Annotated in this window: 48 protein-coding genes and 2 tRNA genes (2 of these 50 only partly in view); 33 read left to right on the top strand and 17 right to left on the bottom strand. The window is 37.2% G+C overall.

Annotation, left to right across the window (positions count from 1 at the left end; all coding sequences use genetic code 11):
* The 3 genes from ACQWU4_RS11205 to ACQWU4_RS11195 form a co-directional block, all read left to right on the top strand.
* Nucleotides 1-498 carry the end of an MBL fold metallo-hydrolase gene (locus tag ACQWU4_RS11205; RefSeq protein WP_429935843.1) on the top strand. The gene continues 912 nt to the left of window position 1, outside the view, so only the last 498 of its 1410 coding nucleotides appear in the window; its start codon lies beyond the left edge, outside the window; it ends in the stop codon at nt 496-498.
* Entirely contained in the window at nt 499-876 is a 378-nt protein-coding gene (locus ACQWU4_RS11200) for a rhodanese-like domain-containing protein (protein WP_429935842.1), read from the top strand.
* A 61-nt stretch (nt 877-937) separates the two neighbouring features.
* Entirely contained in the window at nt 938-1237 is a 300-nt protein-coding gene (locus ACQWU4_RS11195; protein WP_309429184.1) for a thioredoxin family protein, read from the top strand.
* 150 nt (nt 1238-1387) lie between these two features.
* Here ACQWU4_RS11195 and ACQWU4_RS11190 read toward each other — a convergent pair whose 3' ends face one another.
* Nucleotides 1388-2140, bottom strand: a complete 753-nt coding sequence (locus ACQWU4_RS11190; RefSeq protein ID WP_429935841.1) for a nitrilase-related carbon-nitrogen hydrolase — start codon at nt 2138-2140, stop codon at nt 1388-1390.
* A gap of 105 nt (nt 2141-2245) precedes the next feature.
* Here ACQWU4_RS11190 and ACQWU4_RS11185 point away from each other — a divergent pair, with 105 nt between their 5' ends.
* The 3 genes from ACQWU4_RS11185 (at nt 2246) to ACQWU4_RS11175 (ending at nt 4429) form a co-directional block, all read left to right on the top strand.
* A complete protein-coding gene (locus ACQWU4_RS11185; RefSeq protein ID WP_429935840.1) occupies nt 2246-2686 on the top strand; it encodes a DUF6646 family protein in 441 nt (146 codons plus the stop codon).
* A gap of 103 nt (nt 2687-2789) precedes the next feature.
* Nucleotides 2790-4271 (top strand): RIP metalloprotease RseP, encoded by a 1482-nt coding sequence (gene rseP / locus ACQWU4_RS11180; RefSeq protein WP_429935839.1) that lies wholly within the window; start codon nt 2790-2792, stop codon nt 4269-4271.
* 81 nt (nt 4272-4352) lie between these two features.
* A tRNA-Asn gene (locus ACQWU4_RS11175) sits at nt 4353-4429 on the top strand.
* Nucleotides 4430-4501: 72 nt separating this feature from the next.
* Here the strand turns inward: ACQWU4_RS11175 and ACQWU4_RS11170 are convergent.
* Nucleotides 4502-6154 (bottom strand): helix-turn-helix domain-containing protein, encoded by a 1653-nt coding sequence (locus tag ACQWU4_RS11170; RefSeq protein WP_429935838.1) that lies wholly within the window; start codon nt 6152-6154, stop codon nt 4502-4504.
* A gap of 565 nt (nt 6155-6719) precedes the next feature.
* Between ACQWU4_RS11170 and ACQWU4_RS11165 the strand changes: the two genes are divergently transcribed.
* The 4 genes from ACQWU4_RS11165 (at nt 6720) to ACQWU4_RS11150 (ending at nt 16035) form a co-directional block, all read left to right on the top strand.
* Entirely contained in the window at nt 6720-11942 is a 5223-nt protein-coding gene (locus ACQWU4_RS11165; RefSeq protein ID WP_429935837.1) for a T9SS type A sorting domain-containing protein, read from the top strand.
* Nucleotides 11943-12259: 317 nt separating this feature from the next.
* A tRNA-Asn gene (locus ACQWU4_RS11160) sits at nt 12260-12333 on the top strand.
* A gap of 131 nt (nt 12334-12464) precedes the next feature.
* The gene (locus ACQWU4_RS11155) at nt 12465-12668 is read left to right on the top strand and encodes a hypothetical protein (protein WP_429935836.1); all 204 of its coding nucleotides are present in this window, start codon (nt 12465-12467) and stop codon (nt 12666-12668) included.
* A 1231-nt stretch (nt 12669-13899) separates the two neighbouring features.
* On the top strand, nt 13900-16035 hold the full coding sequence (locus tag ACQWU4_RS11150) for a DUF5686 family protein (protein ID WP_429936048.1): 2136 nt from the start codon (nt 13900-13902) through the stop codon (nt 16033-16035).
* An 88-nt stretch (nt 16036-16123) separates the two neighbouring features.
* Here ACQWU4_RS11150 and ACQWU4_RS11145 read toward each other — a convergent pair whose 3' ends face one another.
* The 5 genes from ACQWU4_RS11145 to rplU all read right to left on the bottom strand — a co-directional run bounded on the left by ACQWU4_RS11145 (nt 16124) and on the right by rplU (nt 17818).
* On the bottom strand, nt 16124-16288 hold the full coding sequence (locus tag ACQWU4_RS11145) for a bacteriocin-like protein (protein WP_429935835.1): 165 nt from the start codon (nt 16286-16288) through the stop codon (nt 16124-16126).
* A 120-nt stretch (nt 16289-16408) separates the two neighbouring features.
* Nucleotides 16409-16576, bottom strand: a complete 168-nt coding sequence (locus tag ACQWU4_RS11140) for a bacteriocin-like protein (protein WP_429935834.1) — start codon at nt 16574-16576, stop codon at nt 16409-16411.
* Nucleotides 16577-16609: 33 nt separating this feature from the next.
* Nucleotides 16610-16777, bottom strand: a complete 168-nt coding sequence (locus ACQWU4_RS11135) for a bacteriocin-like protein (protein WP_429935833.1) — start codon at nt 16775-16777, stop codon at nt 16610-16612.
* Nucleotides 16778-16972: 195 nt separating this feature from the next.
* Entirely contained in the window at nt 16973-17230 is a 258-nt protein-coding gene (rpmA, locus tag ACQWU4_RS11130) for a 50S ribosomal protein L27 (protein WP_027383144.1), read from the bottom strand.
* A gap of 12 nt (nt 17231-17242) precedes the next feature.
* Nucleotides 17243-17818, bottom strand: coding sequence for a 50S ribosomal protein L21 (rplU, locus tag ACQWU4_RS11125; protein ID WP_073062670.1), 576 nt, complete (start codon nt 17816-17818; stop codon nt 17243-17245).
* 194 nt (nt 17819-18012) lie between these two features.
* Between rplU and ACQWU4_RS11120 the strand changes: the two genes are divergently transcribed.
* From ACQWU4_RS11120 to ACQWU4_RS11085, 8 genes are all read left to right on the top strand, one after another.
* Nucleotides 18013-18900, top strand: a complete 888-nt coding sequence (locus ACQWU4_RS11120; RefSeq protein WP_429935832.1) for a metalloprotease — start codon at nt 18013-18015, stop codon at nt 18898-18900.
* Between the two features lie 114 nt (nt 18901-19014).
* Nucleotides 19015-20103, top strand: a complete 1089-nt coding sequence (locus ACQWU4_RS11115; protein WP_429935831.1) for an acyltransferase family protein — start codon at nt 19015-19017, stop codon at nt 20101-20103.
* 75 nt (nt 20104-20178) lie between these two features.
* Nucleotides 20179-20757, top strand: a complete 579-nt coding sequence (locus ACQWU4_RS11110) for a tRNA-(ms[2]io[6]A)-hydroxylase (protein ID WP_429935830.1) — start codon at nt 20179-20181, stop codon at nt 20755-20757.
* Between the two features lie 34 nt (nt 20758-20791).
* Nucleotides 20792-21409, top strand: a complete 618-nt coding sequence (locus ACQWU4_RS11105) for a DUF502 domain-containing protein (RefSeq protein ID WP_429936047.1) — start codon at nt 20792-20794, stop codon at nt 21407-21409.
* A 92-nt stretch (nt 21410-21501) separates the two neighbouring features.
* The gene (locus ACQWU4_RS11100) at nt 21502-22878 is read left to right on the top strand and encodes a tryptophanase (RefSeq protein ID WP_429935829.1); all 1377 of its coding nucleotides are present in this window, start codon (nt 21502-21504) and stop codon (nt 22876-22878) included.
* A 241-nt stretch (nt 22879-23119) separates the two neighbouring features.
* Entirely contained in the window at nt 23120-24199 is a 1080-nt protein-coding gene (locus ACQWU4_RS11095; protein ID WP_429935828.1) for an FAD-dependent monooxygenase, read from the top strand.
* Between the two features lie 5 nt (nt 24200-24204).
* Nucleotides 24205-25362 carry a pyridoxal phosphate-dependent aminotransferase gene (locus ACQWU4_RS11090; RefSeq protein ID WP_429935827.1) on the top strand — a complete coding sequence of 386 codons (1158 nt, stop codon included), beginning with the start codon at nt 24205-24207 and terminating at the stop codon, nt 25360-25362.
* Nucleotides 25363-25522: 160 nt separating this feature from the next.
* Nucleotides 25523-27955, top strand: a complete 2433-nt coding sequence (locus ACQWU4_RS11085; RefSeq protein WP_429935826.1) for a TonB-dependent receptor plug domain-containing protein — start codon at nt 25523-25525, stop codon at nt 27953-27955.
* Nucleotides 27956-28003: 48 nt separating this feature from the next.
* On the opposite strand, the gene ACQWU4_RS11080 is transcribed toward ACQWU4_RS11085, so the two are convergent.
* Nucleotides 28004-29221 (bottom strand): PQQ-dependent sugar dehydrogenase, encoded by a 1218-nt coding sequence (locus ACQWU4_RS11080; protein ID WP_429935825.1) that lies wholly within the window; start codon nt 29219-29221, stop codon nt 28004-28006.
* 106 nt (nt 29222-29327) lie between these two features.
* Between ACQWU4_RS11080 and ACQWU4_RS11075 the strand changes: the two genes are divergently transcribed.
* The 4 genes from ACQWU4_RS11075 (at nt 29328) to ACQWU4_RS11060 (ending at nt 35395) form a co-directional block, all read left to right on the top strand.
* Entirely contained in the window at nt 29328-29699 is a 372-nt protein-coding gene (locus ACQWU4_RS11075) for a BlaI/MecI/CopY family transcriptional regulator (RefSeq protein WP_429935824.1), read from the top strand.
* A 2-nt stretch (nt 29700-29701) separates the two neighbouring features.
* Nucleotides 29702-31474 carry a M56 family metallopeptidase gene (locus ACQWU4_RS11070; RefSeq protein WP_429935823.1) on the top strand — a complete coding sequence of 591 codons (1773 nt, stop codon included), beginning with the start codon at nt 29702-29704 and terminating at the stop codon, nt 31472-31474.
* A 145-nt stretch (nt 31475-31619) separates the two neighbouring features.
* Nucleotides 31620-33611 (top strand): excinuclease ABC subunit UvrB, encoded by a 1992-nt coding sequence (gene uvrB, locus ACQWU4_RS11065; RefSeq protein WP_429935822.1) that lies wholly within the window; start codon nt 31620-31622, stop codon nt 33609-33611.
* A gap of 338 nt (nt 33612-33949) precedes the next feature.
* Nucleotides 33950-35395 carry a T9SS type A sorting domain-containing protein gene (locus tag ACQWU4_RS11060; protein WP_429935821.1) on the top strand — a complete coding sequence of 482 codons (1446 nt, stop codon included), beginning with the start codon at nt 33950-33952 and terminating at the stop codon, nt 35393-35395.
* 67 nt (nt 35396-35462) lie between these two features.
* Here ACQWU4_RS11060 and ACQWU4_RS11055 read toward each other — a convergent pair whose 3' ends face one another.
* The 4 genes from ACQWU4_RS11055 to ACQWU4_RS11040 form a co-directional block, all read right to left on the bottom strand.
* Nucleotides 35463-35723 carry a DUF3820 family protein gene (locus ACQWU4_RS11055; protein ID WP_429935820.1) on the bottom strand — a complete coding sequence of 87 codons (261 nt, stop codon included), beginning with the start codon at nt 35721-35723 and terminating at the stop codon, nt 35463-35465.
* 2 nt (nt 35724-35725) lie between these two features.
* Nucleotides 35726-36814, bottom strand: coding sequence for an AI-2E family transporter (locus ACQWU4_RS11050; protein WP_429935819.1), 1089 nt, complete (start codon nt 36812-36814; stop codon nt 35726-35728).
* A 19-nt stretch (nt 36815-36833) separates the two neighbouring features.
* Nucleotides 36834-37571 (bottom strand): beta-carotene 15,15'-monooxygenase, encoded by a 738-nt coding sequence (locus tag ACQWU4_RS11045; RefSeq protein ID WP_429935818.1) that lies wholly within the window; start codon nt 37569-37571, stop codon nt 36834-36836.
* Between the two features lie 65 nt (nt 37572-37636).
* Entirely contained in the window at nt 37637-38365 is a 729-nt protein-coding gene (locus tag ACQWU4_RS11040; protein ID WP_429935817.1) for a hypothetical protein, read from the bottom strand.
* A gap of 47 nt (nt 38366-38412) precedes the next feature.
* Here ACQWU4_RS11040 and ACQWU4_RS11035 point away from each other — a divergent pair, with 47 nt between their 5' ends.
* On the top strand, nt 38413-39390 hold the full coding sequence (locus ACQWU4_RS11035; protein ID WP_429935816.1) for an aminodeoxychorismate synthase component I: 978 nt from the start codon (nt 38413-38415) through the stop codon (nt 39388-39390).
* Entirely contained in the window at nt 39374-40000 is a 627-nt protein-coding gene (locus ACQWU4_RS11030) for an aminotransferase class IV (protein WP_429935815.1), read from the top strand. The genes ACQWU4_RS11035 and ACQWU4_RS11030 overlap by 17 nt, the downstream gene beginning before the upstream one ends.
* On the opposite strand, the gene menD is transcribed toward ACQWU4_RS11030, so the two are convergent.
* Nucleotides 39997-41673 (bottom strand): 2-succinyl-5-enolpyruvyl-6-hydroxy-3-cyclohexene-1-carboxylic-acid synthase, encoded by a 1677-nt coding sequence (gene menD, locus ACQWU4_RS11025; protein WP_429935814.1) that lies wholly within the window; start codon nt 41671-41673, stop codon nt 39997-39999. The two genes, ACQWU4_RS11030 and menD, sit on opposite strands and share 4 nt — an antisense overlap.
* Before the next feature lie 84 nt (nt 41674-41757).
* On the opposite strand from menD, the gene ACQWU4_RS11020 reads away from it, so the two are divergent.
* A complete protein-coding gene (locus ACQWU4_RS11020) occupies nt 41758-42708 on the top strand; it encodes an isopenicillin N synthase family dioxygenase (RefSeq protein WP_429935813.1) in 951 nt (316 codons plus the stop codon).
* Between the two features lie 182 nt (nt 42709-42890).
* On the top strand, nt 42891-43052 hold the full coding sequence (locus ACQWU4_RS11015) for a bacteriocin-like protein (protein WP_429935812.1): 162 nt from the start codon (nt 42891-42893) through the stop codon (nt 43050-43052).
* A 96-nt stretch (nt 43053-43148) separates the two neighbouring features.
* Here ACQWU4_RS11015 and ACQWU4_RS11010 read toward each other — a convergent pair whose 3' ends face one another.
* A complete protein-coding gene (locus ACQWU4_RS11010; RefSeq protein WP_429935811.1) occupies nt 43149-44195 on the bottom strand; it encodes a PA0069 family radical SAM protein in 1047 nt (348 codons plus the stop codon).
* A gap of 121 nt (nt 44196-44316) precedes the next feature.
* Complete coding sequence (locus tag ACQWU4_RS11005; RefSeq protein ID WP_429935810.1) at nt 44317-44511, bottom strand: hypothetical protein; 195 nt, start codon at nt 44509-44511, stop codon at nt 44317-44319.
* 174 nt (nt 44512-44685) lie between these two features.
* Between ACQWU4_RS11005 and ACQWU4_RS11000 the strand changes: the two genes are divergently transcribed.
* Nucleotides 44686-45036 (top strand): hypothetical protein, encoded by a 351-nt coding sequence (locus ACQWU4_RS11000; RefSeq protein WP_429935809.1) that lies wholly within the window; start codon nt 44686-44688, stop codon nt 45034-45036.
* Nucleotides 45037-45077: 41 nt separating this feature from the next.
* On the opposite strand, the gene ACQWU4_RS10995 is transcribed toward ACQWU4_RS11000, so the two are convergent.
* Both ACQWU4_RS10995 and ACQWU4_RS10990 read right to left on the bottom strand, forming a co-directional pair.
* Entirely contained in the window at nt 45078-47732 is a 2655-nt protein-coding gene (locus ACQWU4_RS10995) for a hypothetical protein (RefSeq protein ID WP_429935808.1), read from the bottom strand.
* 30 nt (nt 47733-47762) lie between these two features.
* Nucleotides 47763-48560: a DUF2797 domain-containing protein gene (locus ACQWU4_RS10990; RefSeq protein WP_429935807.1), complete on the bottom strand. Its 798-nt coding sequence runs from the start codon at nt 48558-48560 to the stop codon at nt 47763-47765.
* Between the two features lie 86 nt (nt 48561-48646).
* Between ACQWU4_RS10990 and ACQWU4_RS10985 the strand changes: the two genes are divergently transcribed.
* From ACQWU4_RS10985 to ACQWU4_RS10960, 6 genes are all read left to right on the top strand, one after another.
* Nucleotides 48647-49669, top strand: coding sequence for a GDP-mannose 4,6-dehydratase (locus ACQWU4_RS10985; protein WP_429935806.1), 1023 nt, complete (start codon nt 48647-48649; stop codon nt 49667-49669).
* Between the two features lie 143 nt (nt 49670-49812).
* Nucleotides 49813-50034 carry a DUF2795 domain-containing protein gene (locus ACQWU4_RS10980; RefSeq protein ID WP_002662059.1) on the top strand — a complete coding sequence of 74 codons (222 nt, stop codon included), beginning with the start codon at nt 49813-49815 and terminating at the stop codon, nt 50032-50034.
* A gap of 127 nt (nt 50035-50161) precedes the next feature.
* Nucleotides 50162-53236, top strand: coding sequence for a preprotein translocase subunit SecA (gene secA / locus ACQWU4_RS10975; RefSeq protein WP_429935805.1), 3075 nt, complete (start codon nt 50162-50164; stop codon nt 53234-53236).
* Nucleotides 53237-53391: 155 nt separating this feature from the next.
* Nucleotides 53392-55536, top strand: coding sequence for a TonB-dependent siderophore receptor (locus ACQWU4_RS10970; RefSeq protein WP_429935804.1), 2145 nt, complete (start codon nt 53392-53394; stop codon nt 55534-55536).
* A 39-nt stretch (nt 55537-55575) separates the two neighbouring features.
* Complete coding sequence (locus tag ACQWU4_RS10965) at nt 55576-56778, top strand: PepSY-associated TM helix domain-containing protein (protein WP_429935803.1); 1203 nt, start codon at nt 55576-55578, stop codon at nt 56776-56778.
* Nucleotides 56778-57671 carry the start of a TonB-dependent receptor gene (locus ACQWU4_RS10960; protein WP_429935802.1) on the top strand. Its footprint extends 1224 nt past the window's final position, so only the first 894 of its 2118 coding nucleotides appear in the window; the start codon lies at nt 56778-56780; its stop codon lies off the right edge, out of view. Before ACQWU4_RS10965 ends, ACQWU4_RS10960 begins: the two co-directional genes overlap by 1 nt.

Here is a 57671-nt window from a genome sequence, read left to right as displayed (position 1 = left end):
GGAAATATGATCGTAGATGTAAAACATCCTATTTTACTTGTAAGTGATAAAGACACTGAAGAAGAAGTAATTACAAGATTAAGCCGGGTAGGTTTTGATAATGTTCTAGGCTATTTGGAAGGCAGCTTCGATACATGGAAAAATGCAGGTAAAGAAATTGATGAAATCAAAAGAATCTCTCCTTCTGAATTTGCAGAACAGTTCACAGAAAATGCAACGGTAGTTGATGTAAGGAAACTAAGTGAGTATTCTGCGGAACATGTTGACAATGCATTCAATAAACCGCTTGACACCATCAGCGACTGGGTAAAAACAATTGATGATTCCGAGCATTTTTTCCTTCATTGTGCAGGAGGATACAGAAGCATGATTGCAGCCAGCATCCTTAACTCACACGGAATCAGAAATTTCACAGAGATAGAAGGCGGCTTTAACGGTATCAAAAAGACAGAAAAATTGCCTACAACAGATTTTGTATGCCAATCAAAAACATTGTAGATGATAAAAAGAAAGATTGCCGGATATTTTTTAGCTGCAACTTTAGCGTTAACATCCTGTAAAACAGCAACTACAAGTTCAACTCCAAAGGCAGACATCAAAGAAGTGGTTAACAGTTCAGATGTCACACTGGTAGATGTAAGAATTCCTGAACAATATAAAGAAGGAACAGCAAAAGGAGCTGTTAATATCCCGTTAGCTGAAATACAAAACAATATAGATTCCCTGAAAGGTAAAAAGGTAGTTGTTTTCTGTAATAAAGGAATTCAGGCTGATCAGGCCATGGAGATCTTAAAGAAAAACGGAGTGGAAGCTTATGATGGCACCAGCTGGAAAAATGTAAAAGCAATCCAGGAAGAGAAACAGTCTGGAAAGTAAAAATACCACACCCTTAAGATTTATTTACTGAATCTTAAAGGTTCAAATAAAAACCAAAACTATGTCACAGAAATTTCAAGAAATTATTAATTCGGAAAGGCCAGTTCTTATTGACTTTTTTGCCACCTGGTGTCAGCCTTGCAAGGTACAGTCTTCCGTTTTGAATACAGTAAAGGAAAATATCGGTGAAGGAGCAAGAATCATCAAAGTAGATGTAGATCAGTATCCCGCCCTCGCAGCACAATATGGTGTAAGAGGGGTTCCTACACTCGCGGTCTTCAAAAACGGTGAGCTTTTATGGAAAGAAAGCGGTGTGCATGATGTAAATACACTTACGGAACTGCTTAAACAATATGCTTAAACTGTGATTTTTCACAGTTTTTTTATTTTTAAACCATTAAGATCTATTTAGAAATTAAGAATATTAAGCTTGAACTTTGCTTAAAGATTAGCATAATCAAACTTAATTAACCTTAACAACTTAAAAAAATCTTAGTGGTTAAAAATTAAATTACAGATCAATTGAAAAATGATCCCTGTCATTCAGGAACTGGAAGTGCTGTCTGAAATCCTTTAATTCATTCATATCAAATTCCGCAGAGACAATATTTCCGCTCTTTTGCGAGATTTCCTTTCCATCCGCAAAAAAACAGTGTGAACTTTCCTGATAAAAAAGGTTATTCCCATCTGTTCCAATTCTATTAAGTCCAAAAACAAACGACAGATTTTCGATGGCTCTGGCTTTAAGCAGATGCTCCCATGCCCCAACTCTTTTTTCAGGCCAGTTAGCAACGTACAGAATAGCATCATAATCATCATTATTTCTAGCAAAAACCGGAAAACGGAGATCATAGCAGACCTGTAACAGAATCCGGAATTCTTTATAATTCACAATCACTCTTTTATTTCCCGGAGTATATACCTTATCCTCTCCTGAAAAAGAAAACAGGTGTCTCTTATCATAGAAAACGGTTTCGGAATCAGGCTGAACGAAATACATTCTGTTGTAAAATTTCCCGTCTTCTTCCACCGGAGCACTTCCGCAAATGGCTGCTTTTTTTTCTTCTGAGAGCTTTTTCAGAAATTCCAGAGACTCTTCATTTCTGTCGGAAACTTCGGAAGCATCCATACAAAAGCCGGTAGAGAACATTTCCGGCAACAGGAAAATATCAGCCTCTACATTTTTAAACTGTTCTTCAATCAATTGGAAATTTTTGTTTTTATCTTTCCAGACAATATCTAAATTAAGCCCTGCAATTCTCATAAACTTTGTTAAATAACTTCAATAAAAATACGATTTTTCAATGATTTCGGTTCTATTTTTGATGGGGATATTTTCTATTGCTATCATTTAATAAAAGTAAAGTTTATGAAGAAATTGTTTTTTGTACTGATGATCGCTTTTTTCGGAAGTACAGCCAATGCACAGGCTTACACAGGTAAAGGCGACCAAAAAGTTCAGGCAGGATTGAGTGCCTGGGGATATGGAACCGGAGTTACAGGAACCTATGATTACGGACTGAATAAGCTGATCTCCGTGGGAGCCGGGCTTAATGTTTATTTTGATAATTATAAAGACCATGATAAAGATAACCGTGTTTTTGTTTTCGGGAGGCTGAATTTTCACCTTCAGGAAGCCCTGGATTTACCTGCAAAATGGGACATTTATCCGGGTGTTGATGTTGGAGTACTAGGTAAGGATTTCGGGATCGGGGCACATATTGGAGCCCGTTACTTTTTCACAGAAAAAGTAGGTGTTTTTGCAGAAGTAGGCAACAACGGCAGTATAGGTGTTTCTTTCAACCTTTAAAATTCACTCAATATATGACAAAGCTTCTCATTTAGAGGGGCTTTTTTATTTGGCATAGTTTTGATAATTGTTACCTTTGCAAATTAAAATCTAAATTTTATTAATGGAATTAGCAATCAAGATTTTCCAGTTCATACTAAGTATTTCTATTTTAGTGGTTCTTCATGAGCTTGGACACTTTTTACCGGCAAAATGGTTTAAGACCAGAGCTGAGAAATTCTTCCTGTTTTTCGACCCATGGTTTTCCATCTTTTCAATGAAGAAGATCAATGGAAAATGGCAATATAAATTTCTTTCGAAAAACCTTCCGGATACAGAAACTATTGTAGTAGACGGAAAAGAGACGGAAGTTCCTATCGATACATCGAAGCTTTCAGACAGCGACTGGAGAAAACATCCTGAACAGACCAAATACGGAATCGGATGGCTTCCTTTTGGCGGTTATGTAAAAATTGCCGGGATGATTGATGAAAGCATGGATAAAGAGCAGATGAAAAAACCGGCACAGCCCTGGGAATTCAGATCCAAACCGGCTTGGCAGAGACTGATCATCATGCTGGGAGGTGTTACTGTAAACTTTTTCCTTGCCTGGATTATTTTCGGATGTCTTTCTTACTTCAATGGCGAAACTTCTTTCGATACCACCAAAGTGGAAACACCTATGCATTATACCGGTATTGCAAAAGCTATGGGCTTTGAAGATGGTGATAAAATCTTAAAAGTAGACGGAAAAGTTCAGAATAATCTGGATAAACTGTCTTTAGATATTTTATTAAGCGATCAGGTAACTGTTTTAAGAAAAGGACAGGAAGTCACTTTTAATACCAATGACGATGGGAAAGCACTGGCTTTTAAAGATGAAAACCCAAGAGCATTCCTTACGCCAAGATATGCTCCTGTAATTGATACCATTGTAAATCCTAAGACTGCTGCAGCTGGTTTAAAAATAGGTGATCAGGTAGTTTCAGTAAACGGCCAGAAGATCAGCTATTATGATGAATTGCAAGGTGTTGTTGTAAAAAACGCAGGCAAAACCATTAATATGGATGTATTAAGGGCAGGTGCCGTACAGCCGTTAAGCCTTGAAGTTTCCAAAGAAGGAACATTGGGAATAGCTTCTTACAAGCAGCTTGAAAAGTTTGCCAATACACAGCATTTTTCATTTGTGGAATCTATCGGAAGAGGGTTTACAAGAAGTATTGAAAGTTTAACGTATCAGGTTAAACAGTTTAAACTGGTATTCAACAAGAAAGTTCAGGGTTATAAGAAAGTGGGAGGCCCTTTGGCGATCATCAAGAATATGCCGGTAGAAAAGTCTAAAGACGGAGCTGTATCAATTAACTGGAGCATGTTCTGGAGCTTTACGGCAATGTTCTCTGTTTGGTTGGCATTCCTGAACCTTATTCCTATTCCGGGACTTGACGGGGGCCACGTTTTATTCACTTTATGGGAGGTGGTTACAGGGAAACCTGTTCCTCAGAAAGTATTGGAAAATGCACAGATGATCGGGGTTATCTTCCTGTTAGGATTGATGTTACTGATCTTCGGAAGTGATATCTTTAAAGCACTTACGGGCAGTTTATAATTTTTTTGAATTTTTTTCTAAAAAATATTTGTAGGGTATAAATATTCGTCCTATATTTGCACCACTTAAAACAAAGGACATTCCTCCTTAGCTCAGTTGGTTAGAGCATCTGACTGTTAATCAGAGGGTCGCTGGTTCGAGCCCAGCAGGAGGAGCCAACAAAAGTCACCATTTCGGTGACTTTTTTTATTTGTAGAAAGTTTAAATTCATCAGTATTGCAGCAGAGTCACTAATTATTGACCGAAGAAGATTTTTCCAACTGTTTAATATAATCTGAAGGGGTCATACCGGTTCTTTCTTTAAAGACCTTAATGAAAGTCGTGGAACTTTTATATCCCGTTTCTTCTGATATTGTCCGGATAGTATACCTGCGGATTACCCTATTTTTGTCCAGTTCGTTTAGAATATAATTGATCCGCAGATTATTTACATATTCAGAAAACGTTACCCCTTTATGCTGGTTTATGATCTGGGACAGATAAGCTGTATTGGTGTTCAGCTGTCTGGCAATGTTCGTGAGTTTAAAATTATTAGATAAAAATCTTTTTTTTGATTCAAGAGATTCCAGTTTTGCAAGGATATTACTGATCAGCTCATCTTCTATTACTGAAATTACCGCAGTTTTTTTGCTGCTCAAAGGAAGTGTATCATTATCCTGATTCTTTTCCTGAACATTGGAAGCGGCTCTCTTTTTTTTGCTATAATCATAAAGAATGCAGAAAATAAAACCAAAGAACGCCAAGGTTACAACTATGAGAAAATTGCTTTTATTCTTTTTTCTGAGCATTTCTTCAGAAGCATTTTTTATTTCCTGCTGTTCATATATTCCCAGAAAAACATTTCCTGAATTTTTCTGAACATTTTCCTTTTCTATTTTGGATAAGCTTAGTTTTGCATATTTATAGGCATTGGCCTGATTTCCAATATTTTCATAGTAAATGCTCAGCAAATGATATACTTTCAGCTTATATTCATCCGTACACTTTGCATCCTTTATGGCATCGGAAAGTTTTTTAAGATATTGAAATGCGGAATCATTTTTTTTAAGAAATGTATATGTCTCAGCCTTTCCTAACCATACTGTTTCCCTTGAAAAATTTTTCTGCATCATTACCGGGTCTTTTTCACATGTATTGAAAAGTGACAGCGATAGGGCATATTGTTTTTTCAGCAATGCTATGTTGGCTTTTCTGGAAATATGCAAAGCTTTGGAGTAAGCCGAAAAATTAGCTACTCCTTTCATGAGTTGATATGCCCGTTCATAATTGTATTGCGCGGAGTCCAGGAATTTTGTTTCTCCTGTATCTTTATACCATTTGATAAAAGCATCACTCTTTGTATTATAAGTTGTTGCAATCTCCTTTGCCTTTAAAAATTTTGTATAGAGAATGTTATCCGTATCATGGCAGATATCATTAAGCCGGATATTCAGCAAATCAATTCCTTTTTTATAATTTCTCATCTCTATGTATGCCACTGCAAAGAATATCATCTGCTTCTTCTTGTAAACAGGACTCATTCCTTCTGATAAGTCATTGAGATATTTCAGCCCCTGTGCAATATTTCCTTTTCTTTTTTCAATGTAAAATAATCTTGTTATTGCAATATGCCTGAGGGCCTCATAATAAGTGTATTCCAAACTATCTTTACTATTCTGTATCAGGCTTAAAGAATGTAAAACAGATTTTTCCGCTTCCACAAATTCTCCTTTCTGGTATAATACAGATGCGGAATCGAGCTTAATTAACAGGTCATATTTAAGATTATATTTCGATAGTCTTTTGAAATTTATATTTTCATTGCATAATTTAAAATGTACAAGATCCCATTGATCTTTCTTTATTAAGCCATCTATCTCAAGTGAAGCTTTCTGATCAATCATATTCTGGGAATACATTTTTAAGGATGCAAAAAAAAATATAATTAATATTTTTTTTAAAATCATATGTGTTTATGTTTTCCAAATCTAATTAATATTCAAAAATGTATAAAATAAAGTGTGTGATTTTTTCAGAAAGTATTTTTATAAGAAAAACAGAAAAACAATACACTAATCAATAGTATATCAATACATTAAAACTGTTATCATCTACGAAATTTAGTTGCAATTTTATAAATATGATGAACATTTTATTTTATAATTATTGGAGGTTGAATAAGTTTGAAACTTAAAAACTGCCATGAAAAAAAATGATCCTTTATTCCTCAACCGATATCGAACCTACGACTCCATCAATTCAAATTCTACTCTATTACAGCATAACTTATTTCTCTGATGAAAATAGGATTGCTTAAAAGGTTCAAACCCCTCCTGATAAACAAGTTTTGAATTTCAGTTTTAAACATTCTGAAGATAGATATGTCATATTAAAACATCAGGATCACATAATAAGCACAGGAGTAAACGAAAATCCTTCAACAGAGTAGTAGAATTAATAAATTACAAAATGAAACTTAAATTATTTTTGTTATCATTATTGTTATTGTCTGGTTTTGCGCAATCCCAAACAGTAACAATTGACCTGAGTACCGGAAAAAATGATAACGGTACCTTAATGAACGCTCCGCCGCCGGATGTCGCTGGCGGAGCTTCCGAAACTGATCCTGACTGGTTTGTTTTACGTCCCGGAGAAACAGCACAGGTTGGGACAAAGACAAGACATACCTATCCAGGATGGTCTTTTCCCGGCCTGGGGATAACGGGAAACGCATTGCAAAGCCGGTGGATCACAGATAAAGACGGCTGGGCTAATGCAGGAGACGGCTATTACTACTATTACAGTAAAAGTTTTACAGTTCCTTCCGGAACAGCTGATGCAGTTCTTAATATCAGATCGCTAAGCTTTGTAAGAAACTGGACCTACCTGGTAAGGACCGATGTATCTCCCAATACTGAGGAACTGATTGCCCAAACAACATGGATGAGCGATGGGGCAAAAGGTTGGCTGAATTCAAGAAGTCCTGAGGTTATCAATAAGCAGATTTCCTCCGGAACGTATATAATAAAAGTAAAATTATATACGAATAGCGGGAGTGCTACCAATGCCTTAAATGTACATGGTCTGGTTAGCTACACGCCTCAGCCTTGTACACCACCTGCTGCTCCAGAAAGCGTTCCGCTTACCTATTGCCAAAACAGCGTTGCCGCTCCATTAACTGCAGCAGGAACAGGATTATTGTGGTATACAACAGCTACAGGAGGAACAGGAAGTACTACAGCTCCAATCCCAGCTACAGGAACAGCAGGGAGTACAGATTATTGGGTAAGCCAGACGGTAAATGGCTGTGAAAGTCCGAGAACAAAAATTACTGTAACTGTTTCCGGAACAGCTCCTGACGCACCTACAATTGGCGTTATTACTCAGCCATCCTGCTCCACATCTACCGGATCTGTAGTATTAAGCGGATTACCTGCAGGAAGCTGGACAATTACGGCAAATCCCGGAGGAGCAACTTTAACCGGAAATACCTCAACTGCAAGTTTCGCAAATCTAGAATCCGGAACCACTTATTTTTTTAGTGTAAGAAACAGTTCGGGATGTACCTCAGCATTGTCAGATGAAGTAGTAATCAACTCAGTCTCTGGCATTACAGGTAATGATAAAGTGTGTAAGGGAAGCAATATTACATTATCTGTTCCTTCTACCATACAAGGAGCTACTACAAATCCGTGGAGCCTAAGTTCTGCCACTGCCGGAGTGACTCTTACTACAAACGTCAGTAATCCCAATATGGCGACTCTCGCAGCAATAGCTTCAGTAACTGCAACTTCAGTAACGGTTAAATTTACTACAAATACAGGTTGTATACTCACAAAAACAATAAACATAGGAACTGTTGAAACTCCTATATTTACTATACCTTCTTCAATCTGTTTTGGGGAAAACTATACACTTCCTCCCGCCTCAAACAATACAGTTTTGGTTAATGGAGTTGCAACCCCAATTACAGGAACCTGGTCTCCTTCAATAATAGATAATACAGTAAAGAGTACTTATACTTTTACTCCCAATCAGCTTCCGGGATATTGCATCAGCTCTGCTTCTGTTACTATAAATATCAGCAATACTTTAGAGAGATACAGCGGTGATGCTTATCAAACCGTAAATGCAGGAACGCCTGTTCAAAAAATTCTGTATAGAATTGTTGGAGGAACAACCGCTACAGTAACAGGATTACCAGCAGGAGTTACTTCTTCTATCGTGACAGGTATGGGCGGTATTGGCAAGGATGTGAAAATTTCAGGAACACCTACAGTTCCCGGAACATATAACTTTACAATTACGGTACCTAACGCTTCTTGTCCGGCAACAGCAACAGGTAAAATTATTGTAAATCCTGCCGGAACTATAGACTGGACCCTTGCTCCCAACAGTTATATTTTTACAGGTAAGGATGATCTGAATCCAACTCTAGATGTGGAAGGAATAAAAATTCCGGTAAAAAAAGCATTTGCTGTCTGGAAAGACGATCGCGATCCTGTTCTTTCCTTCAATACACCTGTTCCTTCAGGAAGCCAGCTCTCTGCCTACGTATACTGGGAAGATGTTTCAGGGATCATAAAAAGTGATGATGCTTACAAATTAAATCTAGAAGGAAGCGGAGAAGATGTTAAAATTTTAGTTCCGGTAAACAAAGCCAAAGGAGAAGGAAATGCAGTAATAGCACTGCATGCAGGGACTAACGGAAATAGCAACGACCCAATATACTGGACCTGGCATATCTGGGTAACGGATGATCCCCGTACAAATGGCGCTACCTACAACCAGGGATATGAAAAAAATAAGAACGGGGTGAACGCATTCGCCAACTGGAAATGGATGGATAGAAATCTTGGCGCTACCAATGCTCAGTTCTTAGGAAACGACTGGAATAAATCTGCAGGACTTATGTATCAATGGGGAAGAAAAGATGCAATTCCTCCAATGACTTATAAAGACGGCACAAAGTATGAAATACATGGAGAAATAGGAAAAGGCAGAAAATTCAATCCGTTTGCTCCGGTAGCATCTGATGATAAATTTGAATTTGGCTGGAAACTAAGACCTAATAACGCCGGTATATTGAATGATCACAGTGAGGTCGCTCAAAATTTAAAATATGCCGTAAGCCACCCGTTACAATTAATTACATATACTAACTTTCTGGGCGAAACATGGTTCTCAGATCAGGAGTACAGGGTAACCGGTTTCATGGACGGAGCATATTACAGTAACAGAATTTCATGGGACTTGTGGTCTGATAACAGAAACGGTATGTTTTCTCAACAAGGGCACACATCAGCTAATGTACTTACAGAAGTAGGGTTAGACAGCCAGATATACAAATTAAAATCTTCTTATGACCCATGTCCTTGCGGATGGAGAATTCCATCTCATTATGGAGGCAGTTTAGGCGGAGGAACAGGAAATAATAACTCAAGCCCGTGGGGAAGAGGCGGCGGAGGAAATGATGATGTTTTCAATAACTGGACAACACCGTCAAGTTCAAATTCAAACGGTTTTTATTTAGATGCCGCAGTTAACGAAGGAAAACCTCTATCATACATCAGTTTGAAAACCAACAATACAATGGTGCCTAATATCAAAGTTTTCCCTTCCCTTGGGTTTGACTTTAGTGAACAAGCCAACAGAAAGCTTGATTATTTCCCATTAACAGGAGGCTATGTATATTTTGGACCGCAAGAGAAAGTAGATTATTACCGTGCATCAGAAGGAGTTTCGTATGTTAACTGGCTGGCTACTGCCGGATTTCCAACATCTACCTATTCTCCCTGGAACGGAGTTCGTGGTATGGGTATTGTTGCAGATTATAAAACTACTCCGGATAAATTAAATCTCAGTTACAGCATTGCTCAGACTGCAAGAGCTAAAGGAGCAGGAACCGTACGCTGTATTAAAGATCCTAATGAGGTTTATATGCCGGATTTTAGAACAGATTTTATATATCCTTCTGGAAATGTACTATATACTGCAGACAATTTAAAGGCCTGGGCAAAGGAACCTAACAGCTATATTATTTCCCCTACTGCTGCATCCAAAACATTCAGTATTAAGAAGGCTATAGCAATGTACAAGCTTTATTTAACCGATAGTGGAGATTTTCCTTCAAACCTTAGTGTAAGCGTATATTGGAATACCAAAAAAAATAATGTAGACCCTATTAATGCCACTTATTCGGCCGGTTCTAACCCTGAAGACGGTAATATTACCATAAACCGAACAGCAGGAGAATATGGTAATGCTGTTGTGGCCCTTCATAATGGTACAAGTTCATCCTCTCCTGTTATATGGAGCTGGCATATCTGGCTACCAGAAACTGATCCTGTAGGTATTGAAGAATATTTAACCGAAATCCCTTACGATATTACAGCAAACAATACAGCAAGTGGAATTTCTCCTAGCGGACATGTTATTAATAACACATACAGTCTTGTACTGCCTCCTTTAAAGACTGTGTTTATGGACAGGAACTTGGGAGCTTTGAAAGCTTTCCCGACTGCTGCAACAACTTTAGAGGATGAAGAATATAAAAAGACGATAGGATTACAATATCAGTTTGGCAGAAAAGATCCGTTGCCAAGTTTCTTAGATGGAAATATATATAGAAACAGCCAATTAATAGAAGCTGCTCAATATAACAGTACTTCAGGAGGATATATATCAAACTATTCTCAGTATGCCGGCAACATTGCACCAACAGACAAGAGAGAGGCTGCTGTAAGAAAAGTACTGAAGTATTCTGCAGAAAATCCACTTACGTATTTGAATCAGGATATTACAAAAACAGGCACAATGGGAGGAGCTGCATATGAAAAGCCTAAAGACTGGATCAGTGAAGATCAGGGTATAGCTTTTGAACGCTGGGGACACGCAGGTGAAAAATCACCTTTTGATCCATGTCCGGAAGGATGGAGAGTTCCTGATACTTCCTACTCATTTGCAAGCAGCTACACAGGAGACGGGGTGAAAGGTAATTCTCCGTGGTATCTTGGAGGTAAGGCAGTTACAGACCCTAACCCAAACAGCATAAGCAAAATGGGGATAGGACAAACGTATAATGCATCTGCTGCAAATAACTACAAAGGGATTTTAGTAAATTCTACTTCAGGGAACGGCGCAGGATGGGTATTTAATGGAAACAACAATGGCAAGCCTTATATCATAGGAAATTATCCGATGGCCGGGATCAGACATGGCAGTTCCGTCAGTGCAAATGAAATAGGAGTATGGACAGCTTCATTGGATGACAATATGTTTGGAAATGCCCTTGGATTACATATAAAATCCGGATTAATGGCAACAGGCACAGGAATGAATCCTTACTACGCAATGTCTTGCCGTTGTGCAAAAGATGAACCGAGATATCTTGGAGTACCGGTAACCAATAACTCAGGATCACAGGCGAAAACAGTATTTACTCCAAAAGAAGTACAGCAAAAAGTAAAAGCCGAAAAACTGGTTCTTTATCCGGTTCCTGTAAGTAAAATTCTATACATCAGTGCAGATAATGACAAAGATTATTACTATGAAGTTTATAATATGTCTGGTCAGCTCGTGAAAAAAGGTAAGTTTGAAAATAAACAGACAGATGTTTCTGCTTTAATTTCCGGAGCTTATCTGGTAAGAATCAACGATTCTGATACTGTAGTTAAAATAATTAAAAATTAAAATTACTAAGTATTCAAAGAATAGTATTATTAAATTTTCTTCCAATATTCGGATGAAATGTGAAACTTTAACCACGCTTACGGGCGTGGTTTTTTATTGAAATTTCCATTGGTTTCAGGCTGATCTAATGTATTGTTTATAAATTTTCAGAAATAAAGTAATATTTCGGTTATTATTCCGGATCGAATCAGAACTAAACTGAAATATTTCTTACTGAAATTCAACATTTTTAATCAAAAATCTCCGTTAATTGGGGATAAAATTTGCCTGATATGATTATTCCTTTTATATTTGCAACACCTTAAATAAAGGAAAATTCCTCCTTAGCTCAGTTGGTTAGAGCATCTGACTGTTAATCAGAGGGTCGCTGGTTCGAGCCCAGCAGGAGGAGCTAACAAAGACTTACATTTCTGTAGGTCTTTTTTTTGTTTTTGGATTTTTTTTATGTTAAATTATTTATTGTTAAACATGTCCTATATTTGAAGCTTAGTGAACTAATAATTCAAATTAACAATTTAAATCATGAGAAAATTAACAAGAAAGCAACTAAAGAGTACAATGGCTGCCGGACCTTCAGGACCATTAAAACCAACTACCGGATTTGAGCCGACAGAAACAACAGACCCGACAGGTCCTGCATGTGGAGGTTCCCAGTGTCCTGATGACAATTACAGATGTTGTTATCATCCAGCAGGAAATTATTGCAGTACACAGGCTTGTACTTAAAATAAACAAAATAACCCTCTTAGTAAAGAGGGTTTTTATTTGTTCTTTATTCTATCAACTTATTGCAACAAGAATTGCTTTATCAAAAAGAGAGACAGATTCTTCATACCGTCTGAAAGACCTCCCGCAACACATCACATCTGCTTCTTTACAGCAAACTTTTCTCCATAGACGCACAAGACCACATCCCCATTTTAAAGGATTTTTTAAAATAAAAGGTCCAGAGATTTAATAGAAATTTTTACACAATTATCTTTATCCCCATATGAACCGGTATAAATGTTAATAACCCGGAATACCTTCAAATACAGAACAATTTAACCAAATGGATAAATTGTTTATAATATTGTTAATATTTCATCTTTTGCCAAATTAAAAAAAACAATGTTCATGAAATCAATTCATAAAAATCAATAAATCAGTAAATTATCTGGTAAAGTCGTTTTTCAAAAATAGAGTTTAATTTTGTTGATAATTTGTGGAAAAGACATTAATAAGCTATTAGTACATATTGGAAAACAACGCATAAACTTATGAAAAAGATGTGGATAAGATATTAAGAACCTGTTAAATCCTATTCAAAAGGCCTTAATAAATTGGGGAAAAATTGTTAGTTGTAAAATAAACTATTCTCTATTATATTCTTTTTTACATCTTGACACCAACTCTAATTCTATTCTGAAATTCATTATAATCAAATCATTAATGATCATAATCTTTTACTGTTATTTTCGTTACATTTGTAGTTTTGTGAATTTTTTACAGAAAGCGTTAAAAAATATGTTCTTTTTTAATAAACAGCACGCTTTTTGTTTGTGCTAATTTCTTGAAGAAACAAATGATGTCAAATAACAGCTCTAAATATTATAATCTTTTTTTTCTGCTCTTTATATCCTGCCTGACATATGCCCAAAACACAGCGACCGGAAGGATTGTAGACGAAAAAACCAATAAAGAAATTTCCGGTGTGGATATTTTTATCAATGATAACACCGAAGCCATTCTGAAAACTTCTGCAGGAAGTTTCAGCGTTCAATCCGACAGTATTATTTATAAATTAAAATTCGTAAAAAAGAGTTATTCTACCGAAACCGTAACAATTACTCCCGACAATGCGTCCAATATTTTTGTACAGCTTTCACAAGAAAAAGTAAGCAGTATTGGTGAAATTGTAATTCACAATGAAAAGCCTAAATACAAGAATAAAAAAGAAAACCCGGCTTATGCCATTATGCAGGAAGTTTGGAAAAGAAAACGAAATAATGGCTTAGAGAAATTCGATACCTATACTTATAAAGAGTATGAGAAAATCCAGTTTGATGCCAACAATCTGGACAGCGCTTTTATGAGCAAGAAAATCTTTAATAAGCTTGATTTTATTTTTGATTATGCAGATTCTACAGCCAGCGGAAAAATAGGCCTTCCTATCTTCCTTAATGAATCGGTCTATGAAAATTTCGGAGAAAACAAACCCGGAAAAAAGACAAAAAGATTGCTGGTTGCTCAAAAAACGTCAGGATTTCAGGATAATCAGGTTATTACCATTACTGCAAAAAACCTGTACCGCGATATTAATATTTATGATAATACCCTAAATTATTTTGATATAGGATTTCCAAGCCCGGTCGGTTCAAATGGATTCAGTACTTACGACTATAATTTAACGGACACCATTTCTATCCATGGTGAAAATGCTTACAAAATAAGATATCAGCCTAAAAGAAAAGACGTTTTAGCCTTTCAGGGCTATCTTTATATAGACACAGACAATTATGCTGTTTTAGGAGCAACTTTGAAATCTACACAAAAGATTAATGTTAATTTTATCAACAGTATCTCCACAGAGCTGGAGTATGATAATCCAGACGAAAACACATTTCTTCCTAAAAAATTCATTACAGAAATAGAGCTTACCCCTTTTGCCAAAAAAAGAACTTCCAAAAGTATTATAGCCAAACGGTCGGTCGATTATTCTCAATATGAATTCAACAAGCCAATTGAAGATAAAGTATTTACACGCAAAGAAGAAGAATACGACGATAAATTTGTAGACAAGGATGATGCTTATTGGTTAAAAGCAAGACCGGATTCATTATCAAAATCAGAACAGGGCGTCTATGAAATGCTTGACAGGCTTCAGCAGACCCCAAAATTCAACCGAATTGTTAAAATCTACGAAACACTAGCATCAGGATATTATAATGCCTTCAAAGGCATCGACATTGGCCCTATCTTTTCTATTTATGGTAAAAATGAGGTAGAAGGTGACAGAATAAGGCTTGGCGCAAGAACTTATTTTGGACAGAATGATCCGTGGAGAGTTCAGTTTTATACAGCATACGGATTCAAAGATCAGAAGGTTAAATACGGAGCGGAAGCCCGCTATATGTTTAACAGGGTTAACAGATTCATGATTGGAGCAGGAACCAAAAGGGATATTGAGCAATTAGGTGTACAGCTTACTACCGATGATGGGATTATGGCTCGTACTTTTGCCTCATCTACCCTGTTTGCAAGAGGAGAAAATGCCTCTTTAAGTTCCATAAACAAGACCAATATTTTTGCCTCCATTGAGCCCTGGAAAAACTTCCAGGTAAGAGTAGACGGAACATTACAGAGTATAAAATCTGCAAATCCGGATAAATTCAGCTTAATGTACTACCGAAATGGCGATTTGCGGAAAACCCTTAATGACTCTCACGTTACTTTAAGCTTAATTGCCAGACCCGGAGCAAAATTCTCCCAGACAGGTGTTGACCGCTATGAACACGGAACTCTGGCTCCTACCATTATTTTGAAATATACAAGAGGAATTGAAGGTCTTTTCAACGGAGATTTCAACTATAACAGGCTTCAGTTTATGTTCTACAAACCAATACTGATTGGAAGCTGGGGTAAAACAATTGTTAATTTTGAGGCCGGAAAAACTTTTGACACCGTTCCTTTGGCCCTGCAGAATGTAATTCCCGGAAACCAGTCTTACAGTCTTGCACAGAATACATTTTCACAGCTTAATTACTATGAGTTTGTAGCGGACACCTATACAACACTTCACCTTGAACATCATTTCAATGGAAAAATACTTTCTTTCATTCCTTTGATTAAAAAGCTGAAGCTTAGAGAAATTGCTTTTATCAGAACTGCTTACGGAACTTTAAGCGACGCCTCTAAATCCATTAATGTGGATGGTTTTAAATATTCAGCTCCAAGTGATCAGATCTATTTCGAGTATGGATTCGGAATTGAAAACATTGGAATCGGAAATCTTAGAATATTCAGAGTCGATTTTAACTGGAGAGGAAATTATCTGGACAGACCTGATATTTCAACTTTTGGAATAAAAGCAGGGTTCCAGGTTGGATTCTAAACAGAAAGAGATAATATAAATTAAGGGGCGGCTTCTACGAAGCCGCCCCTTAATTTATAAAGTTTTTATAAGCAATATATTTCTATTATCAGAAGCATTCACAACCTTCATCAACATAAAGCAGACAACGCATTTTCTGTAATGGAGTCATTCCACACCAGATATCGCATGACGTAATTGGTTGTGGGGGACACAGCCCTCCTCCGTTAATTTGCTTCAAGTGATTCTTTGTTAGTTTTTTCAGATTTTTCATATTATTTAGTTTTAATGTTTCACCACAATTGGAATTTTAACAAAATATTTTAACCATGAAAAATGTAAACAAAAAAACCTCAGCATTATAGCTGAGGCAATTTTCAATAACTTATTTATATTAACATCCGCATGGATCCGGATCCATAACCATGTTCGGACATCTTAATCTCTGTTGTGCAGTCCATGAACACCATTCCCCACAGGTCGTTGCCGGAGGAGGGCACGCCAAAGCACCACCTTCAATTGTTCTCAATTGTTTTTTAGATAATTTCTTTAGATTTTTCATAGTAATTTGTTTTAAAATGGAAATAAAGAAAAATTAGCAATCGCACGGCATAGGATCAAGTACAGCATTCAAACAATGGGTTTGTTGCCAAGCTGTCCATGCACACCATTCTGAGCACCAGTTGGCTAAAGGAGGGCACCCCAAAGCACCACCATTAATGTTTTTCAAATTCTTCTTCGTCAATTTCTTTAAATTTTTCATAGTATTTTGTTTAATTTGTTGCCTACTCTGTTTGCTTTTCGGCCACCGCAAATGATTTGTTATTTGATAGTTAACAAATATAGAAATATTTCACTATAAATAGAAAATTGACGAAAATAATTTTATCTTTTTAAAACAAGCACAAAAAAACCTCAGCTAATGCCGAGGTTTTAATTTTTATAAAACGCTAAATAATTATGCGTTTGGCTCTACAGATACGAAAGATCTGTTGTTTGCTTTCTTTCTGAAAACTACTTTACCGTCTACTAGTGCAAACAAAGTGTGGTCTTTACCAATTCCCACGTTTTCACCTGGGTGGTGTTGCGTACCTCTCTGTCTGATAATAATATTTCCGGCAATAGCATCTTGTCCTCCGAAAATCTTCACACCTAATCTTTTAGAGTGAGATTCTCTACCGTTCTTGGAACTACCGACTCCTTTCTTGTGTGCCATTTTATTACTGGATTATTTGTTAAGTGCTTTAAATTGATCGATGTTCTTGATGATAGCAGCATCTACTTCTTCATGTGTAAGAACAGTCTTTTCTAATTCAACTTTAACTGCTTTACCTAAAGTAATTAAAGTTTCTCTGTTTTCTTTAGACTGAGACAGGTTGTTTTTCTTTAAGTGATAATTCAGTTCGTGATCTTCACCAAAGTTAACCGTTGCGTTGTCTGAAAGAACTTCAGCTTTCACAGTTTCTTTTTTAGCAGCTTTCTTAGTACTTCCGTCAAAACCAGTGATACCAGTGATCTTGATTTGAGTTAAAGATTGTCTGTGACCATTTTTTACCTGATAACCTTTTCTTCTTTTCTTTTTGAAAACGATTACTTTATCAGCTTTTACGTGGTCTAGGATCTCTGCATCTACAGTGATTCCGCTTACAGCTGGGGCGCCTACAGTGATTGAACCGTTTACAGTAAGAAGAATTTTGTCAAAAGAAACTTTGTCTCCTTTTTCTCCTTTTAAACGGTTTACAAACAACTTCTGGTCTTGCTCAACTTTGTATTGAAGCCCTGCTATTTCTACAATTGCAAACATTGTTTATAAATTTTTAGTTATTTCGAGGTGCAAATATATGAATAAATTTCTAAACTGCTTACAATCAGTTTCATATTTTTTCATCAAAAACATGTTAAAAATTCATTTCACTATATTTTGAATAATTTTTAACATTAAAGTGCTCATAATTAAGAGATAATTTTATACCTTCGTTATCACCAAAAAAATTTTATATGAAAAGAAACTTTAAATTCTGCCTTTTGGCAGGAGCCATCGCCGCTTTTTCACTATCAGCGTGCCGTGATGACAAAATGGAAGAATCCGTTCTTCCTGAATCCCAATCTGCAAACGCAAAAATTGATCAGCCTGGAGAACTTGAAAAAACCTGTTCTTATGTAGATCAGTACTGGAGCTCCACTTCCGTACTTAAAACCGGGCTTCAGAACACAGCAGACACCAACTTTATGAATGCCCAAATGACCAAGATCGCCAGTCTTTGGGGGAGAAGCAATCCCACTCTACGCTTCGTAGACGATCCTTCCAATTTCAATTCTACTTACAATGCCATCTCTTATTCTACCGGAAAAATTTATTACGGCTACGCGATCTACGCTGATGCCAAGAATAAAGGCGGAGATATTGTAAACGCGATGATCCTTGCTCACGAATACGGGCACCAGCTACAGTACATTTTCGGACTACCTTCTGTAAGCGAATCCACAGCACGACCAAACGAACTGGAAGCAGACGGTTTTGCAGGATATTATTTAAGAAGACCAAACGGATACAACAAAACCAATTTCTCCGAAATTGCTGCAGCTTATGAATTTGCACAAAGCATCGGAGATTATCAGACTACGAGCGCCAATCACCATGGAACCCCTCCTCAAAGAAGATCTGCAGTGCGTTTAGGCTTCCTTCTTGGACAGTATGACCTTACTGCAGCCAATTTCGATTATAATTTCTTCTATTATTATCAAGGAGTATTAAACGGCACTTACAAAATGGGCAAAAATTCTGTAAATCCGGAAATAGATGCTTATATGAGCCAGTACATGGACGAACTTAGAAAAATTCAGACCGGAGAAATTTCCGAAGAAGAATTCAAGCAGCTTAAGTAAACATTCATTTTTAGCATATTTAACAAAGGAGACAGGCAGCGATGTTCTGTCTCTTTTTAGTTTATTTGAGAAATATCCTAAAGTTTATTTACTTTTGAACCATATCCTACTACAATGAACAGAGATCTCTACATTGATTTTGCCAAGGGAATGGCAACACTTTCCATTATATTCATCCATACCGCTTTTTGGTCGGGGCAGTTTTACATTCCCGTAGAGGTAAGAGTATTTTCTCTGGTATTTGATGTTGCCCTCTTTTATGCTCTAAGCGGGATTACCTCTGGATCAAATGTTGAAAAAACATTCTACAGACTGTTAAAACTTCAGATCACCTACATGATTTTTGTGACCTTCCTGTTCTTTCTGGATTATTTTTTCAAGGTTTTCGGTTTGACTTTCTTTTCTATGGAGTGGCTCCAGAGTTTTTATTCAACCTTTGGATCAAAATATGCAGCAACCAGTGTTTCGGATATCCCCCAATGGCAGAATCTTGCTAACTGGTATCTTCATCAGTACACCAATGCAGATACTTTCCCGGTTGTCATGGGAAGTTTCTGGTACCTGAAAGTATACTTCATTCTGGCCGTTTTCGGAGTCTTGATTTTAAGATTTTTTCCAAGACATATTAATTGGTTTATAGGAGTTTGCCTGGCTTTAACCTTACTATTCAATATATTTCCTGATTACTACCCTTCAGGACAAGTGGGTTATGTTGCTTTTTATCTCGCTATATTTCTAATAGCCAATAAAATGCGTGGTAAAAAAATCCCAACAAAAGTCATCCCAGTCTTATATATAATAGTTGCAGCAGCTTTAATCTGGATGTTCTGGTACTACGGAACCGAGATTTTTTACAAAATCAATAAAAATAAATTTCCTCCAAAGATTCCTTATATTATCTGGTCGCTGTTCTCATTAACCACATTATTTGTGCTTTATAACAGATTGAAGATTACAAAAGAAAATTTTGTTACCCACATTGGTAAAAATGCCATATTTTTCTATTTCGCCCAGGGAATAAGCTCATCTCTGGTCTATTTCATCGTTGTTTCTTTACAGGAAAATATGCCGTGGTGGATATTGATGATCCTGATTTATGTGATTAATATAATCCTTGCTTTTATTATTGCAGCCGGATTAAAAAAAGTGGATGATCTTGGATGGAAAATTTTAGAGTTTTTAAGAAACAAAACAGCTTCTTAATACTTTAAAGCTCAATTTGAAATAAAATAATCTTTCTTTTCGCAATTTATTTTAATTTTACAGAAAATTCAAAGCATGTTTAAGTTGAAACTTCCAACCGATCCACGGTGGGCGAATATTGCAGAGGAAAACATTGAAGAAATTTTAACGGATCATGCGTGGTGCGAGCAAAAGGCAGCAACCAATGCTATTGGGTTAATTACTATGCTTCCCGAATATCCTGAGATCGTTACAGAACTTCTCGCCATAGCGCAGGAAGAGCTGGATCATTTCAATCAGGTTCATGAGATCATCAAAAAAAGAGGTTATGCTTTTGGCAGGCCAAGAAAAGATGATTATGTGAATGAACTGGCTAAATTTATTATTCAGGGAAGCAGGGAAGATTTAATTGTGGATAAAATGCTTTTTGCAGCCATGATTGAAGCCAGAAGCTGCGAAAGATTTAAAGTTCTTACCGAAAATATTAAAGATGAAGAGCTTAAAGTATTTTATAAAGAACTGATGATCTCTGAAGCCAATCATTACACCACATTTATAGGATTTGCAAGACAGCTTGGAGATCCTGAAAAAGTAAACAAACGCTGGGATGCATGGCTGGAATATGAAGCCAATATCATTAAATCTTACGGAAATAAAGAAACAATCCACGGTTAAAAAATAAAAAAGTAAAAATTCCACGTTGAAAAAGTTGAAAAAACTGACTTTCGAGAATATTGCCAATTTTTTCCTGAAAAATTTCTTTCAGGGACTGGTCATTATTGGTCCAATCGGGCTTACTATCTTTGTGATCTGGTATATTGTCAGCGCTATTGATAATATCATTCCTTCCCTTGCAAAGGAGATTCCGGGATTGGTTTTTGTTTCAACGATACTTATTACTGCGGTTCTGGGCTACCTTGGAAACAAATTCGTAGTAGGAAAGTTCTTTTTTGACACTATGGACAGGGTTTTGGAAAAAACACCCGGAGTAAAGCATATCTATACCCCTACAAAAGACGTCATGTCATCATTTGTAGGAGATAAAAAGAAATTCAACGATCCGGTTTGGGTGAAGACCAATGAAAATCCTGAAATATGGAGAATCGGCTTTTTGACCCAGAAAGAAATGTCGGACGTCGACAAGCACAATTACGTTGCGGTATATCTGCCCCACTCCTATGCTATATCAGGATGGGTAATTGTTACTGAAGAAAAAAACATCAAACCTGTAGTGGGAATGACTGCTGCTTCTGCCATGAAGTTTGCGGTAAGCGGCGGTGTAGCCGGTTTCCATTCAGATGACAATATATTTAAAGCTCCGGAGTAATTCTTCTGCTCCTTTTAAATATACATTGATGAATTTGAAATTATTTTCAAACAAATTTTCTTTACAAACAATCTAATAAAATATTTTAACGCATGAAATTACCGTACGCGGAACCATTCCGTATCAAAATGGTGGAGGAAATCCGCCAGTCTACAAGAGAAGAAAGAGAACAGTGGCTTAAAGAAGCAAATTATAACCTTTTCAACCTGAAATCGTCACAGGTTTTCATTGACCTTCTTACTGACTCCGGAACCGGAGCTATGTCCGACAGACAATGGGGAGCCTTGATGACGGGAGACGAAAGCTATGCCGGCTCCCGCTCTTTTGAACAGCTTCAGAATACTGTTGAAAAAATCACGGGATTTAAATATTTACTGCCTACACACCAGGGAAGAGCTGCTGAAAATGTTCTTTTCTCAGTTCTTGTTAAAGAAGGCGACGTAGTTCCGGGAAACTCTCATTTTGATACTACAAAAGGGCACATCGAGTTCAGAAAAGCACACGCTATTGACTGTACTATCGACGAGGCTTTTGACATTAATGATCTTCATCCATTTAAAGGAAATATCAATTTAGAAAAATTAGAAGAAGTTTATAAAAGCCATCCTAAAGAAAATATCCCGTTCTGCCTGATTACAATTACATGTAATTCTTCAGGAGGACAGCCTGTTTCACTGGAAAACATGAAAGCGGTAAGAGAATTATCCAACCGTTACGGAATTCCTGTTTTCTTTGATTCGGCAAGATTTGCAGAAAATGCCTATTTCATTAAAAAAAGAGAACAGGGGCAGGAAAACAGGAGCATTAAAGAGATCTGTAAAGAGATCTTTTCATATGGAGACGGAATGACGATGAGCTCCAAAAAAGACGGCTTGGTAAATATCGGAGGATTTATTGCTTTAAACAGTGAAGAAGTTTTCAGAAAAGCATCCAATTTTACGATTATCTATGAAGGTTTCATTACCTACGGAGGAATGGCCGGAAGAGATATGGCCGCTTTAGCTGTTGGGCTGGACGAAGCTACAGAATTCGCTTATCTTGAAAGCAGAATTTCTCAGGTTGAATACCTCGGAAATAAGCTGATAGAATATGGGATTCCGGTCCAGAAACCAATTGGCGGACATGCTGTATTCATCGACTCTCTGAATTTCCTTCCGAAAGTTTCCAGAGCAGAATATCCGGCACAAACCTTAGGGCTGGAAATTTACAAAGAAGCAGGAATCAGAACAGTAGAAATCGGGACATTACTGGCAGACAGAGATCCGGAAACCAGAGAAAACCGCTATCCGAAACTGGAGCTTGTACGTCTCGCTATTCCTAGAAGAACGTATACAAACAACCATATGGATTATATTGCAGCAGCAATCAAAAACGTGTATGAAAGACGTGATGAAATCTCAAAAGGATATAAAATAACCTGGGAGCCAGATCTGTTAAGACACTTCACAGTACAGCTTGAAGAAGCATAAAATAAAACCGGGATTTATTTCCCGGTTTTTTGATCTATTAAGGTTAGGAAAAATTTAATTTCACTTTTTCAAAAGCAGTAAAATATTATGCTTTTCATTTTATTTTAAAACAATTTTAAATCATATTCAATTATTTTTTTCAATTAATGAATGTTTTTAATCTAAATTTGCACTTACTACTAAAACAATAGTTTACAGGACGTAAACTGAAACACTAACTGAAAAAATCCATTATTCCGAAATGAACAAAATTGCTGTCGTGGGCGCCGGCATCTCCGGCTTAAGCATAGCGAATTATTTAGAAAAACACCAATTGGATTACCACATTTACGAAAGGAGAAAAAAAGATGATCTCACCGGTCACGGTTTTCTGCTTCCGAAAGAAGGGATTGAGCATCTTTCACAGATTGTTGATCCTGATGTACTTTTCAAACAGGGCAATTTCTTAAAAAAATATATCCAGTATTCACATAAAGGAAAAATACTTGCCGAAAAGGATCTTCATGATGTTTTTGTGATTTCAAGGAGCTCCCTGATCAAAATTCTGACCCAGAGCATTCCGGCCGGAAAGATTTCATATGAGGAAACAATAATGCCGTGCAGCATTCAAAAAGGAAAATTAAAAAAACAGGACGGAGCATATATAGATTCTGATGTGGCAATTGTTTCAGATGGTTCTAAAAGCCGTATCAGGAGAGAAATATTCAAGGATGAGATCATGAAAATTGTACAGGAAAATGAGATTGTCAATATTATTAAATGTAAGGATATTGCAGCAAGCCTAGAAGACAATTTTATGAAATATCACCACGAAGACGGCGGACTTACTTTTGGTATTCTGAAGCTTTCTGAAGATACGGTTTTATGGTATTCCCAGTTTGATAATGAAAAATACAAGATCAGTGAGCAATGTTCGGTTGACAGCCTCAAAAAATATATGTTTGAAGTTTTTGACGATTGGGACCCAATGGTTTCTTCAATTGTTAAAGGTTCAAATTATGAAAATGTGCATCTTTGGAGGGTCTATGAACTGGAAAAACTCAACCCTTTTTACAAAGATAACATTGTCTTCATTGGTGATGCAGCTCATCCGCTTATTCCTTTCACAAGCCAGGGTGTGACGTCTGCATTAAAGGATTCCTTTACACTGACTAAGTATTTAATTTCAGAAAAAAACACCTCTGATGCTTTCAGAAAGTACGAGGCTGAAAGAAAACCGGAAATAGAAACCCATATCAGGAACGGAAGAATTCTGCTGGATCAGTTTCTAAAGCCCCTTAACCAGCAGACTGATTCTATTTTACCCATATCATATAAATAAAGAAAATGTTTACCAATAACGATATCAATTTTGACGCTTTAAAAAGAAAAGCCTATAATGGAAGATGGGCAACTATAGAGGAAGGAATTATCCCCCTCACAGCTGCTGATCCGGACTTCAGAACTGCTCCTGAAATTGAGCAGGGAATTATTGAATACATTAAGGACGGTTATCTGAGCTACGGCCCTTTCTCCGGTCTGCCTGAGTTTAAAAAAAGTGTTGCAGATCATTTCAATACAGAAAAACATGGCAGCTTTACTCCTGAAAATGTACTTGCTGTAAACAGTGCCGCCCAGGGAATGTTCCTGATCGCATCCTATGTTTTGAAACCGGAAGATGAGGCTATTATTTTAGATCCTGTAGATTTCCTGTTTAAAAAATCAGTGGAAGCAGCAGGTGGGACCGTAAGACTATGCCCTGTAGATCACATAACAGGAGATATCGATTTTGAAAAACTTATTGAGCTGATCAATCCAAAAACCAAACTGATCAGCATTTGCAACCCTCACAATCCTCTCGGAAAAATATATTCTAAAGAAGTCCTGAAAAAAATCTCCGAAATTGCTTCCGCACACGATCTTTGGGTGATGAGCGATGAAATATGGAGCGATATTATTTATGATAACAGAGGTTTTCACACCTATTCGTCAGTTTCAGAGGAAGCAAAGAAAAAGAGCTTTACCGTTTATGGATTTTCAAAATCATTTGGAATTGCCGGCCTGAGAATAGGCGCTGTTTTGTGCAACGACCAGGAAATTCTTGATGATTTTACAGAAAAATCCAATTTCAATTCTACAATAGAGGGTGTATCAACGCTTTCACAGATTGCAGGAAGTGTTGCTTTGGAAAGAGCAAAACCCTGGTACAAAGAGTTCCTGGGTCATCTGCAGCAAAACAGAGACCTTGCTTTTAACATCCTTAGCCGTTCGGAAATCCTAAGCCCCAGCTTACCCGAAGCTACTTTTGTCCTGTTTCCGAAGATCAAAAACAGCTTAACCAGCGATGAGTTTACCCAGCATGTACTGCAGTATGGAAAAGTAGCTGTTGTTCCGGGATCCGAAAGATGGTTTGGAAAGGGCGCTGAAGGTCACATCAGAATCTGCTTCTCTACTTCTCAGGAAATTTTAACGGAAGGATTGGACCGGATTATCCGCAGTTTTTAGATTAATATTTTTCGTTATTTTTATAAAAATAATTAATATTTTTCTTAATTTGGTAAAAATTCACCCTAATTTAAATAATTCTTACACAATAGCATATTTTCATATTGATTTGACAGTAAAATTCAATATTTTTGATACAATCACAACTTAAATATGAAATATGAGACTGAAGTACACGAGTGTTCTTTTTTTAGGGACCGTATCAATGCTGTATTCACAAAATACAAATGATACCATTTCAAAGGAGTCAAAAATAGATGAAGTTTCAATCACCGGAAGCCGGAATAAAAAAAGGACAGTAACCAATACCCCTGTTCCTGTTGATGTAATTGATATTAAACAGGTAAGCCAGTCTACAGGACAGATAGAAGTGAACCAGCTTCTTCAGTTCAGCGCACCGTCGTTTAATTCCAATAAACAGTCCGGATCAGATGGAGCAGATGCAACAGATCCCGCAACACTTCGCGGGCTTGGACCGGATCAGACCCTTCTTTTACTAAATGGAAAAAGGTATCATCAGTCCTCGCTGATCAATGTATTCGGAACAAAAGGAAGAGGAAATACCGGATCAGATATGAATACCATTCCAATCGGGGCTATAAAAAGAATTGAAGTTCTTCGTGACGGAGCATCTGCACAATATGGCTCTGATGCAATAGCCGGAGTAATTAATGTTATTCTTAATGACCGCAATCATGGTTTTGAGGGCAATGCATTTTACGGTATGAATCTTTTTAAAAGTCCGGGAAATAACGATGTGGTTTCAGATCATAAAGTAGACGGAACTACCTTTGATTTCAGTGGAAATTTAGGAACGAGAATAGGCAACAAAGGTGGTTTCGGTAACTTCACCGTTGAATTTGTCAATAAAGACCGCACTATAAGAAATGCTAATCCGGAAAAATATTCATCTCCGAGACAGAAGTTCGGGGATGCAAAATCTCAGAATGTTTATTTCTTCGGAAATATAGAACTGCCTTTGTCAGATGGCCTGAAATTCTATTCCCACCAAGGGTTCTCTTATCGTAATACCGATGCTTATGCATGGACAAGAACACCGGATGCCGACGGAAATATTCCTGAAATATATCCTAACGGTTTTAATCCTATAGAAGATACCAGCATTACAGATTTCACTTTTGACAATGGTCTGAAGTTTAAAGTTGCTAATTGGGATGTTGATTTTTATAATGCTTTCGGAAGCAATAGATTTACTTATCAGATAGATAATACGATTAATGCTACATTGGGAGTAAAATCACCTACAAGCTTTAATGCAGGAGGACATTCTCTTTTACAGAACACGACAGGGTTTAATGCTTCAAAGCAATTTAAAGTACTGGAAGGCCTGAACGTTGCATTCGGGTCTGAATTCAGATATGAACAGTTTGAGATCATTAAAGGAGAAGAAGCCTCTTATGCAATGTATGATATTAATGGAAACATTGTAACGGCAGATACTCCTACAAATTTATTGGTGACGAACCCTCTTACAGGTGACAACAGACCCGGGGGATCACAAGGTTTCCCCGGCTATTCACAGGAAGTCAACAAAAACAGAAATAATTTTGCCGCATATGTTGATACTGAATTAGATGTAACAAAGAACTGGATGGTTAGTGTGGCAGGAAGATTTGAAAATTACAGTGACTTCGGAAGTACATTGAATGGCAAATTTGCAACCCGCTATGCCATTACTCCTCAATTTGCTTTCAGGGGTTCGGTTTCTACAGGTTTCAGAGCACCTTCTTTAGCGCAGAAATATTACAGCCTGCAGTTTACAAACTTTCAGGGAGGGAATCTGGTTACGATCCAACTCGCTTCCAATGACAGTGATATTGCAGAAAAATCAGGAATTTCCCAGTTAAAGCAGGAAACCTCATTAAACGGAAGCGCAGGGTTTACTTTTAATACAGCAAAATTTACAGCAACAATAGACGGGTATTATATTAAAGTAAAAGACAGAATTGTATTAACCGGTAATTTCTCCCGTGACGATCTGCCACAGGAAGTTCAGGATGATTATCCTTTTATTGATCAGGCCCAGTTCTTCTCCAATGCAATAGATACAAGAACAAAAGGAGTTGATATTATTTTAAGCTACACTGATAACCTTGGCCCAGGAAAACTTACCGCCACGTTAGCAGGAAACTATAACGAAATGGAAATTACCAAAGTAAATGCTTCAGAAAAACTGAAAGGAAAAGAAGACATTTATCTTAGTGCAAGAGAAAGAGCATTTATCTTAGCTTCTGCTCCAAAAACAAAGGTTAATCTGAACCTAAACTACAAGATCAATAAGTTCAATGCCAATGTTCAGCTTGTAAGATTTGACAAAGTAAAACTGATCGGCTACAGCGGTGCAGACGATTATCAGCTTTATGGAGCAAAAGTGACTACCGATATTTCTTTTGGTTATGAATTTTCAAAAAACTTCAACCTGACCATTGGAAGCAAAAACCTGTTTAACCGTTATCCTACCCTTCAAACAGCACATGTAGACGGAAATACAGAATCCGGAGGAATCTTCGATCCTGTACAGATGGGCTTTGCAGGAAGACAGGCTTTTGCAAGACTAAACTTTAAATTTTAAATTATTATTTTTTTATGAAAGAGGCTGTATCAAACCGATTCAGTCTCTTTATTTTTTAGAGATTTTATAGAGTTTTCCACTGTCTGTCACAGCATACAGGTTACCATCCATCCCGTTCAGAACATCCCTGAATCGTTCTTTCTGATCAGCAAGCAGGCGCTCCTCTCCCACTACCTTATTATCTTTCATCACGATCCTGTTGATGTGCTCGCCGCTCAGGCATCCGATGATGAGATTCCCTTTCCATTCTTCTATATTTCCGGTATAAAAAGTTATTCCGCTTGGAGAAATTACAGGATCCCAGTAATAAACGGGCTGTTCCGTTCCTTCTTTTTGTGTAATTCCGTTTCCTACTTTAGCCCCGGAGTATTCAATTCCATAGGTAACATCTCCCCAGCCATAATTTTTCCCAGATTGTATAAGATTGATTTCATCACCACCTCTAGGTCCCATTTCAACATCCCAAAGAGTTCCGTTTGGATCTATTGCCATTCCCTGAGGGTTTCTTACACCATAGGCATAAATTTCCGGCCTGTATCCTTGCTTTCCGATGAATGGATTCCCGGGAGCAGGTTTACCGTCTTTGGTGATTTTTAATATTTTACCTAAATAATTATCTGTTTTCTGCGCATAAACCCTGGTCACCTTATCTGATCTTTCGCCGGTACTTACAAATAAATTTCCGTCTTTGTCAAAAGCCAATCTGCTTCCATAATGCTTGTCTCCATCATAAGAAGGTTCGGCACGGAAAATTACCTTTACTCCGGAAATATTTTTAAGATCAGCAGAAAGATTCCCTTTTGCCACAGAAGTAAGATTCCCTTCTCCGAACGGTTCGGAAAAGCTGAAATAGATTATACTATTCGTTTTAAAATCCGGATCAAGGGCCACATCAAGCATTCCTCCCTGTCCCTTTGAATCTACTTTTGGGAATCCCTCAATTTTAGAAACCTGTTTACCATCCGCGGAAACTACATTCATATGCCCGTTTTTATCGGTAATAAGAAATTTTCCATCCGGAAGGTTAATAATCCCCCAGGGCCGCCCAAGGTCTTTGTTAATGACTTCTACCTTATAAGCCGCTGCAGTTTTTACAGCTTTAATTCTGGTTTGCCCTTTAAAAGCAGGCTTATAGTCTGTATTGGGCTTTTCGGTTTCTACACTGCCGTCGCTTCCTGTCTTCTGGGCATTCGCATTGTTCTTATTACAAGAAGATAAAAGTAAAAAAATGCTGAGTGCCGGTACATTAAGTTGATTGAATTTCATAGTGTTGTGATTAGTGGTAACAAAAATAATGGAAAAATAGTGCCATAAAAATTTGCAGGAATAATTTTTTATTCTACATTTGTAGAACAAATTACAATATTGTAGAATGAAAGATATAAAATTAACCGATTCGGAAAAAAGTCTTATGGAAATCCTTTGGGAAAAGAAGCGTATTTTCATGAAAGATATTCTTGACTCCTATCCGGAACCCAAACCAGCCGCAACAACCATTGCCACCCTGCTGAAAAGAATGCAGAACAAAGACCTGGTAGGCTATACATTGTATGGAAATTCCCGTGAATACTACCCAAAGGTAGAAAAAGGGGAATATTTCAATGAGGAAATGACCTCTATGATTGACCGTTTTTTCAACAGCTCGGTGACGCAGTTTGCATCATTTTTTACTTCCAATGCAAAATTCAGTCAGAAGCAGCTGAAAGAACTCCGCGATATAATAGATCAACAGATAAAAGAATAAAAATGTTCACTATTATTCTAAAAATAATTCTGTGCTCTGCCATATTTATCTCAGTTTACTATCTGTTTCTGGAAAAGGAAAAAATGTACCGGTTCAACAGGTTTTATTTACTTTTTTCTCTTGTACTCTGCTACGTGATTCCTTTCATTTCAATTGCAGTACAGTCACCTGAACCCGAGGAAAAAACCGGGATTATCTTTGAAGACACGGCACAGCAGATTATTCCTATTCAACCTGTACAGGAAAGCTTTGACTGGATGAATATGATGTGGCTAGTTTACGGACTGGTTACTCTTTTCTTCCTGATAAAAAGCATTTTATCTGTCAGAGCAGTAAGGAAAATACAGGGGAAAAGGCAGATTTACCAAAATCACAATATTATAATTACCAATGAAAGTTTCCCGCCATTCAGCTTCTGGAATACTATTTATTTAGGCAAAGATTATATAAAAAACAACAAGATCGATCCAAGGATATTCCTGCATGAAAAAAACCATATTGACCAGAAACACAGCATAGATCTTATCTTAATGGATATTCTTAAGATTTTTACATGGTTCAATCCGATTCTTTTGTTTTATAAAAAAGCAATCATTACCAATCATGAATTTCTTGCGGATGAAGCGGTTTTAAAAGACAGCTATGACATTAAGGATTACCAGAATTTAATCCTTGAGGAGATCGTAAGCAGCCAAAATATGGCGCTTACCCATTCATTTAATTTTAACAACACCAAAAAACGATTTATTATGATGACAGCAAAAAAATCCAAATTCATTGTGCTGAAAAAAGCAGCCGGCATTACAGCTCTCATTGCTGCTGCAGTTTTATTTGCAGAGAAAACCTATGCAACCAGTCCTGAAATTTCGAAGGATATACAAAAAGTCACCGGTACAACAGCGAACATATTATCTACGCAGGATCCGTATCAGGAATTCAAAGATATTTTAAGCAAGTACGCTGATCTTTTAGACAATAAAAAATATGCTGAATTCTCTAAAAAGGTTTCAGAAAGTGATAAGCAAAGACTTGAAGAGCTCTATTCACTGCTAACGGATACCCAGAGAAGTGAACAAAAAATCACTTTCTTTAATACCCCGGATTTCAAAAAACGAATTCCTACCGAAAATGAATTAAACTTATACTTAGATAAAAGTAAATATGCCGTGTGGATTGATTCAAAAAAGGTGGAAAACAGCATCTTGAAAAACTACAAACCTTCTGATTTTTCAAGTATTTTAATCAGTGGTGTCAGTAAAAATGCAAGAACAGCCCAAAATCCGCAACCCTATCAGGTTACTCTGATGACCCATGATTATTTCGAAAAAATAAGCAAGGAAAAACCCAGTACAGCAATGGGATTCAAAAAGGAAAGTATAAAAGCTGCCACAGATACTATTTCACCAAAGAAAGCAGCTAAAACAGCAGGTAATGAAGGTAATAACACAAATGTCAATATAAACCCTGATAAGAATATTACCGAAGCAGAGTATCCCGGCGGAACGGATGCATTGCGAAAAAAAGTAGTGACTGCATTTAATACCAGCCTGCTTGGGCCCAGTAAAGGAGTTATCAGCTCGACCGCATATATTTATATAGATGAAACCGGAAAAACGACAAAGGTAACAACTTCAGGGGATAATGAAGCCTTCAACAATGAACTTATGAGAACCACCAAGGCAGCCAGCTCTGAAGCAGACTGGAAACCTGCCACAAAGGATGGAAAAGCAATTGCAAGTGTATATAAACTTCCAGCCACGATGAGTTTTCAGTAGGATCAGTAACAAGCGCTAAAAGTTTAGCGCTTTTTTATTGGTATACTTTAAACTAATGAAAAATTTACCTTCAAAATATTCATCTTCAAATACTTTATGAAGGCTAAAAATTTCTTTCGTATTTTTGTTGTATACATCATTTCCTATGAATTTTAATCTTCAATCAGAATATAAACCTACAGGCGACCAGCCGCAAGCGATCGAGAAGCTCACTGAAGGCATTGAGATCGGTGAAAAATACCAGACCCTTCTTGGAGTGACAGGTTCCGGGAAAACGTTTACCGTGGCAAATGTTGTACAGAATGTACAGAGGCCAACTTTGGTTCTTGCTCATAACAAAACTCTGGCTGCACAGTTATTCATGGAGTTCAAGGAATTCTTCCCGGATAACGCTGTTGAATATTTTGTCAGCTATTACGACTATTATCAGCCGGAAGCATATATTGCAACCACCGGAACTTATATTGAGAAAGATCTGAGCATCAATGAAGAAGTGGAAAAACTTCGTCTTTCTGCAACAGCCAGCCTTCTTTCAGGAAGAAGAGATGTCTTAATTGTAGCTTCTGTTTCCTGCATCTATGGTATCGGAAACCCGTCAGAATTCCATAAGTCCCTTATTACATTAGCTATCGGGGAAAAAGTAACGCGAACAGCACTTCTTCATTCTTTAGTTAATGCATTATATTCCAGAACATTGGGAGACTTCCAAAGAGGTACATTCCGTGTAAAAGGCGATGTAATTGATGTTTTTCCGGCTTACGCTGACAATGCCGTGAGAATTCAGTTTTTTGGAGATGAGATTGAAAAGATCCAGAGTTTTGATCCTGTAAGTGGAAATGTGGAATCGAATTTTGACCAGATTCAGATCTATCCTGCCAATCTTTTCGTAACGTCAAAAGAAACTTTGAACGGAGCCATCAGAAGCATTCAGGATGATATGGTAAAACAGGTAGATTTTTTCAACTCTATCGAAAAGCCTCTTGAAGCAAAAAGATTACAGGAAAGAACGGAACTTGATCTTGAAATGATTAAGGAGCTGGGCTATTGCTCAGGGATTGAGAATTATTCAAGGTATCTTGACGGAAGACTTCCCGGCACAAGGCCGTTCTGCCTTATTGACTATTTTCCTAAAGACTTTTTAATGGTTATAGACGAAAGCCATGTTACCGTTCCCCAGGTTCATGCGATGTACGGTGGTGACCGCAGCAGAAAAGAATCTTTGGTGGAATACGGTTTCAGACTTCCGGCTGCTATGGACAACAGACCGCTTAAATTTGAAGAGTTTGAATCCATGCAAAATCAGGTGATCTATGTTTCTGCAACTCCTGCAGATTATGAACTGGAGAAAACAGGAGGTGCCTATATTGAGCAGATCATCCGCCCGACAGGCCTTCTGGATCCTGTTATTGAGGTAAGACCAAGTTTAAATCAGATTGATGATTTAATGGAAGAAATTCAAAAAAGAGCTGATGCTGATGAAAGGGTTCTAGTCACTACCTTAACGAAGAAAATGGCTGAGGAACTTACCAAATATTTTATGAAATTCGGGATCAGGACAAGATATATTCATTCTGATGTAGAGACTCTGGAACGTATCCAGATCATGCAGGATCTGCGTTTGGGACTTTTTGATGTATTGATTGGAGTCAACCTGTTAAGAGAAGGGCTTGACCTTCCTGAAGTTTCCCTTGTAGCTATTCTGGATGCTGATAAAGAGGGCATGTTAAGGAGCAGAAGATCAATGATACAGACTGTAGGCCGTGCGGCAAGGAATGTAAACGGAAAAGCGATCATGTATGCCGATAAGATCACAAAATCCATGCAGGCAGCTTTGGATGAAACAGAATACCGCCGTAATAAGCAGATACAGCATAATGAAGCAAACGGACTTGTTCCTCAGGCGTTAAATAAAAAGATCTCAGAAAATCTTGTGGGAAGAAGCAAAGACTTCCCTGATCCAAAATACACCCAAAAAGAAATTCTCCAGAAGGCAGCAGAAACAAAAGCCAGCTATGGAGGTGAAGATATTGAAAAAATTATCGGGCAGAAGCAGAAAGAAATGGAAGCAGCTGCGAAAAACCTTGATTTTATTAAAGCTGCCAAGCTTAGAGATGAAATTGCTGCATTGAAGGAATAAGTTAATCATAAAATAATTCCGGACAGTAATATCATATTTCTGCCAGCTAAAAAATCGTAATGTACTACAGATGCATTACGATTTTCTTTTTTTAAAAACTCTCATCTTGAAAGCTTGGTACTTTTGAACAATCTAATTCTTGTAAACACTCAGGCATTTTGAGTAGTATATTTTACCAAAATTGTAGTCGCTTTGTAGTTATTTACGGATGCAGCAGTAGTTATTCTGTAATAAATAAAAATAGTTTCATCAATATCCGATCTGCAAATTTGCAACTAAGAAATCAGATCATTAATTCTAACCAATTTAATATTACAAATAATACCAAAACATCAATTATGAAGAGAAAACTATTAGTTACAGCAGGATTATTATTTCTACAAACGGCCAAAGCCCAGGTTTCCGGAATTGAATGGCAGGAATCTTACTCAAGTTTAAACCTCACTAATATGTCAATGCATATTCACGGAAATGCTTCCGGAAACGGGTTCTTTTTTACACAAAATTATGACGAATATTTTCCCAATCAGCAACAATACGGGATCCTATCAAAAACAACTTTAGGAGGAACATTATTATGGAATAGGGAATTCGTACAGACCAATACAGAGCACGCCACAAAACTATATGATATACAATCTACAGCCGGAGGTTATGTACTGGCAGGAGAAATAATTCCGACAGGCAACAACGATTCTTTTGCAAAACAGGGAAGAATGATAAAAGTTGATGAGAATGGAAATACGCTGTGGACCAAAAACTATCCCGTTTCAGCAGGATGGGATTTTATCTACTTTACCAAGGTTATTGCCACACAGGACAGTGGTTTTCTTTTAGGCGGAGAAATATCCAATGGCATTGATGATCTTGACTTTTTTATCCTGAAAACCGACGCCAACGGAAATGAACAATGGCGAAAGACACTGGGAGGCAGTGATCTGGACTTTTTAGATGATATGGCATTAAATGCTGAAGGCAATTTCTATCTTTCAGGAAGAACCCAGTCAACAGACGGAGATGTAAGCAACGGAGGAAATGTAAACAGTACTTATGCTACATGGGCCGTTAAACTTTCTTCTACGGGAACTATCCTGTGGGAAAATGCTTTTGAGGGAGCTTCCCACGACTATCCGTATGTAAGAATTACCGACACTGCAGATAACGGCTGTGCTTTAATTTATATTCAGACAAAAAATATCAGCCACGGAGTAGAGATCACCAAGTTTTATTCCAACGGAACTTTACACTGGCAGAATGACTATAATCCATATCCCGGCTTCTGGAATGATATGAATATCATCAAATCCGATAACGGGCAGATTGTTTTTGGGAGCGGTGGAAGCTTCATCAAAGGATTAAACATGAACGGAGATATCTTATGGGACTGGCAAAATCCCGATCCGGCATACACTCTCCGCCGTGGTGAGCTTACCCAAACGCCCGATAAAGGATATTTATTCACAGGTGAAAATATAGATGAAAATAAAGTGGAAGCAATTAAGCTCGCACCTGTAGCCACACTTGCTGTTCAAAATGCCGGAAACATCTCTGAAAATAAACTTTATCCCAACCCGTCCAATGGTAATTTCACAATCAGTTCAAAAAGTGGAAAAATTTCTTCAATAACTATTAGTGATATGAGCGGGAAAAATGTTTATTCGGAAAACATTGCATCGGCAAAGCACCAGTTTCATCTGGAAAGTCTAGCGCAGGGAATTTATTTTGTAGAGATCCTTTTTGAAAACAGCAGGAAAGAAACGAGAAAAATAATGATTAAAAAATAAAAATTAAAGGCCTCTGAAATTAAATTTCAGAGGCCTTTAATCGTAATTTTAATCTCGTAAATTGATATTAAAATTTATATGTTTTATTTTGGGGCTTTTCCTGATTTACCCCATTTCTTATTGGGATAAGCAAATCCATTAGTCCGTTCAGTTTTATTTCATAGATTGTTGCAAGCTGCATCCCCAATTTACCTTTAGGCATTCCTTTCCTGTTGAACCATTCAAGATAGCTTACCGGAAGATCAGCAAGTACTATTCCTTCATATTTTCCGAACGGCATCTTTACGATGCAGATCTCCTTTAATATTTCTGAATTTACCCCTTCCATCTTTATACAATTAAATTAACTTTTCCTTCCTGATCATCATCTGTATCCGGCAATTTAAGATCAGGCGGCGTATCTTCATCTGAAAATTCATTTCTATACACCTGAATCAGAAGTAAAGTAAACGAAATAAGAATTGGCCCGAAAATCAATCCCATAAAGCCGAATAAATTCATCCCCATAATAATTCCGAAAACGGTGTTCAGCGGATGAATATTTTCTAATTTCTTTAAAAGTGTAAAACGAAGAAGATTATCTGTAAGCCCGACTACCACTACACAATAGACAGCTAAACCAAGTCCCTGACCTGTATTCCCTTCTGCAATCATAAATATACACACCGGAATATAGACAATTGCCGCCCCAACAACCGGAATCATAGAAGCAGCAGCCGTTAAGGCAAAGAGAAGTACCGGACTGGGAGCTCCAAAAATAAAGTACCCTACAAGTCCTACAATCCCCTGTCCTAATGCTACAACAGGAATTCCTATAGCATTGGCCATAATCAGTTTTCTCAGCTTATCGCCGATCAAAGAGATATTGGCCCTCTTCAAAGGAGCGGAAGAGCTGAGGATTTTCTCAAACAGCCTTGGTCTGTCCAGCATAAAATAAAGAATAAAATACATGGACATCACCACAGTAAGTGTATTAAATGTCCCGCTGAGTGCCGAAGTGGAAAATTTCCCTGCAGAGCTCTTTACTTTATCCATATTCTCTTTGCTGAGAATATCAAAGCCTGTTTTTGAAAATATATAGGAATGTATTTTATCCAGAAATACATTGAATTTAGCCATATAAACCTGTGCATTCCCCAACTTATCAATCAGAAGATCGGCAATAAAATAAATCGGAAGAATAAGGATAATGAGACTGGCCAGCATCAGTACAAGTGATGAGAGCCAGGACTTCCATTTCTTTTCTTCCTGCAGGTAAAAATTATATCTTCTGCAGACCACATAAATAGTGACCGCCCCAAGCACAGACGGTATAAACAACGAAAGATTAAAACAGATCAACCCGGTCAGCACCAGAATTATGGCCAGCAGAGCAACCTGTTTTATTGCAACATTGCTTATCTGTTTATCCTTATTCATGCAGTTTTTGTCTCGTTATTTATTTTTTAAACTCGATTTGTCTTGGCTTTCCTAAAAAAGCACAGTAAGCAGAGTACATTACAATCATCATAAAAGGTGCCGTCAAAATTACACCTATCCCGCACAGAACAACTCCGGCAATTGAGATCAATGCTCCTAATACTGTTGTACCAAGAAATGTCCCGTAATTTTCTTTTGCAATATTGAAAGATTTCCCTAAAGCTTCAGTAGCTGATGCATTTTCAAATAAAAGAATTGGATACCCTATCAAAAGGAAAGGATAAACAAAAATAACAGGGAAGAAACACAGTGCCATAGCAACAGTTGAGATAATTCCCGAAAGAAGACTGTAGATCAGGATATTCACAAAATTCTGTTTGTATCCGATGAACAGATCAGCAAACTCTATCTGGTTCTTGGTATTAAATTTATTAACAATATAAATCAGACCTACATATAATGGGGCAAGTAAAATCCCCAAAAGACCTGATAATGAAAGATATAGTGAAAATCCAGGAGCATTCCAGTAGCTGAAACTTGAATAATCTCCACCTGCCTCTCTCATCTCCTCCATCATAGATGTAGAATTGAATCCACTCACAGACTGAATTATGAAACCTCCAATCATGTAAATAATCATGGCTACGATTCCGTAAAGAAAAACGCCTTTATACATCTCAAAAGAATGCGAAATAATAGATCCTGTATCTCTGTTTGGAACGGATCCCTGCTGGTCAAATTCGTTGAATTCTGACATAGTTTAATATTTTAATGGTTTTACCAAAATTAACTTTTTTTGGCATAAAAACACATTAAACCTATTTAAAATTTAGCTTTTTCTGAGAAAATTGTTTTATACATTGAGTAAATCATTGCATTCCAAAAAGGAAATGTAAACAGACCGCCTATAAAAAACAGTGCAAACCCAACAAACTTAAAGAAAATTGCAACAATAACACATACCAGGATTTCCAGAAAGTACTTTCTCAGCGCCTGAAGACTTAATGAAATGGCTTCAAAGATTCTCTTGTTTGTAAAAAACATCAGCGGAGCTACAAATATCGTAACAAATACCCATACAACGGCCAGGATAATGGTCTGAAATGTATAAAGATAGATAAACGACCAGAAAATATAATACCCTATATATTTGAAAAAATTAAAACCGTTGTACCCAACAAGAAGATCGCCTAATTCCAGTTTCTCATTCAGGTCAATTTTCCTGTAAATCTGGTAAAATCCAATATTAAGGGGATAAAGAAAAATGGAAGTCCCGATAATAGCCCAGGAAAAATATTGGAATCCGGGATCAGCCTGCATTTTCATAAGCTGTGCAGAATAAGCTTCCACACCATCTTTTGCATATTTCGCAGCCTCTGCATACTGGTCTAAAATCCCATACCTCCCGTCAAAGAAAAAAATTACGGTGAAAAAAATTCCAAAATAAAAGATTGAAAATATAAGTTGAAAGAAAAGAGTCTTGTTCCAATAGAAAAAAGCCTGCTTCAATATAAAATCTATTCCCGGTTTCTGAGGATATTTGCTCTGCATCAAAAAAATTTTATGCAAAAGTAATCATCAATAAGTACTTTTGCGGAATGTTTTCAATGAATCATCAAAAATTTATGGAAATGGACGAACTTTCTCTCCGGAAGGTTCCATACTTTTTCATGATCGATTTCCTTTCGGAGAATGTGGAGGTTTATAGAGAAAATGAAATTGAAAAATCAGGCTTATTAATTGATTTTCAAACATTTTCAAACTTAAAACAGAAACACAAACTCAATAAAAAAATTGAATGGAAACCATTTCCGGAAACGCTCGAGAGCTTTAAAGAAGGATTTGACAAAGTTCAGAAAAATATACACCTTGGAAATTCTTATCTTGTAAATTATACCAGAAAAACTGAAATTCAGACGAATTTAAGCCTTGAAGAAATTTTTTATCACTCAATTGCGAAGTACAAAGTGTTTTATAAAGATTTTTTTGTATTTTTTTCTCCTGAAACTTTTGTAAAGATTATAGACGGCAAAATTTTGACCTATCCAATGAAAGGCACTATTGACGCATCATTGGAAAATGCGGCTGAAGTTTTGAAGAATGATAAAAAAGAGAAAGCGGAGCATTATACCGTAGTGGATCTTCTTCGGAATGATCTAAGTATGGTGGCAGATGACGTAAAAGTTGACCAGTTCCAGCATATAGACCTCATCAGAACACAGCAGAAAGATCTGTTTGCCATGAGTTCTGAAATTTCAGGGACAGTAAAACCTGAATTTACAGGAAAAATAGGCAGCCTGATGAAAAAACTGCTTCCCGCCGGGTCAATTCTGGGAGCTCCAAAGCCTAAAACGCTGGAAATAATCTTGGATGCAGAAGGCTATGACAGAGGATATTATACCGGAGTATGCGGCTGGTTTGACGGTGAAAGCCTTGACAGCTGCGTGATGATCCGCTTTATTGAAAAAGAAGGCGAAAAGCTTTACTTCAAAAGCGGTGGCGGTATAACCCATATGAGCAAGTTAGAAGACGAATATCAGGAAATGAAAAATAAAATCTATGTCCCAATTCATTGAAAGCATAAAAATAGAAGATCAGGAGATTTTTCTTTTGGAACTCCATCAAAAACGCGTTAACCAGACCTTTGCCCATTTCGGGAAAGAAGGCTCTATTGATCTGGCTAAAATCTTCAAAAATCTAGAACATGATGAAGACGGTCTTTTCAAGCTGAGACTTTCTTACGATCTGGATAAAAGGGTCCGGACTATGATGATTCCTTATGCCATTCCTGAGATACAAAGCTTTCAGCTGGTTGAGAACAACAGCTTCGACTACTCCTTCAAATTTGAAGACCGCAAGGAATTAGACAAGATGAAAATGAAGTCTAAAGCTGAAGAGATCATTATCGTTAAAAATAATCATATCACAGATACTTCTTTTTCCAATATTCTTTTCCTTAAAGGCAAGGACTGGTTTACACCGGCTACCTATCTCCTGAACGGAGTACAGAGACAAAATCTTCTGAAACACAAAAAGATAAAGGAAACAGAAATCACCCTCCAGAACATTAAGCAGTTTTCTCATTTTCAGCTGATTAATGCCCTGAATGACTTTGATGATATGTTTATTTATCCGATTGACAGAATTACGAATCTGCCGGGGAATGAAGAATATCTTGATCTTTAGTTTCCTTTCATGAATTCAAAGTAAGCTTTCTGTACATCTGCACTGTTCTTACCGTACGTATTCACTTCCAGTATTTTAGGCTGTAAATCCGGCTTGAAGAAGTTTTCCAGCACACGGTCAAGTGTAGGCTCGTCTTCCACCTTGATGTAGGAAAAGCCGAAGTGTTTTGCCAGATGTTCTGCATGTTTGCGGTGTTTTGTCGCGATAAATTCATCCAGTGTATTTGGATTCGCATTTCCGGGTCCGGGAATAATTTTAAAAATATTCCCTTCACCATTATTGAAAATGATGATTCTTACAAATGGCGGAATATATTGATTCCAAAGCCCATTGATGTCATAGAAAAAACTTAAATCACCTGTAATGAGCAGTGTTGGGTTTGCATTTTTAATAGCAAATCCCATCGCTGTAGAAGTAGAGCCATCTATTCCGCTTGTTCCTCTGTTACAGTATATCCTTCTTTTTCCGAAATCAAATAACTGTGCATATCTGATTGCCGACGAATTACTGAAATGAATATTATAATTTTCAGGAATGGTCTGCGAGGCTTTATTAAAGAAATAAAAATCCGAAAATTCAGCCTTATTCAGAAATTGCTCATGTTTAGCATCCTTTTTATCCCTTAAGACGTCCCAAAGATTAAAATAAGGTCTGGGCTCAAGATTAATGAATTTAAGAAGTTTAGAAAAGAAAACTTCAGGCTTTACCTCTATCTTCTCGGTAAGAGAGAAATAGGTATCCGGCTGCCATACTTCATCCAGATGCCAGTGCTGTTTCGGGCGGGCGTTTCTCAGGAACTGTTTTACTTTCTTGGAAACCACATTCTGACCAACCGTAATCAAAAGGTCGGGAGCATAAGTTTTATAGTCTTCTTCTGTAAAATTAAAGATATATCGGTCGATATGCCTGAAAAACTTCTCATGATGCAGGTTGGAATTAGCTTCGCTCAATACCACTACAGAATGGTTTTTTACCAGCTGTGACAATTGATTTTCCAATTCCGGGCTGTAATCTTTGGTTCCCACAAGAATCATGATCCTTTGGGAAGTATGCCAGTCTGCAACAAGATTTGAAGGAAGCTCATATTCTTTATGCCTGATCGTTTTTTCAACAGTCGGGAAAGAAGGGAGCTCTGAAACCAGGTCATACAATGGTTCTTCCAAAGGAATATTGATATGCACCGGTCCCTGTTTTTCAAAACAAAGCTCAATGGCTTTTTTAATAGTATCAAAATTAATGTCTTCAGCATTCTCTTTACTGTCTTCCAAAAGCTGGAAATCACCATAAGAATGCTGATGAAAAATATCCTTCTGCCTGATCGTCTGTCCGTCAAAAATATCTACAAAATCTGTAGGACGATCGGCAGTGAGGATCAAAAGCGGAACATTCTGATAGAACGCTTCAGTAACCGCCGGGTAATAGTTTGCTACCGCAGAACCACTGGTACATGTTATTGCTACCGGCTTCTTCTCACTTTTGGCCATTCCCATCCCTACAAAAGCTGCACTTCTTTCATCTACAATACTGTAACAGTTAAAAGCATCAAACTCTGAAAAATGAATTGCCAGGGGCGCATTTCTGGATCCCGGGGAAATGATAATGTCTGAAATTCCGTACTGCTGAAGAAGGTGGGCAAGTATCTGAATACTTCTTTTAGAAGAATATTTTTTCATACAGCAAATTTAACTGATAAATAGTTATTTTAGAATCATTTCATTTAAAAAAAATGTAATTTTGTAATTCGTAAATTTCTAAAAATGGATAAAATACCTAGTGTAGACCTGCGTGATTTCCTTTCGGACAACCCGGAACGCAAACAGAAATTTGTAAATGAAATCGGAAAAGCTTATGAAGAAATTGGTTTTGTTGCCTTAAAAGGCCATTTTCTTGATGACAAATTAGTAGATGAACTCTACGGAGAGGTTAAAAACTTTTTTGACCAGCCTGTAGAAACTAAGCAGAAGTATGAAATTCCAGGAATCGGCGGCCAGAGAGGTTACGTAGGATTCGGTAAAGAAACCGCAAAAGGATTCAAAAAAGGGGATTTAAAAGAATTTTGGCACTTCGGACAATATGTGTCTGATGATTCAAAATACAAATCCGAGTATCCTGACAACGTAATCGTTGATGAGCTTCCAAAATTCAACGAAGTAGGTAAAGAAGCCTACCAAATGCTTGAAAAAACAGGCCAGTATGTATTAAGAGCTTTGGCTTTGTATCTTGGTCTGGATGAGTTTTATTTTGACAACAAGATTGCTGAAGGAAACTCTATTTTAAGACCAATCCACTATCCGCCAATTACTCAGGAGCCTGATGATGCAGTAAGAGCTGCTGCTCACGGAGACATTAACCTGATTACTCTATTGATGGGATCTCAAGGAAAAGGCCTTCAGGTTCAGAATCACAACGGAGACTGGATTGATGCAATTGCAGAACCGGATGAATTGATGATCAACGTTGGAGATATGTTGTCAAGACATACCAACAACAAACTGAAATCTACAATTCACAGAGTGGTTAACCCGCCTAGAGAATTGTGGGGTACTTCAAGATACTCTATTCCATTCTTTATGCATCCGGTAAGTGAAATGTCACTGAACGCTCTTGAAAACTGTATAGATGAAAACAATCCGAAATTGTATGAAGATACAACTGCTGGAGAGTTTTTACATGAAAGACTAATTGAATTAGGACTTATCAAGAAGTAACATAAAAGTCAATAATTGATCTGTTGTACTGTGATCACACATCGTGCTCACTTTCAGATTAATTATTGACTTTTAATTTTTAATAGAGATTAATAAAATTTTTTCTCCATTCTATCATATTATTTTAGTTAAAAATATTTTAATTATATTTACTTTACTATCAAATTTTTAATTAAAACAATATGAAAAATTTAAAAAAACTAAACAACAGCCAGCTAAAAAGCATCTCTGGAGCAGGAGGAATTAAACTGCCGGAACCTGAATTCTGTATGTATTACTGCAATGGCACTGTAGTTTGTGCAACCTGCAGCGATGATTTCAAGTGTCCGGATAATACTATGTAAGATTGAAAATCGCAACGAATAAGAAAAACCGCTCCTTTTTGAGCGGTTTTTTGTTTTTTTATTTTAAGCTAAAGCTTGTTTCGGTAAAAGCTGTCGTTAATCGAACAATCTCAACTGCTGATCTTTAGCTCCGGTAAAGTTTGTTGTAGAAAGCTTGGGAAATTCTCTTCCTTCAAAATATTTCTTTCTTCCAATTTTAAATGTATTATGGATCATTTCTGCAATATTCCCCTCTCCCCTCTGTCTTTCAAAATACCTTTTGTCACCCAGTTTTCCGCCACGCATGGAACGGATAAGATTTAAAACCTTTTGTGCCCTGTCCGGGAAACTAGTCTCGATCCATTTTACAAAAACAGGTTCTACCGTATCATTCAGCCTTACCAGCGTATAACCGAAACTTAAAGCTCCGGCATCGGAAATGGCTTTTAAAATAGTAAGCGGCTCATCACTGTTCAGTCCTGGAATGATCGGCGCAACCATTACATGCACAGGAATCTTGTTTTCTGTAAGAATTTCTACAGCTTTCAGTTTATTGGGCGCTGAACTTGTTCTAGGTTCCATTTTCCGCCTGAGATCCTCATTAATGGTAGGAATACTTAGTGAAACGGAAACCAGATTCTGCTCTGCCATAGGTTTTAAAATATCCAGATCCCTCAAAACCAGTGCATTTTTCGTCAGAACATTGACAGGATGTCTGTAATCCAGACACACCTGAAGCAGTTTTCTGGTGATCTCAAACTGTCTTTCTGCAGGCTGATAGCAGTCGGTATTTCCGGATAGAAGAATAGGTGCGGGTTTATAGCCTCTTTTCTGAAAAAATTTCTCCAATAATTCGGGAGCATTTTTCTTCACCATGATCTTTCTTTCAAAATCAATTCCTGCACTGTAGCCCCAATATTCATGGGTCGGTCTTGCAAAACAATAGGAACATCCATGCTCGCAGCCCTGATACGGATTCATGGAATATTCCATGGGAAGATCCTCACTTTTCACCTGATTTACAATGGTTTTAGGGAAAACTTCCGTAAAAGAGGTCTTTACAGTCTCGAGATCTTCATCATCCGGCTCATAGGTATACCTGTCGAAACGATTGACCACGTTTCGCTGTGCACCCTGTCCTTTTATGAAATTTTCGTTCTGCATTACAATGTAAAATTAGAATGGTTTTTTTATAAAATAATAAGTTTTAACACTAAGTTATCCACAAAAAATCCGGTCCCTTCAAAGGAACCGGATTTCAACATAATTAAAATATATTTTTTTACTACTTCAGTGCATAAAATTCCACTCCATGATATTCATCTTCGTGGGTTTTTCCATCAAAATGTCTGTGATAATCTGAGTAAGTATCACTATATTTTTTATCTTTTTTAGTCAATATCTTTTTTATTCCAATTAAGCTTAATACTGCCAAAAGACCAACTCCCCCTGCCAGTAAAACTCCAACTTCTCTTTTCATATTTTGTCCGATTTATTAACGTAGCTATTGCAAAAAGTATACCTATTTTATTTTTTTGAATTATAAATTTTGTTAACATTAAGCTTTATTTCAATGAAAGATGTAATTGTCTTTTTATTTAAATTTACCCAATCAATGGTTTAATTATTGTAGTACTTCTAAAAAAATAATATTATGGATAATTCAGAAAACATGGACAGGATGACAACGTTGAGCCAAGTCATGAATACACTTTCAGAAAGAGGAATACAGAGAGAATTCAGAATGAATGCAGCTTGTGAAATGAAGTTTGAAAATTCAGAAAAAGTATATCAGCCCTCCGAGTTGACCATTTTAAAAACTTATCGCTTTGAAGGTGACAGCAATCCGGATGACAATGCTGTTTTGTATGTGGTAAAGGACAATGCCGGAAACCGAGGCATGATTATAGACTCTTACGGGGCAGACAGCAATTATCCGGGTGAAAAATTTGATGAATTCCTAAGAGACATTCCCGTTCAGGAAAGTGATGAATTCAACTTTTAATATTCAGAAATCAAGATAAATTTTCAAGATATATCCCGGAGCTATTCAGTTTCGGGCTTTTCTTTTTTCTTAAAGACATTTTTCAGGAAGCCTTTCTTTTCCTTTTTCTCTTCTTGTGGTTTAGGCTCTTCCTTCTTCGCTTTGATGTCCTGTTTCAGCTCTTTTACGGTTTGTTTTACATCTTTTACCGAGGAAACAGCACTTTTTACGGTCTTCTCAGTTTTATCGACATTTTTACCTATCAATGTTTTTTTCAGCCCCTGCTCTATTCCTTTCCAGAAAAGATTGAAAAATGATTTTGTAGGATCCCGCTCAACATTCTCCACAGCAACAGCTTCCGGAAACCTTCCGGAATCAGATCTGATAAAAAGATTGGCAACAGCTGTCAGAACTCCCTTTTTCTCATGATTATTCTTATTCAGAACAGCAATTTTCAATTCTTTATGTCTCAGGTTAAATGTTCCGATGAGCCCCGCAGGGTTTCCTTTAAAATTAAACAGCATTTCCTGAATTGTTCCCGAGGTAGCCGTCACATGAAGGTAAGGCCTGATAAACGGATTGATCCCACCTGCAGGAAGATTGGAGGTTTTCCCGGAAATTGAAAACCGGTCATTCTGATCTGCCACATCAAAATTCCAGTTCACAGAAAGCGGAGCCAGATTCATAAACGAACAATCGATCTTGATATCAACTTTTGTCGGTTTTCCTTTTGTTTTTGCTGAATTCAGGTTTTTAACGTTCATATTAAAATGACTGAACGTTAGTTTTCCCGGTCCTGCACTTTCCGGAGTATCTTCTTCGTAGACCAGAACAGAGTTTTTCAGGTCAAGATTATTAACCGTCATCGGAATTTTTATAGAACGGAGCAGCCTGGAATATAGAGGTTTCACTTTAGGATCATCATTCGGGATTTTGCTTCTGAAAATATTGGCGTCTGCAGCGAGAACGGCAATATTCGATGCATTAATTGATTTATTATCCGAAAACAGATCCCATGTTCCATCTGCCGTTATCTGTGCAACTTTAATGTCATAAAGGTCACGTTCAACAGGGATCATCCTGATAAACTGAGCTCTCGAAACAAGAGGTTTCATCGCAAAATTATTAACCTGAATTTTATTTTTATTCAGTTTTAAAAGTCCGGCACTTAAATTATAAAACTTGGTTTTATAGGCAAAATTCCTGGTGGTCAGAAAATAGTCTTTAACTTTAAAGGAGAGTCCCTGATTATCAGGCTTCCTTTCTATTTCAATGGCATTAACAGTTGCATTAAGATCATGAAAAGCCAGTGGCTGTGTTCCTTTATCATACACAATATCAGAATTTTTAACTGTCATTTTCCTGATTATTACTGACTGTACAATTCTTGGGCGGGAATTTCTTTTTACTTTATTTTCTCTCGCTTTGATGGTTCCCTTTATATTTTCAACAAGGACATCTTTGAGATCCAGATTAAGCTTTTTATCAATAAATTCAAACTTATTGATGTTAAATGCAATATGGTCGGTTTTCAGATCCATCGAACCATTTCCCTCTGTGGCACTTCCGGGGGACACCGCCAGGTTATGGACTTCACCACTTTTAGGATTTAATGCAAAATTCCCAACCTTTAAATTCCGGTGATTGGAATATTGTATATCTTTTCCTGAAAAATGAAAATCTTTATATCCTACAGGAATTACCTCTGCTGCAGTCACTTTATCAAATTTCAGCTGACTGACTTTTATATTTAATGTTTTCGCAGAAAGCAACCGGCTTCCGTCCGGCTTATTGATGATTACTGCAGCATTATTGAGCTTTATATCTTCCAGATTCACCTCAAAATTCATCTTTTTCTCTGTCTTTTTAGGTTTTATACCGGTATTATAGACAGTAAGAACAGGATTTTGGAAATCTGCATTGGTCAGTGAAATTTTATTTTTTTCTAAAACAATGTCTTTAAAATCCATTTTAGGAATGGAAAATTCGAAAAGTTTTGTTTTTTGAGGATAAAATCTTTTAAACTGATTAAAATTCACAAGGGGAATCAGGCGAAAATTCCCGACCGACATCTGTCCGTCTTTTGTACTAATCGTACTGATTGTAATAGCATATACATTATCCGGGCGGAAGAAAAAATTCTTTCCTTTAATGTCGTACTTGTCAAAAACCACCGGAAGCTTATCTTCTACGGACTCTTCAGTCATCTGGAGATTTTCTACGAAAAGATCAAGCTCCTGAACAGACAAAAATTTCTGTCTGGTATGTTTGAACACATTAATTGTCCCTTTATTGATCCTTATATTTTCAAACAGAACAGGATTTCGTTTTTTCCCGGTTTTCCGGTCGACAGGCTTTGCGAGACTTATATTTAAATTAGGTTTTGCCAGCAAAAGATCTGATGAACTGATTCTTTTATTAAAAACAGCATCATAAATTCCGAAACGACTGATTTTCAAGGTGTCAATTGTTCCCTGAAGACCAATAACATCAGTATTCTGAGGGTTTTTACTGTTTACCGTTATTCCTGACACGAATATATTTCCCGAGCCAAGGTCTACATCCAGTGTTTTATAAGAAACTTTATAATCGGTATTATTTTTAATATAATCGGGAAGACGGGTTTTGAGCCAAAAATTTAACCCGAAGTTTGCCAGCAGGAAAATTACCAGCAAAACACCGAGACTTATCAGTAAGTTTTTAACCCATTTTTTCATTCATGTGAAAATCTTACTTTAAATATAGTATTAATTTTTCACATCCAATTCAATTACATAGCCTTCATGACCTCTTACATTCATAAAATCTCCACCGGCAAAACTGAGATACTGCCCTTTAATACCTGTAAGTTTTCCGGTAAATTCAGGTTTTTTATCTAAGGTAAAAGAGTTTACTTTTGCAGGTTTCTCAAAAGGATAATCGAATTTCCACAGACTTTCTCCTTCACTGTAGAACTTCTGAAAATCTTCAGGAAAATATTGTCTGATCTTCTGCTGGAAATCGGCAAGATCCATTTCACCCTCAAAATCATCCTGAAGCATTTTTTTCCAGTTTGTTTTATCAGGAAGATGTTCTTTTAGGGCAACTTCTATCATTCCGGCTTCGTAACGGTTTTCAGTTCTGGCAATAGGAAGGGCGAAAGTGGCTCCCTGATCAATCCATCTTGTTGGGATTTGGGTATTTCTCGTCACTCCAACCTTTACATCACCGGTATAGGCAAGATAGACCGTGTGGGGCTGCAGCTGAATTTGTTTTTCCACTTCCAGATCACGTTCAGCAACGCCTAAATGCGCTGTGGAAAGCTCAGGACGGATAATTGTATCACTGGCATAAGGACTTTCAAAGAAACAGTTCTTACAAAATCCCATTCTGTAGATCGGTTTACTTTCGCCACAATTAACACATTGAAATCCTACGTGTTTTATCGTTAATTCCTTTCCAAACAATTCATTCATGTGGATAAGATCCCCTGCAAGATTAAGATAATATTGAATAGGTTGATCATTGAAGCTCGTCATCTTTAAAATTTGCCCTTGAAACTGCATACTGTTTATATTACTTTTTTAAGTAAATTTAATGATTATATTTTCAAAAAGTAAATTTATATTTTTGTGCCATTAAAAAACCACAAATGACTTATCTTGTAACTGGAGGAAGCGGCTTTATCGGGTCTCATTTAATAGAACGATTATTAAGAAATGGACATTCTGTCATAAACGTTGACAATTTTGATGATTTCTATAATTATCAGATAAAAATTAAAAATACATTAGAGTCTATTGACAAAATTCCGGATTTTGAGTTTTCGGACAAAGAGGCCGATATCAGACATCTGGCCGACATATCCCGGTCAGATAACTACCAGCTGTATTATCAGGATATCCGTGATAAAAAGGGACTTGAAACCATTTTTAAAAATCATAACATAGATCTTGTTATCCATCTTGCGGCACTTGCAGGAGTGCGTCCATCCATTGAAAGACCCTTGGAATATGAGGAAGTAAATGTGCGCGGAACCATGAATCTTTGGGAGATTTGCAGAGAATTCAATGTTACAAAATTTGTATGTGCGTCTTCATCAAGTGTTTACGGAAACAATGAAAAAACACCTTTTGCAGAAACAGATAATGTAGACCGTCCTATTTCACCTTATGCCGCCACCAAAAAAAGCAGTGAGGTTTCAGGCCATGTTTATCACAGCCTGTATCATATAGACATGATCCAGCTAAGATTTTTTACAGTATACGGTCCAAGGCAGAGACCTGATCTTGCCATTCACAAATTTACAAAACTGATCTCTGAAGGCCAGGAAATTCCGTTCTATGGTGACGGAAATACGGCAAGAGATTATACTTATATTGATGATATTATTGATGGAATTACCAAATCAATTCTTTATTTAGAAGCTCATTCCAACGTTTATGAGATCATAAATCTCGGAGAAAGCGAGGTGATTACTTTATCGGAAATGCTGAGCACAATAGAAACCACCCTGGGAATTTCTGCCATTAAAAAAAATCTGCCAATGCAGCCCGGAGATGTCCAGAAAACCAATGCAGATATTACAAAAGCCAAGACATTAATTGGCTACAAACCAGACACAGACTTCCAAAATGGCATAAAAAAATTTGTGGAATGGTTTTTGAGAAAATGACATCATGTAAGTTGTTGGCGCAGCTGTAATCCAGTCTATGACGGACAATGAACAAAAATTAATCAAAAAGAATTGAAAATCAAGTATAAATAAAGCGTATAATATAAGCTAATTTTATACTTTTGCAAAAAAATTAGAAAATTATGTACTGGACATTAGAATTAGCCTCATACCTAAGTGACGCACCTTGGCCAATGACAAAAGCAGAACTTATTGACTATGCAATCAGAACTGGTGCACCAATGGAAGTAGTTGAAAACCTTCAGGCAATTGAAGACGAAGGAGAAATCTATGAATCTATCGAAGAGGTTTGGAGTGATTATCCTACCGACGAGGATTTCCTTTGGAACGAAGACGAATATTAATGAAAGCAATAAGCTTTGAGCGTCACGCTTAGAGCTTTTTTGCCCTTTTTTATATATAACATTCACACGATAAGCGTGTCAGTAAAACGCTTAAAGCATATTGTTTTAAGCATAAAGCAAAAAATTTATGAGTTTTTTAAACAAAGTTCTTAAAGGGTTTTTGGGAGACAAAAAAGCGCAGGACCTAAAAGAAGTAAAAAAAGTTGTAACAAAAATCAAAGCTGTTGAGCCTAACATTCAGCAATTGTCTGATGATGGTTTGAGGGGAAAAACTGCCGAGTTTAAAGAAAATATTAAATCTGCAACCAGCAAAATAACAGCTCAAATAGAACAAGTACAAGAGCAGATAAAAAACTCAACAAACGTTGATGAAAAAGAGGCTCTTTTCGCAAAGATTGAGACTCTTAAAAAAGAATCATACGAAATTGAAGAAAAAGTTCTTCTACAAATTCTTCCCGAAGTTTTTGCTCTTGTAAAAGAAACCGCAAGAAGATGGGCACAGAATGGAGAGATCCGTACTACAGCAACTGAGTGGGACAGGCAACTGGCCGCTGCAGGTAAAGATTTCGTAGAGATCCAGGGAGATACTGCCGTTTGGAAAAACTCATGGGATGCAGCCGGAACGCCTGTTAACTGGGATATGGTCCATTACGATGTTCAGTTTATCGGAGGGGTTATTCTTCACAGCGGTAAGATTGCCGAAATGGCAACCGGTGAAGGTAAAACTTTGGTAGGAACGCTTCCTATTTTCTTAAATGCTCTTCCGGGAAGAGGAGTTCACGTAGTAACTGTAAACGACTATCTTGCAAAAAGAGACTCGGCGTGGATGGGACCTCTTTACCAGTTCCACGGAATGTCGATCGACTGTATCGATAATCACCAGCCGAACTCAGACGGAAGAAGAAAAGCATACAACTCAGATATTACTTACGGAACAAACAACGAATTCGGTTTCGATTATCTGAGAGATAATATGGTGACTTCACCTACGGAACTTGTGCAAAGAGAATTAAACTTTGCTATTGTTGACGAGGTTGACTCCGTATTGGTAGATGACGCAAGAACACCATTGATTATTTCAGGTCCGGTTCCTCAGGGAGACAGACAGGAATTTGATGTTCTTAAACCTTCTATCGACAGAATTGTTGAAGTTCAGAAAAAAACAGTTTCTGCGATCTTTAATGAAGCGAAAAAATTAATCGCTGCAGGAAACAATAAAGAAGGAGGATTCAAGTTGCTTCAGGCTTACAGAGGTCTTCCTAAAAACAGACAGTTAATCAAATTCTTATCGGAAAGCGGAAACAGAGCATTGCTTCAGAAAGTTGAGGCACAATACATGCAGGACAACAACCGTGATATGCCGATCGTAGATAAAGACCTTTACTTCGTAATCGAAGAAAAGAACAATCAGGTTGACCTTACAGACAAAGGTGTTGAATACATGTCTCAAGGGAATTCTGATGCTAACTTCTTTGTTCTTCCGGATATCGGAACAGAAATCGCTGAAGTTGAAGCTAAGAATTTAACCAAAGAAGAAGAATTTGAAGCTAAAGAAAAACTTTTCTCCGAATTTGCTGAAAAATCTGAGCGTGTACATACCATGAGCCAGCTGTTAAAAGCATATACATTATTTGAAAAAGATGATGAATATGTAGTAATAGACGGTGAAGTAAAAATCGTTGACGAGCAGACAGGCCGTATCATGGAAGGAAGACGTTATTCAGACGGTCTTCACCAGGCAATCGAAGCTAAAGAAAATGTAAAGATTGAAGCTGCTACACAAACATTTGCAACAGTAACGCTTCAGAACTATTTCCGTATGTACAACAAACTTGCGGGAATGACGGGTACTGCTGAAACTGAAGCAGGCGAACTTTGGGAGATCTACAAACTGGACGTTGTGGTAATTCCTACCAACCGTCCTATTTTAAGACATGACAGACAGGATTTAGTTTTCAAAACTAACCGTGAAAAATATAACGCTGTAATTGAGGAAATTGAAAAACTAACAGCGGCACAAAGACCTGTCCTTGTAGGTACCACTTCTGTTGAAATTTCTCAGTTGCTTTCCAAAGCGCTTCAATTAAGAAAAATTCCACACCAGGTATTGAATGCGAAGCTTCACAAAAAAGAAGCAGAAATTGTTGCCGGAGCAGGACAGCCGGGAGTTGTAACAATTGCAACGAACATGGCTGGTCGTGGTACGGATATCAAGCTTTCCAAAGAAGTAAAAGAAGCCGGAGGTTTAGCCATTATCGGTACGGAAAGACATGATTCAAGACGTGTAGACAGACAGCTTAGAGGTAGAGCGGGACGTCAGGGAGACCCGGGTAGCTCTCAGTTCTATGTATCTCTTGAAGATAACCTGATGCGTTTGTTCGGTTCCGAAAGAATCGCTAAAATGATGGACAGAATGGGTCATAAGGAAGGTGAAGTAATTCAGCACTCCATGATCAGCAAATCCATTGAAAGAGCTCAGAAAAAAGTAGAGGAAAACAACTTCGGAATCAGAAAGAGACTTCTTGAATATGATGATGTAATGAACAAGCAGCGTGATGTAATCTACAAGAGAAGAAAGAATGCTCTATTTGGTGATCACCTGAAGTATGATATTACAAATATGATCTTCGATGTTTCCAATTCTATTGCTGCCAAAGGAAAAGCTACCGGAAACTATAAAGATTTCGAATTCGATATCATTAAGTATTTCACTATGGAATCCCCTGTTTCTGAAAACGATTTCAAGAGCAAGCAGGTTCCGGAATTAACGGATATCCTTTTCAAGGCAGCTCAGGAAGATTACAGAATGAAGCTGAACTTACTGAAAGAGAAATCATTCCCTATCATTGAGAATGTATATCAGAATCAGGGTTCAATGTTCAAAATGATCCAGGTTCCTTTCACAGACGGACATAAGACAATGACTATTGTTGCTGATCTTAAAGAAGCATATGACACTCAGTGTGAAAGCCTGATCAATGATTTTGAAAAGAACATCACTTTATCAATCATTGATGAAAACTGGAAACTTCACCTTCGTGAAATGGACGACCTGAGGAGATCTTCGCAGGGTGCCGTTTACGAACAGAAAGATCCGTTGGTAATCTACAAACAGGAATCATTCCACTTATTCAGTGAAATGGTAGACAAAATGAACAAAGAAATTATTTCTTTCTTATATAAAGGAGAAATTCCGGCTTAAGAAATCAATAATAAAATCTCATAAAAACCCCGCTTCAGCAATGTCTGAAGCGGGGTTTTGTTATTCATCACCTAACAATTTCATGATAAATATCAATTTGATTATTTATTTAGAACAATTAAAAACAATATATTTGCAGGAAATTTGACTTATTCATGAAAAATGTACTGATCTGTGCCTCAATGTTAGGTTCTATATTGAGTTATGCTCAACAAAAAGATACTATAAAATCTAATGATATCGAAGAAGTTGTTGTCAGCGGAAGATATTATCAGAAATATAAACTTAACGAAGTTTCAGGCTCGTTAAGGCTTCAGACCCCAATCATTGAACTTCCACAGAATGTACAGTCTATCAGTGGCCAGGTTTTGAATGACCAGATCACGTTGAATATGTCCGAAGGGATTGTCCGTAACGTAAGTGGTGCCAGAAAAGTAGAACACTGGGACAATGTTTACTCCAATGTATTCATGAGAGGAGCAAGCATCGCTACTTATATGAACGGAATGAATGTTTCTTCAACGTGGGGACCTATCAATCCGGATGCGTCTATTATTGACAGAATAGAATTCGTAAAAGGACCTGCCGGTTTCATGGGATCTATGGGCGATCCAGCCGGATTTTATAATGTGGTTACTAAAAAACCAACCGGAAAATTTGCCAACAGCGTAAGATTCACCACAGGAAGTTATAATCTTTTCAGAGGAGAAGCTGACCTTGACGGAGTTATCATTAAAAACGGAGTATTAGATTACCGTCTGAATTTAATGGGAAGTTCAAACAAATCCTGGTCAGAAAATGACAAGACAAGCAAAATAATCATCGCTCCGTCTATCACATTCAGACCTACCAAAACAACTACGTTTACAGCACAGTACAATTATCAGTATCTGAAATTCAGTCAACCGGGTGCCTACTTAATGTCCAATGACGGCTATGCTTCATTAAATGTTCATACCAACTTTAATGATCCGAATTTCAAAAAAACAGAAGTAAAAGACAAGAGTTTATTCCTAACCTTAGATCAGAAATTATTCAAGGACTGGGTCTGGAGCACGCAATATGCTTATATGGATATGAATTATGACGGCGGTTCATGGTGGGGCGGCTTCTATGGCTCAGATCCGAAAATTCTAAGCAGATCTTTAAGCAACTGGCAGGCTCTCGGAAAAAACAATATATTCCAAACTTATGTGAGAGGAAGTTTACAAACAGGAAATATTACTCATAAAATCATTGCCGGATTCGATTATGGAAATAGAAAATACCAGGCAGACTTCTCCTATTTAGGGGATGGAGGATCTATTGATATTTATAATATTGTTTACGGGGTTAATCCAAATACACTGCCTAATGAAAGTGCTTACTATCTAAATAGAAATGCTGATTATTATAATGATCAGGGTGTAAAATATACTTCTTACTATGCTCAGGATCAAATAGAAATGTTTAATAATAAGTTGCGTATTACACTTGCAGGAAGATATACCAGCGGAACAACATTCTCGGGGTATCCTAATTTAGATCCAATAAAAGCAGATCAAGCCGGAGAATTTACTCCAAGAGTCGGAGTGAGCTACTCTATTATGAAAGACTTTTCAGCTTACGGAGTGTATGACAAAACATTTGTTCCTCAGTCTGCAATAGGGATTGGCGGCTCCTCAATCACAGACCCGTTCAAAGGGCAGAATATTGAATTCGGAGTGAAAAAAGATTGGTTTGGCGGCAAGTGGAATTCTACTTTTGCAGTTTATGAAATCAGAAGAAAAAATATTCTGGTAGCCGGAAATGCTAACGATAATAATGGTAATGCCTTTATGATTGCAACTGGAGAACAGAGAGCAAGAGGTTTTGAAGCTGATATTAAAGGAGAAATCACAAAAGGATTAAATGTAGTAATAAACTATGCTTATACAGATGCCAAAACAATTAAAGATACCGATGCTAGCAAAATAGGGTTACAATCTCCCGGAAATGCCAAAAATGTACAGAATACCTGGTTAAGCTACAGGTTTGAAAACGGTAATCTGAAAGGATTCGGTATTTCAGCAGGATATCAGTATCAGGGAGGCAGACAATCATGGTTCGGGACAACCGCAAAATATGATCAGAGCTTGGAAGATTATTTTGACACCAACTTCGGTATTTCTTATACAGCTAAAAAATTCGATATCAATTTATTGCTGAATAACGTTCTGAACAGAAAGCTTTATAGCGGCTACAGGTCAGATGATGGTTCATATGCATGGATCTACAATGCTCCGCGTAACTGGAGATTGTCAATCGGATATAAATTTTAAATAATTAAAGTTAGCCTCTCCGGAGGTTAACTTTTTTCTATGAAGAAAAAGCACCACCATAAAAAGAAAATTTCTTTTACAATGAAATGGTCTGCCAAACTGCATCTGTGGTTTGGTTTATCTGTTGGTATCATAATTTTTATTGTTGCTTTGACTGGAACAATGTATGTTTTCAAGGACGAAATACAGAATGTTCTCAGAAAAGATGCTATTTATATAAAAGCAGGAACTATTCAGCAAGCTCCTCTTTCCATTGAAATCCTTAAAGAAAAGGTTACTTTGGAAATGAATGAAAAATATCCTGTCAGCTCCATTGAAATCCCTTTGGATAAAAACAAATCCTACGAGTTTCTTTATTACGAAAAGAATAAAAAAGCATGGAACTATTTTGATGAAGTGCTTATCAATAAGCTGGTTTATGTTAATCAATACACTGGAGAAATTACAGGAATTTATAATGAAAAATATGACCTATTTCCCATTTTAAAAGCCATTCACTGGAGTTTACTCTTAAAATCGGATTGGGGTAAATATGTTGTAGGAATTCCTACGGTATTATTCATCTTCATGCTGATAACAGGAATTATTTTATGGTGGCCAAAGAACAAAAAAGCAAGAAAAGGGAGATTCTGGTTCAGTTGGGAAAATGTAAAAACATGGAAACGAAGAAACTATGACCTTCATAATGTATTAGGATTTTATGCTTCATTTTTAGCTCTGTTAATAAGCATTACAGGGATCTATTTTGCCTATCCGTATGTGAAAAATGTATTCAATCTTACATTATCAGGCTCACTTGAACTGCCGAAAGAAAAAGAGATAAAATCTCCTGATTCCCTTATGGCAAAAAGCAGTTCGGTTTTTGACCTTACAGCACAGGAAACCAGAAAATTGTATCCCTCATCTTCCAGTTTTAGAATTCCACTGAACGGAAAAAATAAAAAAGGAAAAGAATTAAAAAATATCCCGGTTACCGTATATGGGCAGGACGGGCGCTTCAGTGAAAGAAATACGCTGGTCTTTGATAAATACTCAGGAAAACTTCTGGCAGAGAAACCTCATCAGAAACTGAGCAGTGCCGAAAAATATGCCAATGCCAACTATGATATCCATACAGGATCTTATTTTGGGCTGTTCGGAAAAATTCTATGGTTCATCACCGGGCTCATCTGTACCTCGCTCCCAGTCACAGGATTTTTGGTATGGTGGGGAAAACAAAAGAAACAAGGAAAGAAAATATAATGAAAAAAGCGCTTTTATCAGCCGCATTCTTAGGGTCGGCAACAGTTTTTGCCCAGGTTAAAGACAGCCTGCAGACCAATAATGTGGATGAAGTTGTAATGACTGCTTCCAGAAAAAAAGAAAACATTAAAGAAATACCAAGCTCGGTAACTGTTGTCGCAGAAAAGCAGATCCAGTCCCAGCTGACCGTGAATTCCGATATTACCAGCATTCTTCAGTATACAGTTCCCAGTTTAGGAACTAATTCCGGACAAACGTCCAATACAGGACAAACTTTAAGAGGCCGTCAGGTTCTTGTTCTTATTGACGGGATTCCTCAGTCTACACCACTAAGGAATGGGGCAAGAGACATCAGAAGCATTGACCCTTCCGTTATTGAAAGAATTGAAGTAATCAAAGGAGCTTCCTCTATCTACGGAAACGGTGCAGATGGCGGGATTATCAACTATATCACCAGAAGAAGCCAGACTGATAAAAAAATTTCCGGACTTACCCAGGTTGGTTTTACAGGCCAGCCGTATGGCGGAACTCTGGGAGTAAGAGCCAGCCAGCTGCTATCCGGGAAAGTTAATAAATTTGATTACGTTTTCTCCCTTGCCTATGAAAGAACAGGCTACATGAAAGATGCCGATGGTGTATACCTTACACCAACATACAGCACAGCAAAAATGGATAACTATAACGGAATGCTTAAAATAGGTTATAACATCAACAATGACCAGAGAATTGAAGCTTCTTATATAGGATATTCCTCCAGATCAGATCTTAACCTGGGCTTAAGAACCGGTAAATACGGATTTACTCCAACCATTGGGGAAGGAGAAGGAAAAGGGCTTGAAACCACACCTCAGGGAACACCGAGAAACCATAATTTAAGAATCAACTATGACAAC

Source organism: Chryseobacterium sp. MIQD13 (assembly GCF_050496705.1).
Classification (GTDB): domain Bacteria; phylum Bacteroidota; class Bacteroidia; order Flavobacteriales; family Weeksellaceae; genus Chryseobacterium.
Note: the sequence above shows the minus strand (reverse complement) of the source record. Positions and strands in the feature narration are given on the sequence as shown.

What these genes read in the sequence shown, in the direction of transcription:
- ACQWU4_RS11200 (WP_429935842.1), top strand. Translation starts at nt 499, where the DNA reads ATGATAAAAAGAAAGATTGCCGGATATTTTTTAGCTGCAACTTTAGCG.
- ACQWU4_RS11195 (WP_309429184.1), top strand. Translation starts at nt 938, where the DNA reads ATGTCACAGAAATTTCAAGAAATTATTAATTCGGAAAGGCCAGTTCTT.
- ACQWU4_RS11190 (WP_429935841.1), bottom strand. Translation starts at nt 2,140, where the DNA reads ATGAGAATTGCAGGGCTTAATTTAGATATTGTCTGGAAAGATAAAAAC.
- ACQWU4_RS11185 (WP_429935840.1), top strand. Translation starts at nt 2,246, where the DNA reads ATGAAGAAATTGTTTTTTGTACTGATGATCGCTTTTTTCGGAAGTACA.
- rseP (WP_429935839.1), top strand. Translation starts at nt 2,790, where the DNA reads ATGGAATTAGCAATCAAGATTTTCCAGTTCATACTAAGTATTTCTATT.
- ACQWU4_RS11170 (WP_429935838.1), bottom strand. Translation starts at nt 6,154, where the DNA reads ATGATTGATCAGAAAGCTTCACTTGAGATAGATGGCTTAATAAAGAAA.
- ACQWU4_RS11165 (WP_429935837.1), top strand. Translation starts at nt 6,720, where the DNA reads ATGAAACTTAAATTATTTTTGTTATCATTATTGTTATTGTCTGGTTTT.
- ACQWU4_RS11155 (WP_429935836.1), top strand. Translation starts at nt 12,465, where the DNA reads ATGAGAAAATTAACAAGAAAGCAACTAAAGAGTACAATGGCTGCCGGA.
- ACQWU4_RS11150 (WP_429936048.1), top strand. Translation starts at nt 13,900, where the DNA reads ATGCAGGAAGTTTGGAAAAGAAAACGAAATAATGGCTTAGAGAAATTC.
- ACQWU4_RS11145 (WP_429935835.1), bottom strand. Translation starts at nt 16,288, where the DNA reads ATGAAAAATCTGAAAAAACTAACAAAGAATCACTTGAAGCAAATTAAC.
- ACQWU4_RS11140 (WP_429935834.1), bottom strand. Translation starts at nt 16,576, where the DNA reads ATGAAAAATCTAAAGAAATTATCTAAAAAACAATTGAGAACAATTGAA.
- ACQWU4_RS11135 (WP_429935833.1), bottom strand. Translation starts at nt 16,777, where the DNA reads ATGAAAAATTTAAAGAAATTGACGAAGAAGAATTTGAAAAACATTAAT.
- rpmA (WP_027383144.1), bottom strand. Translation starts at nt 17,230, where the DNA reads ATGGCACACAAGAAAGGAGTCGGTAGTTCCAAGAACGGTAGAGAATCT.
- rplU (WP_073062670.1), bottom strand. Translation starts at nt 17,818, where the DNA reads ATGTTTGCAATTGTAGAAATAGCAGGGCTTCAATACAAAGTTGAGCAA.
- ACQWU4_RS11120 (WP_429935832.1), top strand. Translation starts at nt 18,013, where the DNA reads ATGAAAAGAAACTTTAAATTCTGCCTTTTGGCAGGAGCCATCGCCGCT.
- ACQWU4_RS11115 (WP_429935831.1), top strand. Translation starts at nt 19,015, where the DNA reads ATGAACAGAGATCTCTACATTGATTTTGCCAAGGGAATGGCAACACTT.
- ACQWU4_RS11110 (WP_429935830.1), top strand. Translation starts at nt 20,179, where the DNA reads ATGTTTAAGTTGAAACTTCCAACCGATCCACGGTGGGCGAATATTGCA.
- ACQWU4_RS11100 (WP_429935829.1), top strand. Translation starts at nt 21,502, where the DNA reads ATGAAATTACCGTACGCGGAACCATTCCGTATCAAAATGGTGGAGGAA.
- ACQWU4_RS11095 (WP_429935828.1), top strand. Translation starts at nt 23,120, where the DNA reads ATGAACAAAATTGCTGTCGTGGGCGCCGGCATCTCCGGCTTAAGCATA.
- ACQWU4_RS11090 (WP_429935827.1), top strand. Translation starts at nt 24,205, where the DNA reads ATGTTTACCAATAACGATATCAATTTTGACGCTTTAAAAAGAAAAGCC.
- ACQWU4_RS11085 (WP_429935826.1), top strand. Translation starts at nt 25,523, where the DNA reads ATGAGACTGAAGTACACGAGTGTTCTTTTTTTAGGGACCGTATCAATG.
- ACQWU4_RS11080 (WP_429935825.1), bottom strand. Translation starts at nt 29,221, where the DNA reads ATGAAATTCAATCAACTTAATGTACCGGCACTCAGCATTTTTTTACTT.
- ACQWU4_RS11075 (WP_429935824.1), top strand. Translation starts at nt 29,328, where the DNA reads ATGAAAGATATAAAATTAACCGATTCGGAAAAAAGTCTTATGGAAATC.
- ACQWU4_RS11070 (WP_429935823.1), top strand. Translation starts at nt 29,702, where the DNA reads ATGTTCACTATTATTCTAAAAATAATTCTGTGCTCTGCCATATTTATC.
- uvrB (WP_429935822.1), top strand. Translation starts at nt 31,620, where the DNA reads ATGAATTTTAATCTTCAATCAGAATATAAACCTACAGGCGACCAGCCG.
- ACQWU4_RS11060 (WP_429935821.1), top strand. Translation starts at nt 33,950, where the DNA reads ATGAAGAGAAAACTATTAGTTACAGCAGGATTATTATTTCTACAAACG.
- ACQWU4_RS11055 (WP_429935820.1), bottom strand. Translation starts at nt 35,723, where the DNA reads ATGGAAGGGGTAAATTCAGAAATATTAAAGGAGATCTGCATCGTAAAG.
- ACQWU4_RS11050 (WP_429935819.1), bottom strand. Translation starts at nt 36,814, where the DNA reads ATGAATAAGGATAAACAGATAAGCAATGTTGCAATAAAACAGGTTGCT.
- ACQWU4_RS11045 (WP_429935818.1), bottom strand. Translation starts at nt 37,571, where the DNA reads ATGTCAGAATTCAACGAATTTGACCAGCAGGGATCCGTTCCAAACAGA.
- ACQWU4_RS11040 (WP_429935817.1), bottom strand. Translation starts at nt 38,365, where the DNA reads ATGCAGAGCAAATATCCTCAGAAACCGGGAATAGATTTTATATTGAAG.
- ACQWU4_RS11035 (WP_429935816.1), top strand. Translation starts at nt 38,413, where the DNA reads ATGTTTTCAATGAATCATCAAAAATTTATGGAAATGGACGAACTTTCT.
- ACQWU4_RS11030 (WP_429935815.1), top strand. Translation starts at nt 39,374, where the DNA reads ATGTCCCAATTCATTGAAAGCATAAAAATAGAAGATCAGGAGATTTTT.
- menD (WP_429935814.1), bottom strand. Translation starts at nt 41,673, where the DNA reads ATGAAAAAATATTCTTCTAAAAGAAGTATTCAGATACTTGCCCACCTT.
- ACQWU4_RS11020 (WP_429935813.1), top strand. Translation starts at nt 41,758, where the DNA reads ATGGATAAAATACCTAGTGTAGACCTGCGTGATTTCCTTTCGGACAAC.
- ACQWU4_RS11015 (WP_429935812.1), top strand. Translation starts at nt 42,891, where the DNA reads ATGAAAAATTTAAAAAAACTAAACAACAGCCAGCTAAAAAGCATCTCT.
- ACQWU4_RS11010 (WP_429935811.1), bottom strand. Translation starts at nt 44,195, where the DNA reads ATGCAGAACGAAAATTTCATAAAAGGACAGGGTGCACAGCGAAACGTG.
- ACQWU4_RS11005 (WP_429935810.1), bottom strand. Translation starts at nt 44,511, where the DNA reads ATGAAAAGAGAAGTTGGAGTTTTACTGGCAGGGGGAGTTGGTCTTTTG.
- ACQWU4_RS11000 (WP_429935809.1), top strand. Translation starts at nt 44,686, where the DNA reads ATGGATAATTCAGAAAACATGGACAGGATGACAACGTTGAGCCAAGTC.
- ACQWU4_RS10995 (WP_429935808.1), bottom strand. Translation starts at nt 47,732, where the DNA reads ATGAAAAAATGGGTTAAAAACTTACTGATAAGTCTCGGTGTTTTGCTG.
- ACQWU4_RS10990 (WP_429935807.1), bottom strand. Translation starts at nt 48,560, where the DNA reads ATGCAGTTTCAAGGGCAAATTTTAAAGATGACGAGCTTCAATGATCAA.
- ACQWU4_RS10985 (WP_429935806.1), top strand. Translation starts at nt 48,647, where the DNA reads ATGACTTATCTTGTAACTGGAGGAAGCGGCTTTATCGGGTCTCATTTA.
- ACQWU4_RS10980 (WP_002662059.1), top strand. Translation starts at nt 49,813, where the DNA reads ATGTACTGGACATTAGAATTAGCCTCATACCTAAGTGACGCACCTTGG.
- secA (WP_429935805.1), top strand. Translation starts at nt 50,162, where the DNA reads ATGAGTTTTTTAAACAAAGTTCTTAAAGGGTTTTTGGGAGACAAAAAA.
- ACQWU4_RS10970 (WP_429935804.1), top strand. Translation starts at nt 53,392, where the DNA reads ATGAAAAATGTACTGATCTGTGCCTCAATGTTAGGTTCTATATTGAGT.
- ACQWU4_RS10965 (WP_429935803.1), top strand. Translation starts at nt 55,576, where the DNA reads ATGAAGAAAAAGCACCACCATAAAAAGAAAATTTCTTTTACAATGAAA.